At 56.1% G+C, this 57,671-nt stretch carries 47 protein-coding genes (1 of these 47 running past the window's edge); 26 read left to right on the plus strand and 21 right to left on the minus strand.

What is annotated here, in order from left to right:
• Positions 1-717: 717 nt before the first annotated feature.
• Positions 718-1,695, minus strand: coding sequence for an NAD(P)H-dependent flavin oxidoreductase (locus tag OS189_RS16035; RefSeq protein WP_267168349.1), 978 nt, complete (start codon positions 1,693-1,695; stop codon positions 718-720).
• A 288-nt stretch (positions 1,696-1,983) separates the two neighbouring features.
• Here OS189_RS16035 and OS189_RS16040 point away from each other — a divergent pair, with 288 nt between their 5' ends.
• Both OS189_RS16040 and OS189_RS16045 read left to right on the plus strand, forming a co-directional pair.
• Entirely contained in the window at positions 1,984-3,090 is a 1,107-nt protein-coding gene (locus tag OS189_RS16040) for an alkene reductase (RefSeq protein WP_267168350.1), read from the plus strand.
• Positions 3,091-3,579: 489 nt separating this feature from the next.
• On the plus strand, positions 3,580-3,825 hold the full coding sequence (locus tag OS189_RS16045) for a GlsB/YeaQ/YmgE family stress response membrane protein (RefSeq protein ID WP_267168423.1): 246 nt from the start codon (positions 3,580-3,582) through the stop codon (positions 3,823-3,825).
• A 748-nt stretch (positions 3,826-4,573) separates the two neighbouring features.
• Here OS189_RS16045 and OS189_RS16050 read toward each other — a convergent pair.
• From OS189_RS16050 to OS189_RS16080, 7 genes are all read right to left on the minus strand, one after another.
• Complete coding sequence (locus OS189_RS16050) at positions 4,574-4,843, minus strand: DUF3253 domain-containing protein (RefSeq protein ID WP_267168351.1); 270 nt, start codon at positions 4,841-4,843, stop codon at positions 4,574-4,576.
• A gap of 345 nt (positions 4,844-5,188) precedes the next feature.
• A complete protein-coding gene (locus OS189_RS16055; RefSeq protein WP_267168352.1) occupies positions 5,189-6,805 on the minus strand; it encodes a GMC family oxidoreductase in 1,617 nt (538 codons plus the stop codon).
• 154 nt (positions 6,806-6,959) lie between these two features.
• Complete coding sequence (locus OS189_RS16060) at positions 6,960-8,414, minus strand: catalase (protein ID WP_267168353.1); 1,455 nt, start codon at positions 8,412-8,414, stop codon at positions 6,960-6,962.
• A gap of 327 nt (positions 8,415-8,741) precedes the next feature.
• Positions 8,742-10,661 (minus strand): TRAP transporter permease, encoded by a 1,920-nt coding sequence (locus tag OS189_RS16065; protein WP_267168354.1) that lies wholly within the window; start codon positions 10,659-10,661, stop codon positions 8,742-8,744.
• A 70-nt stretch (positions 10,662-10,731) separates the two neighbouring features.
• Positions 10,732-11,865, minus strand: coding sequence for a TAXI family TRAP transporter solute-binding subunit (locus OS189_RS16070; protein WP_267168355.1), 1,134 nt, complete (start codon positions 11,863-11,865; stop codon positions 10,732-10,734).
• Between the two features lie 46 nt (positions 11,866-11,911).
• Complete coding sequence (locus OS189_RS16075) at positions 11,912-13,114, minus strand: CaiB/BaiF CoA transferase family protein (RefSeq protein ID WP_267168356.1); 1,203 nt, start codon at positions 13,112-13,114, stop codon at positions 11,912-11,914.
• Entirely contained in the window at positions 13,111-14,859 is a 1,749-nt protein-coding gene (locus OS189_RS16080; protein ID WP_267168357.1) for an acyl-CoA dehydrogenase family protein, read from the minus strand. Before OS189_RS16080 ends, OS189_RS16075 begins: the two co-directional genes overlap by 4 nt.
• A 146-nt stretch (positions 14,860-15,005) precedes the next feature.
• Between OS189_RS16080 and OS189_RS16085 the strand changes: the two genes are divergently transcribed.
• The 4 genes from OS189_RS16085 to OS189_RS16100 all read left to right on the plus strand — a co-directional run bounded on the left by OS189_RS16085 (position 15,006) and on the right by OS189_RS16100 (position 17,648).
• Positions 15,006-15,896, plus strand: a complete 891-nt coding sequence (locus tag OS189_RS16085) for a LysR family transcriptional regulator (RefSeq protein ID WP_267168358.1) — start codon at positions 15,006-15,008, stop codon at positions 15,894-15,896.
• An 84-nt stretch (positions 15,897-15,980) separates the two neighbouring features.
• Positions 15,981-16,211, plus strand: a complete 231-nt coding sequence (locus OS189_RS16090) for a type II toxin-antitoxin system CcdA family antitoxin (protein WP_267168359.1) — start codon at positions 15,981-15,983, stop codon at positions 16,209-16,211.
• Entirely contained in the window at positions 16,211-16,510 is a 300-nt protein-coding gene (locus OS189_RS16095) for a CcdB family protein (RefSeq protein WP_267168360.1), read from the plus strand. Before OS189_RS16090 ends, OS189_RS16095 begins: the two co-directional genes overlap by 1 nt.
• Positions 16,511-16,604: 94 nt before the next feature.
• Complete coding sequence (locus OS189_RS16100; RefSeq protein WP_267168361.1) at positions 16,605-17,648, plus strand: PLP-dependent cysteine synthase family protein; 1,044 nt, start codon at positions 16,605-16,607, stop codon at positions 17,646-17,648.
• 53 nt (positions 17,649-17,701) lie between these two features.
• On the opposite strand, the gene OS189_RS16105 is transcribed toward OS189_RS16100, so the two are convergent.
• From OS189_RS16105 to OS189_RS16125, 5 genes are all read right to left on the minus strand, one after another.
• Positions 17,702-18,019 carry a carboxymuconolactone decarboxylase family protein gene (locus OS189_RS16105; RefSeq protein ID WP_267168362.1) on the minus strand — a complete coding sequence of 106 codons (318 nt, stop codon included), beginning with the start codon at positions 18,017-18,019 and terminating at the stop codon, positions 17,702-17,704.
• Between the two features lie 14 nt (positions 18,020-18,033).
• Positions 18,034-18,471: a pseudoazurin gene (locus OS189_RS16110; protein WP_267168363.1), complete on the minus strand. Its 438-nt coding sequence runs from the start codon at positions 18,469-18,471 to the stop codon at positions 18,034-18,036.
• Positions 18,472-18,565: 94 nt separating this feature from the next.
• Complete coding sequence (locus tag OS189_RS16115) at positions 18,566-19,093, minus strand: DUF2478 domain-containing protein (protein ID WP_267168364.1); 528 nt, start codon at positions 19,091-19,093, stop codon at positions 18,566-18,568.
• On the minus strand, positions 19,090-20,355 hold the full coding sequence (locus OS189_RS16120) for a molybdopterin molybdotransferase MoeA (RefSeq protein WP_267168365.1): 1,266 nt from the start codon (positions 20,353-20,355) through the stop codon (positions 19,090-19,092). The genes OS189_RS16115 and OS189_RS16120 overlap by 4 nt, the downstream gene beginning before the upstream one ends.
• 82 nt (positions 20,356-20,437) lie before the next feature.
• Complete coding sequence (locus OS189_RS16125; RefSeq protein ID WP_267168366.1) at positions 20,438-23,110, minus strand: molybdopterin-dependent oxidoreductase; 2,673 nt, start codon at positions 23,108-23,110, stop codon at positions 20,438-20,440.
• Between the two features lie 115 nt (positions 23,111-23,225).
• Between OS189_RS16125 and OS189_RS16130 the strand changes: the two genes are divergently transcribed.
• Entirely contained in the window at positions 23,226-23,930 is a 705-nt protein-coding gene (locus tag OS189_RS16130) for a response regulator (protein WP_267168367.1), read from the plus strand.
• Here the strand turns inward: OS189_RS16130 and OS189_RS16135 are convergent.
• Positions 23,927-26,617 (minus strand): ATP-binding protein, encoded by a 2,691-nt coding sequence (locus tag OS189_RS16135; protein WP_267168424.1) that lies wholly within the window; start codon positions 26,615-26,617, stop codon positions 23,927-23,929. The two genes, OS189_RS16130 and OS189_RS16135, sit on opposite strands and share 4 nt — an antisense overlap.
• Between OS189_RS16135 and torT the strand changes: the two genes are divergently transcribed.
• A complete protein-coding gene (torT, locus tag OS189_RS16140) occupies positions 26,616-27,665 on the plus strand; it encodes a TMAO reductase system periplasmic protein TorT (protein ID WP_267168368.1) in 1,050 nt (349 codons plus the stop codon). The genes OS189_RS16135 and torT overlap by 2 nt on opposite strands.
• Before the next feature lie 23 nt (positions 27,666-27,688).
• Here the strand turns inward: torT and repC are convergent, their stop codons facing one another.
• From repC to OS189_RS16160, 4 genes are all read right to left on the minus strand, one after another.
• The gene (gene repC, locus OS189_RS16145) at positions 27,689-28,774 is read right to left on the minus strand and encodes a plasmid replication protein RepC (RefSeq protein ID WP_267168369.1); all 1,086 of its coding nucleotides are present in this window, start codon (positions 28,772-28,774) and stop codon (positions 27,689-27,691) included.
• 225 nt (positions 28,775-28,999) lie between these two features.
• On the minus strand, positions 29,000-29,977 hold the full coding sequence (gene repB, locus OS189_RS16150) for a plasmid partitioning protein RepB (protein ID WP_267168370.1): 978 nt from the start codon (positions 29,975-29,977) through the stop codon (positions 29,000-29,002).
• The gene (repA, locus tag OS189_RS16155; protein ID WP_267168371.1) at positions 29,977-31,167 is read right to left on the minus strand and encodes a plasmid partitioning protein RepA; all 1,191 of its coding nucleotides are present in this window, start codon (positions 31,165-31,167) and stop codon (positions 29,977-29,979) included. The genes repB and repA overlap by 1 nt, the downstream gene beginning before the upstream one ends.
• 323 nt (positions 31,168-31,490) lie before the next feature.
• A complete protein-coding gene (locus OS189_RS16160) occupies positions 31,491-33,536 on the minus strand; it encodes an NADH:flavin oxidoreductase (RefSeq protein ID WP_267168372.1) in 2,046 nt (681 codons plus the stop codon).
• Between the two features lie 228 nt (positions 33,537-33,764).
• Between OS189_RS16160 and OS189_RS16165 the strand changes: the two genes are divergently transcribed.
• From OS189_RS16165 to OS189_RS16215, 11 genes are all read left to right on the plus strand, one after another.
• Entirely contained in the window at positions 33,765-34,517 is a 753-nt protein-coding gene (locus OS189_RS16165; RefSeq protein ID WP_267168373.1) for a FadR/GntR family transcriptional regulator, read from the plus strand.
• Positions 34,514-35,500 (plus strand): D-erythronate dehydrogenase, encoded by a 987-nt coding sequence (gene denD / locus OS189_RS16170; protein WP_267168374.1) that lies wholly within the window; start codon positions 34,514-34,516, stop codon positions 35,498-35,500. Before OS189_RS16165 ends, denD begins: the two co-directional genes overlap by 4 nt.
• Before the next feature lie 57 nt (positions 35,501-35,557).
• The gene (locus tag OS189_RS16175; protein WP_267168375.1) at positions 35,558-36,529 is read left to right on the plus strand and encodes a TRAP transporter substrate-binding protein; all 972 of its coding nucleotides are present in this window, start codon (positions 35,558-35,560) and stop codon (positions 36,527-36,529) included.
• Between the two features lie 71 nt (positions 36,530-36,600).
• On the plus strand, positions 36,601-37,107 hold the full coding sequence (locus OS189_RS16180) for a TRAP transporter small permease (protein WP_267168376.1): 507 nt from the start codon (positions 36,601-36,603) through the stop codon (positions 37,105-37,107).
• The gene (locus OS189_RS16185; protein WP_267168377.1) at positions 37,104-38,384 is read left to right on the plus strand and encodes a TRAP transporter large permease; all 1,281 of its coding nucleotides are present in this window, start codon (positions 37,104-37,106) and stop codon (positions 38,382-38,384) included. The genes OS189_RS16180 and OS189_RS16185 overlap by 4 nt, the downstream gene beginning before the upstream one ends.
• Before the next feature lie 3 nt (positions 38,385-38,387).
• On the plus strand, positions 38,388-39,272 hold the full coding sequence (gene ltnD / locus OS189_RS16190) for an L-threonate dehydrogenase (RefSeq protein WP_267168378.1): 885 nt from the start codon (positions 38,388-38,390) through the stop codon (positions 39,270-39,272).
• Positions 39,272-40,507 (plus strand): 3-oxo-tetronate kinase, encoded by a 1,236-nt coding sequence (gene otnK / locus OS189_RS16195; RefSeq protein WP_267168379.1) that lies wholly within the window; start codon positions 39,272-39,274, stop codon positions 40,505-40,507. The genes ltnD and otnK overlap by 1 nt, the downstream gene beginning before the upstream one ends.
• Entirely contained in the window at positions 40,507-41,154 is a 648-nt protein-coding gene (gene otnC / locus OS189_RS16200; RefSeq protein ID WP_416237490.1) for a 3-oxo-tetronate 4-phosphate decarboxylase, read from the plus strand. Before otnK ends, otnC begins: the two co-directional genes overlap by 1 nt.
• Positions 41,154-41,927: a hydroxypyruvate isomerase family protein gene (locus OS189_RS16205; RefSeq protein ID WP_267168381.1), complete on the plus strand. Its 774-nt coding sequence runs from the start codon at positions 41,154-41,156 to the stop codon at positions 41,925-41,927. Before otnC ends, OS189_RS16205 begins: the two co-directional genes overlap by 1 nt.
• Positions 41,928-42,772: 845 nt before the next feature.
• A complete protein-coding gene (locus tag OS189_RS16210; protein ID WP_267168382.1) occupies positions 42,773-43,948 on the plus strand; it encodes an efflux RND transporter periplasmic adaptor subunit in 1,176 nt (391 codons plus the stop codon).
• Positions 43,945-47,070, plus strand: a complete 3,126-nt coding sequence (locus OS189_RS16215; RefSeq protein WP_267168383.1) for an efflux RND transporter permease subunit — start codon at positions 43,945-43,947, stop codon at positions 47,068-47,070. Before OS189_RS16210 ends, OS189_RS16215 begins: the two co-directional genes overlap by 4 nt.
• A 5-nt stretch (positions 47,071-47,075) precedes the next feature.
• On the opposite strand, the gene OS189_RS16220 is transcribed toward OS189_RS16215, so the two are convergent.
• Together OS189_RS16220 and OS189_RS16225 are read right to left on the minus strand one after the other, a co-directional pair.
• Entirely contained in the window at positions 47,076-47,858 is a 783-nt protein-coding gene (locus OS189_RS16220) for a beta-keto acid cleavage family enzyme (protein ID WP_267168384.1), read from the minus strand.
• Positions 47,855-49,183, minus strand: coding sequence for an aspartate aminotransferase family protein (locus tag OS189_RS16225; RefSeq protein WP_267168385.1), 1,329 nt, complete (start codon positions 49,181-49,183; stop codon positions 47,855-47,857). Before OS189_RS16225 ends, OS189_RS16220 begins: the two co-directional genes overlap by 4 nt.
• A 111-nt stretch (positions 49,184-49,294) precedes the next feature.
• On the opposite strand from OS189_RS16225, the gene OS189_RS16230 reads away from it, so the two are divergent.
• Entirely contained in the window at positions 49,295-50,182 is an 888-nt protein-coding gene (locus tag OS189_RS16230; RefSeq protein WP_267168386.1) for a MurR/RpiR family transcriptional regulator, read from the plus strand.
• A 3-nt stretch (positions 50,183-50,185) separates the two neighbouring features.
• On the opposite strand, the gene OS189_RS16235 is transcribed toward OS189_RS16230, so the two are convergent.
• Positions 50,186-51,031, minus strand: a complete 846-nt coding sequence (locus OS189_RS16235) for a carbon-nitrogen hydrolase family protein (protein ID WP_267168387.1) — start codon at positions 51,029-51,031, stop codon at positions 50,186-50,188.
• 224 nt (positions 51,032-51,255) lie between these two features.
• On the opposite strand from OS189_RS16235, the gene OS189_RS16240 reads away from it, so the two are divergent.
• From OS189_RS16240 to OS189_RS16265, 6 genes are all read left to right on the plus strand, one after another.
• Positions 51,256-52,590, plus strand: a complete 1,335-nt coding sequence (locus tag OS189_RS16240) for an aminotransferase family protein (protein WP_267168388.1) — start codon at positions 51,256-51,258, stop codon at positions 52,588-52,590.
• 52 nt (positions 52,591-52,642) lie between these two features.
• Positions 52,643-53,680, plus strand: a complete 1,038-nt coding sequence (locus OS189_RS16245; protein ID WP_267168389.1) for a histone deacetylase family protein — start codon at positions 52,643-52,645, stop codon at positions 53,678-53,680.
• Positions 53,681-53,904: 224 nt separating this feature from the next.
• Positions 53,905-54,909, plus strand: a complete 1,005-nt coding sequence (dctP, locus tag OS189_RS16250) for a TRAP transporter substrate-binding protein DctP (RefSeq protein WP_267168390.1) — start codon at positions 53,905-53,907, stop codon at positions 54,907-54,909.
• A gap of 79 nt (positions 54,910-54,988) precedes the next feature.
• A complete protein-coding gene (locus tag OS189_RS16255; protein ID WP_267168391.1) occupies positions 54,989-55,606 on the plus strand; it encodes a TRAP transporter small permease in 618 nt (205 codons plus the stop codon).
• The gene (locus OS189_RS16260) at positions 55,603-56,895 is read left to right on the plus strand and encodes a TRAP transporter large permease (protein ID WP_267168392.1); all 1,293 of its coding nucleotides are present in this window, start codon (positions 55,603-55,605) and stop codon (positions 56,893-56,895) included. Before OS189_RS16255 ends, OS189_RS16260 begins: the two co-directional genes overlap by 4 nt.
• Before the next feature lie 513 nt (positions 56,896-57,408).
• On the plus strand, positions 57,409-57,671 hold the 5' portion of the coding sequence (locus OS189_RS16265) for a CaiB/BaiF CoA transferase family protein (protein WP_267168393.1). Its footprint extends 853 nt past the window's final position; 263 of the gene's 1,116 nt are visible here — the first part of the coding sequence; its start codon is at positions 57,409-57,411; its stop codon lies off the right edge, out of view.

A 57,671-nucleotide genomic window follows, 5' to 3' on the forward strand; every position in this document is an offset into this window, starting at 1 on the left:
GTTTCCAGCTGCTCTTCTGTCGCAGGATTGATGGTGGTGATCTGACCGGTCATAAATTTCTCCAAAATTTGGTAAACTAATCTTGGAAACGCAACGTATCGCGTGATGAAAAAGTTCCTTATATGCGGTCATAGTGCATGAAGTTAACTGGTGAGTTAGGTGACCTGCTTTTACCAACGCTGGTGCTGTGTTGAAGCAGGCCCAAGATGCGGTAACTGACAGAAGTGACTTCACATCCGGAAAAAACGGGCTTGTTGCGCTCCTTGCGTAACTTTGCGTTCCGCCACACCTCGCGTCAAACTTCATTTCATAACTGCATCCATGACCGGAGGCTGTCACAATGTGAATGCATTTTTACCGCATCGAAGTGCGATACCGCCTTCGCAAGCCGCGCCAGAAATTGTGTTTTAGGACGCGGCGACCTCATCAGCGGCAAACCTCCGCAAGATGGTTCCTCAAACCCACTCCAGCGAAAGCCTGACAAAACGAGCCAACGGACTGATACCGCTTGAAATTGGAACTTTGAACCGTGTCTTTTTGATTGTTTGCGCGCCGGCCCACGCCACATCTGCGGGCGTCAAGACCCTTTACGGCCGTTCTCATATGGTGTCAGCCGCAAGCTGAGCGCTGAAAAATAGCGCCCAGATTGACGTAAATCATCCCGTCTGTGGCAGCCTCGGGGTCTTCGGCAAAACCGGACCGACGCACATATCGCATTCATCGCAGAAGGCCGGCCAGTCGTTTGGAAATAATCTCTTCTGCATCGGTCACAATACGGCCGATAAGATCCGCACAACTCGGAACGTCATTAATCAGCCCTTGTACTTGACCGGCCCAGATCAGACCGGCATCCAGATCCCCGCTTGCCAGTGCGTTGCGACCTTTTGCGCCCGAAACATAGGGCTGAACATCTGCAAAGGTAGCGCCCGGTTTTGAAGCGATCTCAACCACCATATCGGAAACCGAGTTTTTCGCGACACGACCAGTGTTATTGAAACCTCTGAAAATCAGGTTCGTGTCCCGCTCGCCGTTCTTTACAAGAAACTGTTTTACCGTGTCGTGAATCGGGGCCTCTTGCGTGGCGCAAAACCGGGTGCCCATGTTGATACCTTCGGCCCCCAACGCCATCGCAGCCGCAAGACCGCGACCATCCCCGAACCCGCCCGACGCGAGCATCGGCACTGTCACCTGATCCGCCGCCGCTGGAATTAACACCAGTCCGGGAACGTCGTCTTCTCCGGGGTGGCCCGCACACTCAAATCCATCGATCGAAATGATATCGGCACCCATACGCTGTGCTGACAGCGCGTGACGCACCGAGGTGCATTTGTGCAGTATCGTTATTCCATTGGCTTTGAAGTCGTCGATATGCTCCTGCGGGCGTCCACCAGCAGTTTCCACAATCGTGATCCCGCTTTCGATAATCGCGCGCCTGTATTCTGCATAGGGGGGAGGGGTGACAGATGGGAGAATGGTCAAATTAACCCCGAACGGTTTGTCCGTCATCTCGCGGCATCGCTTAATTTCGGCGACAAGCGCTTCCGGGGTCGGCTGTGTCAACGCTGTCAGAAGACCAAGCCCGCCAGCATTGGATACTGCCGCAACGAGTTCAGCCGTGCCAACCCACATCATTCCGCCCTGAACGATTGGGTGCTCGATCCCGAGCATTTCGGTGATCCGTGTGTGTAATGCCATTAAAGTATCTCCCAAGTTATTTTGCTCGAAGCATTGCAGTTTCGCGTACCTGATTTATAGTTTAATTAATCGTATAGTGAGTTTTTTTGATGTGCCACATGTTTATTAACCAACTTAGGCGCAAAATTACTGCCGTGCGTTGGTATGTTGCGGGTTTTGGCCCACAAGAGCCTCCGGAACAGCATATCATCGACCAGCACTCGTGATAAACGGGACGGTCTGCGCAGGAATTGCGCAATGCCCATCAGCGGATTAAATTCCACACGCCTGAAATGAAAGAGCCCAGCCATGACCGACACCTCAATCCTCTTCAACCCCTTGAAAGCCGGCGATCTGGAGCTTCCCAATCGCGTAGTAATGGCGCCCCTCACCCGCAACCGTGCGCACGGTGACGGCACGCCTTGCGCGATGGCGGCAACCTATTACGCCCAGCGGGCCAGTGCGGGCCTGATCATCAGTGAAGCCACACAAATTAGCGAAATGGGGAAGGGATATCTCGACACCCCTGGGATCTATACGCAAAAGCAGGCCGATGCGTGGGCGCGGATAGTTGAAACTGTTCATGCAGCTGGTGGAAGGATTGCCCTGCAACTGTGGCATGTTGGGCGCATCAGTCATGTTTCCCTTCTTCCTCATGGCGCACAGCCGCTGTCTTCCAGCGCGATACGCGCCAATACCAAGACCTTTACAGAAAACGGATTTGAGGACTGTTCGGAGCCGGTGGCGATTGGTAAAGACGATATCGCGCGCACACTGGATGGCTACGCCACAGCTGCGCAGTTCGCAAAGCAGGCCGGATTTGATGGCGTCGAAATCCACGGCGCAAATGGCTATCTTCTTGACCAGTTTCTTCAGGACGGCGTAAATCGGCGCGAGGATGAATATGGCGGATCTGCGGAAAACCGCATGCGTCTGTTACGGGAAGTGGTAGTGCGCGTTGCGGATGTCTATGGCGCTTCTCGTGTGGGTGTGCGTCTGTCGCCGCTGGGTCAGGCCAATGACATTTCGGACAGCGATCCAGAAACACTTTTCGGCGCTGTTGTCGACATGCTATCGCAGCGTGGCCTCGCATATCTCCATTTTGTGGAAGGTTTTTACGGGAACAATGCAACTGACGCCGACCGCGCCATGTTAAAGCGCCTGCGCGCACGGTTTGATGGGACCTATTTCGGAAATGGCGATTATGATGCGAAAAAAGCTTCGGATGCCATTGGGGCAGGGCACGCGGATGCTATTACGTTTGGCCGACCGTTTATCGCCAACCCTGATTTGCCAGAAAGATTCCGTCGCGGCGCGTCTTTGAATGATGCTGACAAGCGTCGCTTTTACGGCGGCGGTGCGGAAGGCTATATTGATTATCCTTTCCTTAAGAAAATGGCGCATGAAGAAACTTGAAAGCCGTGTTCAAGATCATGCACTTCAGTCGCGAACCGGCACATTAAACACGATTGCGTACCGCTTTCCGTGAGTTCCAAAGAGTTGGTTCTATTAAATACTCTCTCTGGCACGATGCCGATCCATACAGGATTTTTTGAGCGTTATTCGACGCTGGTCATTGCGTGACAAAATGCCAATACGCGAGATTGCGCGACGCTCGGGTTTGGCAACAACACAACGTCAACACCAGACGCTGGCGTTGACATTATTGAGGAACCGTTCGTGATCTATCGCCCGATCGGCCAGATCGTGTGGGCTTTGATAGATCGGGATGTTCAGGACGAGATCAACTTGCGCATCGGCGGTGATATGTTTGACCTGACGGCCTAAAACATCGAAGGAAGCAGGCTACCCGCGCAACGCGTATACTCTGGGCAAAGCTTGAAGCAACCGCAAATTGCGATAAGTATGTTCTGCATGCGTAAGCTTAGATTGGAAGGATACGACGTGGGAATTGGATTGATTGGTGCGATTATCATTGGCGGTCTGGCGGGGTGGATTGCCAGTATGATAATGAAAGTCGATACTGGCTTGTTCGCTAATATCGGGCTCGGGATCATTGGCGCAGTTGTGTTGAATTTGATCTTGGGTGCGTTGGGTATTTATGCTGAGAAAAGCTGGCTTGCGCAATTGGTTGTTGGACTGGTTGGGGCTTGCGTCTTGATTGCAGGGTGGCGAGCAATCAAACGGTAGCCATTTAAATGGAGTTGTGACGGTTACTGCTTCCGATTGCCGATTCCACGGTATGAAAGTAACCGGTGCTGATACAAACACCTTCCATCAGTGATAATGTTGCTGCTCTCCGCCGTGGATCACTGTGCATGCGGTCCGTAGTTGCGCGTGATGCTTGTCTGACATCAGCACCCGTAGGACATATTTAGGGATTTGGACTGTGGGTGATTTCTGGTTCATGTCATCAATCAGGAGATCGAGACCACAAACATCGACGTAGGCCGCCGAGAAGGTGGTTAGGAACATCCGCCGTAGGACATGGCAGACTTACTCAGCCGGGGAAAAGATCCGCATTGTTTTGACAGAGCTTCGCGGCGAAAAGTGCATCTGAGTGCTGCACCGAGCTTTCAGGGACCGCTGAACTATGGGATGGCGTCGATCTTAGAGGTTTTGAAAACCTCCTACAAAGTGCTAATTGGATCCCGTCTGCCGATCTTCACCCTCGCGAAATAAATCAAGTAGAACTGAAAGTAGCGGCCATTTCGGCTGCAAGAACTGCTATTGTAGCGGCAAGATTTCAATTCTGTTTAGATATATATAACGAAGAATGGCAAATCCATCCCAGGACGCTCTACGCCACGCAAATTCGAACATGGTACGGTCTTCATATCCCTAACCGACAACTACAGGCAAAGCTTGCGGAATAATATTGCAGGTCGACCCCGGGGTCAAGAGACGTCTGCGACAAGTGCTGCAGTGACAACCTCCGCTACACTTGATCCTTTTCGCTAACTGTAATGCGATAGATGCCATGGAAGTCATCGAAATCAATAATCTGACCTCCTTTTTTAATCATTATCTTGCCACTCCTCGCAAGCTTGATTGCGCGCTCTTTGACTTGATCCATCAATGGACGCCAATCGGCTTCATCACGTCCCCCAACATGACGCGCAACTTCTGACGGGCAAATTGTTTTGCCCATTCCCCGCTCGGCGGCAAGTTTCAAGATGGCATTGTCGATTTTATCTATTTGTTTCATAGCGGTAGTGCTTGCATAGATGTCTCAAAAAAAATCGGTGAGCCGTGGGGTATGTCAGTTTTGACAGTCTCAATGTTTGCCCAGTGTTTAATCCAGTCCAGCGCACTAGCCTCCATTCAAATAGCAGTTTCAGATCTGGGCGTTATCCATAGTTACATTGGTTATTCTTTCCAGCTTCATGCCATTCGACAAATAGCTCCTGCTCTTCTAATATTGCGTTCACCTACTTCAGAATTTGCAATTTATAAGGTAAATTATGTTAACTTTTCGCGACGTAAGATCGCGCTGAACCATATGGCCGGAGCAGAGAGTATGCCATAACGGCAAACAGTTCATGCAATCGACCTACCGCGCTGTTTTCAGGATCATGTCGGCAGCTTTCTCGGCGATCATCACCACCGGAGAGGCTGTATTGCCCGACACAATTTTCGGCATGATCGAGGCATCGATAACCCGCAGGCCGGTCAGCCCGTGCACTTTTAAATCCACGCCCACGACCGACATCGGGTCGCTGCCCATTTTGCACGTTCCGACCGGGTGAAAGATGGTTGTGGCGATATTGCCAGCCTGTTCAAGAAGATCTTCGTCGCTCGTGTGCGCCGGTCCGGGAAGGATCTCCTCGGGCGCGTGCGGTTGCAGTGCTTTGGCGGTCATGATCCGGCGCGCCTGCCGGATGGATTCAACCGCAACGCGTTTGTCATTCTGTGCAGACAGATAATTTAGCCTGATGTCGGGCTGTTCGTAATGATCCGCCGACTGCGCGTGGGTTGATCCAATGCTTTCGGGGCGAAGATTACACACCGACACCGTAATTGCAGGGAATGGGTGCAGCGGATCACCCAGCTTGTCGGTCGACAGCGGCTGTACGTGGTATTCAAGGTCCGGCGTTTCAAGCGAAGGGTCGGATTTGCTGAACATGCCAAACTGGCTGGGCGCCATGGACAGTGGGCCGCTTTGTTTCAGCAAATATTCCAGACCCATCCGCGCCTTGCCCGTCATTGAATTTGCCATTGTGTTCAGCGTCTTGGCGTTGCGCACTTTATACACCGTGCGGATTTGCAGATGGTCTTGCAGGTTTTCACCCACGCCGGGACTGTCGTGCTGTGGCGTAACGCCCAGACCGGCAATCACATCCGGCTGGCCGATTCCCGACATCTCAAGAATTTTGGGCGAGTTGATGGCACCGGCCGCTAACAGCACCTCAGCGCTGCACCGCGCCTCACAGATTTTGCCGTCTTTGGCAAACCGCACGCCAACCACCTTTTTACCCTCAAGGATCAGGCTTTCGGTATGGGCCTGTGTCAGAACCCGCAGGTTCGGGCGTTTCATCGCAGGGCGTAAAAACCCGCGCGCCGTGCTCCACCGCACACCGTTTTTCTGGTTAACCTCGAAAAACCCCGATCCCTCGTTATTGCCATCGTTGAAATCATCGCGCGGATGAATTCCGAATTCTTTTGCGCCCTCCTGAACCGCTTTCAGGATGTCCCAGCTGAGTTTCTGCTTGCTGACCTTCCATTCGCCGCCCGCACTGTGCAGACCGGTTTTGCCGCCGTGGTGATCCTCCGATTTCAGGAAATACGGCAGCACATCGTCCCAGCCCCATCCAGTGTTGCCGAGCTGGCGCCAGTGATCGTAATCCGCCGCCTGCCCGCGCATATAGATCATGCCGTTTACCGACGAACACCCGCCCAGAACCTTGCCGCGCGGATAGACCAGCGCACGCCCGTTCAGCCCCGCTTCGGGGGCGGTTTTCATCATCCAGTCGGTGCGCGGATTGCCGATGCAGTACAGGTATCCAACAGGAATTTTCACCCAGTGATAATTGTCCTTCTGCCCCGCTTCCAACAGCAGAACACGGGTTTTCGGATCGGCGCTCAGCCGGTTGGCCAGAACACACCCCGCCGTGCCGGCACCGACAATAATATAGTCATAGCTGCCGACCAGCGTCTCGGTATGTGTCATTGAAAATGCTCCAGAAGCCGCGAATCCGCGTGATGTCGCGATCAACATAGAACGCCAGTACCGTAAGGTCAGGGGGTAATTTTCCCGGATGCGCCAATTGGCCCCCCTGCCCCGCCGGAACGCCCCTTTGTCAAGGGGCGGCCGGTTTCATGGATCAGCTTTCGCGCACGCCTCTTTCGATGCGATCACCCAGCGTCTTGTCGACGTTACGCCAGTATTCAAATGCACGTTTCAGGATCGGCTCGGACACACCGCCCTTAAGGTGACCGACAACGTTGCTGACCAGACGGTCCCGTTCGCCGTCATCAAGGACATCGCGCACCAGCGTACCCGCCTGCCCCCAATCATCATCATCCTCGCGCAGCGTATAGGCGGCGCGTACCATGTCTCCGTCAGCGTGCCATTTCCCCGCATCATCGGTCAGCGACGGATCGGCGTGCGGCCCGCCGTAAGAGTTGGGCGCGTACACCGGATCGCTGACGTTATCGACACGCATTGCGCCGTCCTTGCTGTAGCTGTGCACCGGGGCGATCGGGCGGTTTACCGGGATCTGGGCAAAGTTTGCGCCCAGCCGAGCGCGGTGCGCATCGGAATAGGAAAAACTGCGCCCCAGAAGCATTTTGTCCGGGCTCAGGCCAATGCCGCGTACCAAGCTGTCAGGCGCAAAAGCGGCCTGTTCGATCTGGGTGTGGAAATCGGTCGGGTTGCGATCCAGTGTCAGTCTGCCCACCTCGATCAGCGGATAATCGGCATGAGGCCAGACTTTGGTCAGGTCAAACGGGTTGAAGCGATATGTCTTGGCCTCCTCGAACGGCATCACCTGCATGTGCAAGGTCCATGTGGGGAAGTTCCCCTCCTTGATGGAGTTGAACAGATCGCGGCGGTGATAATCACCATCTTCACCGGCCAGCTTGTCCGCTTCGGCCTGTGTCAGAAAATCGTTACCCTGATCTGTCTTGAAGTGATACTTGACCCAGAATTTTTCGCCATCGGCGTTGGCCCAGCTATAGGTGTGACTGGAAAACCCGTCCATATGGCGCCACGTTTTCGGGATGCCACGATCCCCCATCAACCACGTGACCTGATGCGCGGACTCTGGTGAAAGTGTCCAGAAATCCCACTGCATATCATGGTCGCGCAATCCGCTGTCCGCGCGGCGTTTCTGCGAGCGGATGAAATGCTGGAACTTCATCGGGTCGCGAATGAAAAACACTGGTGTGTTGTTCCCGACCATGTCGTAGTTGCCCTCGGTCGTGTAGAATTTCAGCGAGAAACCGCGCGGGTCGCGCCATGTGTCCGGGCTACCGCTTTCGCCTGCCACAGTTGAAAAGCGGATCAAAATATCGGTCTTGGTGCCGGGCTGGAAGACGGCAGCGCGGGTGTATTTGCTGACATCCTGAGTTACTTCGAAATGACCGAATGCACCGCCGCCTTTCGCGTGGGGCTGGCGCTCGGGGATACGCTCGCGGTTAAACTGCGCCATCTGTTCAATCAGATAGTGATCATGCAACAGGATCGGCCCGTCGGGCCCGATGGTAAGCGAGTGTTCATCGCTGGCGACAGGTGCGCCACCATCAGTTGTGGTAAACTTTCCCTTATCCTTAGTCATAGTCAGTACTCCTCTGTAATTCTCTGCGCAGAAATGTCGTGTCGTAACCGCCATCGATTTCGCGCGGGCTGACCGCAGCGTTTTCCGCAATCATCGGATGAATCGCTGGGATGCGAGACTTCCTTTCCGGTTAGCTCTGGATACTAGCCATGTTCCCGGATCTTTCAACCGGCGACAGCAAAGCAGCCAGCACCCTACAAATGAAGATCACCAACCAAAAAGGAACGGATTTCAGGTCACTATTGTTGCAATCCCATCTATCGGTGTGTCCATACCCATGAAGTCATCGCGATTTGATCGCTTCTCACAGCGTGCGATGAGAATGCTCTATCCTCCGACCGACGTCGCTGATCGAAGTCTTATCAAGGAAACGCCCGCGCCTACCGCAACGATACACAATCCCGCCAATTCGAACGAGCGGTCTGGCACCATCAGGCCTAAAGCTCCCGTTCCTACAATCACACGTTCGATCAGATTTATTCTGCCAACTTTGTAAAGATAACCTTCAAGCGAGCACGATAGCGCGACCAGTGCAAGTATTGCGGTAGTAACTGCCAGCACGATTGCAACGATGTCACCGCCCTGAAGCAGCAGCGCAGGTTCATACACAAAGACAAACGGAAGGATGAACAACGCTATCCCCAACCGCATAGAAGTAAAGCCGGTAGCCATGCCCTTCGCACCTGAAATCTGCGCTGCTGTAATGGATGCAAGCGCGACCGGCGGCGTGATGTATGACAGCATCCCCCAGTACAGCACGAAAAGGTGGGAACCGATGGGCGACAGACCCAGCTTGACCAATGCTGGCGCTAAAATGGTTGCAAGGAAAATGTAGCAAGCCGAAACTGTCATGCCCATGCCCAAGACAAAGCTGGTGATCGCGCCAAGGACCAGCAGCAGGAATGTGCTTTGCCCCCCGTACTGGACCAGTTCGCGGGAAAATGCGCCCCCTACACCGGTGATTGCCAGCGATCCAACCACAAGCCCGACACCGCACAACGTGGCGATAAGATAGGCGATATCCTTGGTCACCCCCTCCACCAGCTTGCGCGCTGCGTCCAGCGCGGGTATTTCGCGGTACCGCACCAACGAGAGCAACAACATCAACGCCGTAGCATAATAAGCCGCGCGTGCGGGACTGATCACAAACAACAATACCACCAACGCAACCAGTGACATCAGATGATGCCAGCCTTGCGAAACCACCACACCCAGAACCGGAATTTCCTGATCGAGCGGTGTTGTAATGTTATTGCGCGCAGCAAACAGATCAACTTGTAGAAGCAGAGCCAGATAATACAGCGCCGACGGCACAATCGCAGCGACAATGATTGTGGTATACGAAACGTCAAGAAATGAAGCCATAATAAACGCGACCGCGCCCATAACAGGCGGCATCAAAGTGCCGCCAGTGGATGCACAGGCCTCAACTGCACCAGCATATCGCGCGGGATAACCTGCTTTTTTCATCGCCGAAATTGTCATACGTCCGGTGGACAGAACATTTGAGATGACCGAACCTGAAAGCGAGCCGAACAGGGCGCTGGACATAATTGCCACCTTGGCCGACCCACCACGGCGGCGGCCCATCAAGGCCATCGACAGCTCCATAAAGAAACGTGCCCCGCCAATTGCGTTCAGCACTGCACCAAAGATGATAAAGCCGACGAGCGTATCCGCAACAACTCTGAGAGGGATGCCGATAAGGCTTTCCATGCCCATAACATGCGCCGCAGCAGTTTCAGGAAGGGTAAGCGCCGGACCCCACAAAAAACCGGGCATGTATTCCGCGAACAGCGGATAGGCCGCAAAAAACGTACAGATAATCAACAAAAGTAGCCCACCGGAGCGCCGAAGCGCCTCAAGTGCAAGCAGTACCATGATGACAGACACCACCGCAGGCACGGTGGGCGCAACTACATCCCAGCCTTGAGTGATAATATTTTCAGCATTTACTGCTAGATAAATGCCTGCCCCCAACGACAGCGCAGAAAACAACCAGTCAAACGGGCTGACGCGTACCACGGCGCTGTCCGCACGGGCGGGAAGTAAAAGGAAGGATGTCGCGAGGAATAACGCGATGAGCAGATAATAATATCGGTTCGACAACAGCGGAAAAAGGCCCAGCAGCTCGATGTTAAAGGTTTGCAAAACAATGCCAACTAGCCCGACCGCACCGAGTATGCCGACAACAACACGGGCCGGACCGTTCAACCTGTCGGGGATAGCTTCTTTTGAATCAGACATTGCAAAAACCCTTGCCAAAAACAGTCAGCCCCCACCCGCAAAATCGCGGGCAGGGACAAGTATCACAAAATTATTTCAAGGACTTTGCGCGGTGATCTGCCCAGAAGGCAGGCCAGTCTTTTGCAGACACGTTCTGGTCAAATGCCGCCTCAGTGGCTTCTTCCCACGCAGCCTGAACTTTTTGCATCCGTTCAAGGCGCTCAGTATGCCATTTCTGATCATTTTCGGACCAGACGCCGATTTCTTTCAGGTATTTTATAGCACCAGGGTGGAATGGTGCATCCTGCGGAGTTGTGCCGGACTTATCTGTCGCCCAGTTGGGCATCGCTGATGTTGCGTCTTTGTAAATATCAAATGACGTGTCCAGCGCTTTGATAAAGTTATACACCTCGGTCTCGTCCGCTTCGGCGTAAACAGTAACCATCGGATAGCGTACGGCAAAAATCTCGGCAGGATTTTCTTCGGAGATGCCTGCACCGCTGGTAGCGGTAGTAGGAGCGAAAAAGCTTGCGACTTTGGTAATCGCGTCCCAGCCTTCGGTATTATCCTTATTTAGCGGCGCCCAGCTAAGCCCACGTGAAGAGCCTTCAAGCTCGTACAGGGTTGCCGCAGTGGGAGTCGTGCCTGCTACATCTGCCTGACCATCGACAACTGCGCGCAAGGCCGCACCGTATGAAGGCACTTCAACAACCTCAACATCATCCCACGTCAATCCGGCAAACGCCAGCATCGCTTCGACCTTGATGTTGATTGATGGATTGGCTTTGATCCGTGGCACCCGCTTGCCGCGAATATCCGCAATCGTTTTGATGCCGCTGTCTGTTGCGATGGCCATACCAAAAGTTGACGGACGACCGGCAACAATGCGCAAATCTTGCGGCCCCCATTCCTGCGCTTCAAAATCATACAGCGCCTCGGTCGCAAAATAGACCTCGTTGGCCAGCCAGCCGTATTGCACGCGGCCCGTTTTAAGGGGGAGAAGGCGACCGATGGACGTACCCGATGGCGTAATCCGCACGCGTGTTCCGAACTCCTTGCCAAAAGCATCAGCAATCGCAGATGCTTCGGCATAACCACTAGAGCCGACATCGTAAGTGGACCAAAGCATTGAACGCGGCAGTTCGACGTCTTGAGCAGCGGCGGGGAATGCTGCGGCTACCGCCAAAGCGGCCGCACCAAGGGTAGCGGTAAATTTGAAAGTCATTGGGTGTCCTCCGTTAGGTTTCTTGATTTATTGCTGCAATTTATCGTTAGGTGCCGCCGCCCTTGTCAGGTGTGATTCCGTCCGCGGTGAGTTTCGCAATTTCCACTTCAGAAAATCCCGCCTCAGCCAAAATTTCACTCCGGTGCTGTGCAAACTTCGGGGGCTTGCGCCGAAAGCTAGCTGGCGTTGCAGTTGCCTTTACCGGCGCGCCAAGGCCGCGATACTCGTCTATACTGACGGTCATTTCACGATGCGCAGTATGCGGATGCGCCAACGCCTCACCCACGTCCAACACCGGACCAGCCGGCACGCCTGCGGTGATCAGTCTGTCAGCCAGATCGGCCCCGTCAAAACCTGCAAGTACGGCTTCAAGTGCGCCGCGCAGCTCTGTCCGGTTTTTGACCCGCAACCCGTTAGAAACAAAGAGTGGATCGGACGCTATGTCGGGCGCCCCGATCACCTCGCATAAACGGGCAAACTGCCGGTCGTTGCCAACTGACAGATAAATCGGGCGATCCCGCGTGGCGTATGTAGAATAAGGCGAGATATTGGGGTGATCGTTGCCTGTTCTACGGGGCAGATTCCCCGACATTGTATAGTTTGCCGCATGGGGATGCAGCAGCGACAATGCGCTGTCGAACAATGCTGCCTCGACGAACTGGCCCTTACCAGAGGTGCTGCGGTGATGCAGTGCCAACAAAATGCCCTGAACCGCATTCAACCCTGTCACCATATCCACAACAGGCAAACCCACTCGCGTAGGGCCGGTTTCTTCAGTGCCATTCACGCTCATTAAACCGCCCATGGCCTGAAGAATTGCATCGTAACCCGGCATGCCGCCCAACGGCCCATCCGCACCAAAGCCGCTAACCCTGCAATGGATCAGCTTTGGAAACCGCACAGATAAGGTATCATACCCGATGCCCCATTTTTCCAAGGTGCCTGTTTTGAAATTCTCCAGCAGGACGTCGGCATCTTCAAGCAGGCGCATCAAAACCTGCTGGCCGTCTTCATGGCGCAGATCAAGCGCAAGCGCGCGTTTGTTGCGGTTGATCCCGATAAAATACGAGGCGGTGTCTTCATGGAATGGTGGCCCCCATGCGCGTGTTTCATCGCCCATGGGAGGTTCAATCTTTATCACATCCGCGCCGTGGTCACCCAGTATCTGCCCCGCAAACGGCCCCCCCAGAACGCGAGACAAGTCGATGACCTTCAGGCCCTTCAACGCACCGGTGTTTGCAGTGCTCATTGTGCTGCAACCTTATGCGTTGTCTCACCATTATCGGCAAGAGCACGGTCCAGAAGCGCTGCGATATCGGCCTCTGTTTCGCCCTCTGCATCGGTCTTTGCCAGTGGATCGCGTGTGCGCAGCTTATGGGCGATAACCGCATTTGCCAGCGCTTTGCGATCACCGCTGTACCCTGACCTACCGGCCAGTTGCGCATCTTCCCAAATCATCACTGCCGCCGAGGTTGCGTTATAAACGGCTGAGGCCGCAACACGCACGTCAACTTCAAGAGCGCGATCATTTGCAACGGTTTCCAGCAAATCGGTGGCGCGATTGAACATCTCGGCGACAGTTTTGGTATCGTCGCCTTTAGCGTCAACGTCTGCCAGCAACCGTCCGACATAGGTGCGCAACGCATCCAGCGATCCGGCACGGCGCACGGCGCGGGTCACATCCAGCGCTACGATGTTGCTGGTGCCTTCCCAGATCGACCCAAGGTGCGAGTCGCGCAGCACCCGAGCATCAGACCACTCTTCAATATAACCACAGCCGCCACGTACTTCCATGCCGTCACCCGCGACTTTGCGTGCGTCGCGACAGGTTCGGAACTTGATCAAGGGTGTCAGGATACGCAGCACCTTGGCCATTTCCGCATCACCCGCATCAGCGGCCTGCAAAACCTGCGCTGTGTGGAACACCATCGAGCGCCCCTGCTCGGCGGTGACCATCATCTTCATCAGCTGGCGGCGCATCAACGGCAGATCAATCAAACGCTTGCCGAAGGCAGTGCGGTTTTTGGAGATAAACAGCGCCTCAGACACCGCGCGTCGCATCATTCCGGCAGAGCGCACGCCATTGGCCAGACGAGACATGTTGATCATATCCGTCATCTGTTTGAACCCCTGCCCCGGATCACCCACAAGGTATGCGGTAGCACCCTCCATCACGATTTCACCGCTGGCCATTGATTTGGTGCCCATCTTTTCCTTCAGGCGCAGGATGCGATAGTTATTTTTGGTGCCATCAGGCAGAACACGCGGCAGCAGGAACAACGACAGGCCACCCGTGCCCGGTGCGCCCCCCTCGGGACGCGCCAGAACCATGCCAAGTGCGGCGTCAGGGTTTGAGCAGAACCACTTGTCGCCCGTCAGCTTCCATTCACCGTCAACCAGCTTTGCAGTTGTTTCAATCGCGCCCACGTCTGATCCGGCGACTTGTTCCGTCATAAACATCGAGCCTTGGAAAAGCTCATCCATGTCCTGACTCGTCAGGCGTTCGAAGTATTCGTCGATCAGTTCTTTGGAGCCGAATTTCACCAGTGTACGCGTCAAAGAGTCTGTCATCGACAGTGGGCAACAAAGGCCGAATTCAGCCTGCACAAACAGATAGACTAATGCGTACTTGATCATTGGGGGCAGTTTCGCGTCCGCACCGAACACGCCACCACGGTGTGACATTGCGGCAAGGCCAAATTCACCAAAGGCGTAACGCTCAAGCTCGACATAGGAGGGGTGCTTGTGAATTACTTCTAGATCAGCGCCGTTACGGGCGCGAATTTGCAGGGTCGGCGGGTTTTTATCTGCTGTCAGCGCCAGCGTTTCCAAATGTCGCCCGACAAGATCCCCCATGCGGTCCAGCTCCGGAAGCAGGCGGGCCTGTACATCTTTGTCCAGATACAACCATGCGAGATCCTGCAAAGCGATATCTGTGGCGTAGGCGTTCATTCCGGCACTGTCAGGAATGTTTTTATGGATAAGCGGTGTCATGACGGTTCCTCTCGAAAAGTAGTTCATCAGCCGGATAATGAATCATCGGCACGGCAGCATTTCGGGAAGGGTGACGCAAAGGCAATTCCATTTCCAATACCATTACAGTATTCTGCGATAGCGAAAAGGCTATCACAGGAGCATTTATGGCCATTACATTCCGCCAGCTTCAGCAATTTCTTGTGCTCAGCAAAGAGTTACACTTTGGCCGCGCGGCAAAGCGGCTGAACATTTCCCAGCCGCCGCTGAGTACCAGCATCAAACAATTAGAAGAGAATTTGGGCTTTCGACTTCTTCACCGCGATAAGCGGGGGGTCAGGCTTACCTCTGCAGGCGCCGTTTTTGCAGATCACTGTACGCGGATTCTGGGTCAGCTTGATGCGGCGCGCTCGCTTGCAGAACAGCAGGCAAAGGGGGTCGCCGGTACGCTCTCCGTACACTTTGTGCCCTCTATGCTATTTCGCAATCTACCTCGCACCCTGCGCAACTTTGAAGAATCCTATCCCACCGCCGGTCTGGACCTGCACGAGATGAACACCAACCGGCAAATCGAAAGTTTGCTGCAAGGCAAGGCGGATGTGGGATTCATTCACGCTGTTCCGCTACCGCCCGAATTGCAGTCTCATACTATCGAAACAGAACGGCTGATGTGTTGTGTGCCGCGCCAGCATCGTCTGGCCGGACGCAGCCGGATTTCAATATCCGAAATGGCAGGCGAAAAGGTTTTGGTATTTTCCCGCGAATTTGCCGCCCATTACCACGACCGTATCGTCGCCCTTTTACGCGCTGCGGATGTGGAACCCTATTCGCCCTACCGTGTACAGCACTGGTTCACCGTCATCGCACTGGTTGCACAAGGTATGGGTATTTCGCTGGTGCCGCGCTCCCTGTCCCGCTCGTCAATGGCCGATGTGATCTATATCGAGATCGAAGAACCCAATGCGGAACACGAAGTACAAATGATTTGGCAAGCCAATAGCAGTAATGATCTTACCGAGACGTTTGTGCGCTATGTGCAGATTAACGGCTTGGTATAACACCCAGGATATGCCTAAGGATTATGCGCATGATTGACACGCATACGGTACGGCCATACCATCGTTAAGAACGGAGGCCCGATCATGAATGCCCAATCACGCAAACCGACAAATCTGTCCTTGGACAGTTTGCTGCTTTCCGAAGCGAAATCGCTTAAAATAAACTTGTCACGCGCCGCAGAAGAAGGGGTTCGTTCTGCAGTTGCCGCAGCCAAAGCGGAGCAGTGGCAAAGGGAAAATGCCAGCGCACTGGAAAGCTCGAACGCTTACGTCGAACAGAACGGGCTGCCCCTTGACCGGTTCCGGCAATTTTAATGGCAAAATGCGACGTATTTCCCAACCCGTCCGGTAACGGCCTTCTTCTGGATGTGCAGACCGACCTGTTGGGCGTGCTGAACACACGGGTTGTCGTGCCGCTTTTGCCCCGTGTTATGGCACCTGAACCCGCAAGCAGGCTCAACCCGATATTCGAAATCGAGGGGCGCGAAGTCGTCATGGTAACCCAGTTTCTCGCAGCGGTGCCGGCACAAATCCTCAGACAGCCTGTTACAAACATCAGTGATGAATCCGACAAAATAACCGCAGCAATCGACATGCTGATGCAGGGATTTTAGAACCGGAGACTAACAGGCGACATATGGAAGGTATTACCTTCGTCTAAGACCGTTGCCAGAACAAAAATACGCACCGCCAAAACAGGAGAGCCAGATGAACAACTGGGTCGTTGACGCAATCGGAAAGATCAATGCAGATGCGCACAGATCGGCTGACACCCATCTGTTCAAACTTCCTCTGCCGCGCCTTGCGGGCGTTGATATCTACCTCAAGGATGAAAGCACCCACCCCACCGGCAGCCTCAAACACCGGCTGGCGCGATCGTTGTTTTTGTACGCGCTATGCAATGGCAAGATCACGCAGGGCACCACCGTAGTGGAGGCATCATCGGGCAGCACAGCCGTGTCCGAAGCATACTTTGCCCGCATGATTGGCGTGCCCTTTATTGCTGTTGTTCCCAAAAGCACAGCACGCAGCAAGATCAAGCTGATTGAATTTTATGGCGGCAAGATCCACTTCGTCGACTCTGCACCGCAGATGCACGATGCATCGGTCGAACTGGCGCGTTCAATCAGTGGCTATTTTATGGATCAGTTCACCTACGCAGAACGCGCGACAGACTGGCGCGGTAACAACAACATCGCCGAAAGCGTCTTTACCCAGATGGAGAGGGAGCCACATCCGATCCCTTCAATGCTGGTGATGAGCGCGGGAACCGGCGGCACCTCGGCCACATTGGGCCGCTACATCCGCTATAGGGGATATGATACCGAACTGACGGTCGTTGATCCCGAGAATTCGGTTTTCTATGACAGCTACATGACGTGTGATTGCAATCTGGTCTCTGACAAATCCAGCCGCATCGAGGGGATCGGCCGCCCCAAGGTTGAACACTCCTTCCAACCCGGGGTAATTGACCACATGCTACAGGTGCCGGATGCCGCAAGCGTTGCAACAATGTTGTGGCTGGAAAAGCTGATCGGGCGAAAGGCGGGGCCATCCACGGGCACAAACCTTTGGGGTGCGTTGCAGTCTGCACAGACGATGGTGGCGAAGGGGCGCACAGGGTCTATCGTGACGCTGTTGTGTGACAGCGGAGAGCGTTACCTGGACACCTACTACAACCCTGAATGGGTGGGTAAATGCATCGGGGATCATCAGAAATTTTCTGATGAACTGGACGCCAGTTTCACCTGACTGAATTCAAAGAGGTTCAGGCACCATTGCACCAGCAGCGGTGCCTGATTGGTTTAGTCTTCGTCGGTCACGTCGGATATCCATGTTCCCGCAGCGACTGCACGTGGCAGGCCAAGCGGGCCGATGGCCAACAATGCAACCTGATGCAGGTCATCCGCCGCTATACCCTCACTGACACCGCGGCGCGTGTGCGAATGTACGGCGCCTTCGGAGCCTGCGCCAATTGCAAGGGCCAGCTTGACCAAGCGACGCTCGCGCGCGCTCAGCCCGCCTGCATCAGCCGTGGCGGCCCCCAGTTCGGCATAAGCCGACCAGATCAACGGAAATTTTCGGGCGAGGTCACCGGCGGCGCCTGGTAAATCTTTGCTCATTTTATCTTCCCTATTCAGCTTGCCGCACCTTCGGCCAGTATCTCCTCAAAGGTTGATTTCGCCTTTTTGGGCATCTTCGCGTCAAGAAAACCTTCGGGCGCTTCCGCGTCGCCAACCTGAATTACCATAACCATTCCCATGGCAAGGTGCGGTTTGCAGATCACGCCAATCATTCCTTCTGTGGTCAGTTCGACAGAAATTTCCTTGTTAATCTTGCCCTTAAAACCCTCCTGCCCTTCTGGCAGCATATCCTTCATGGATTCAGCATTGTGGCTTTTATCGGTGGGCACAAAAACAACGGTATCGCCAACCTGTGCCGACACGAAACGCGGTTCAAATACCATCGATCCGGTTTCGCCTTTGTTAAGCATCTTTACCTCGATGGTTTCAGCCAGTGCTGACAGCGGCGCGATCGCAACCAATGCGGCAAGAGCAAGAGATGTAAGTTTCATTTCAATTTCCTTTCAAGGATTTAGGTTTTTTCGTTTGTGACGAACATAAGACGCAGCATGGCAATACGCGGCCATTTGCGACATTCGGGGAGGTTCAGGCGGCTATACGGGCCTCCTGAACAGCCGCAAACCAGTGCAGAACGGCAGCGCGATCCATCGGTAAATCACACGCCACATCCGCGCCAAATTCCCTCCAGCTTTGTGCATAGGTCGGGCGAACAGCGGTCAAAACGGGCACGTCAAGCGCCATGGCTTTTGCCATCAAATCACGAAATCCGCGGCCCTCGCTTTCGCCACGGCCAAACCGGTTGAGGATTAGCAGGTCGGCCCCCTGCTCCAGTTCCGCTTCGATAAACGAAGAACATTCCGCCAGCGCGCCGGGGTGCAGGCGGCACCCGTGAGAACCGTTGCCCAGAGGCTGGGAAATGCGGAAAATCCGGTTAGACCCAAGCGTCGTCAGGTCCATATCGGCACAATGACATTCACCGCCGACGGCACCACGGGTCTGCACAGCGCCACGCACCTGTAGACCGCGCGCACCCAGTATCTGCGCGATATCGTGTAGAAACGTGTCGATATCGCCATCATCAAAACGGATTGCTGAAAGGGGTGACAAGCTCATGTGATATCTCCTGTCCGGCAGAAGGGGCGCCAGAACAGCGGCGCGCCGGTTTGAATTTCGCTGGCATCGGCTGGCACTATGGCAAGACCGTCCGCATCGCTGAGGGGAAGCAAGGTGGCTGACACGCTTTGGCCCAGGCGCTGCAACACGGGCAGGCCATGATCGTCATGCCCCAAAAGGCGCACAGGAAACACTTCGGCGCGGCCTGCCTTGCGGATCCAGTTAAATCCGGCAACGGCAGGAACGGGCGCAAACGGTTCGATGCGTGCGCCCAACAGGCGATTGATCTGCGGCAGAACGAACATGTGAAACCCCACATGCACGGCAAACGGATTGCCTGGAAGACCCGTAAACGCGGCCCCTCCCAATCTGCCGAACATCACAGGCTTGCCGGGCTTCAACGCCACACGCCAGCCGTGGACTTCCCCTCCCGCTGCCGCAAGCGCATCGCGGATGTGATCTTTGCCACCCATCGAAACCGCGCCCGACGACAGGATCAAGTCATAACCATCACCAATCCCGCGCAATGCCGCAGCGGTCGCCGTGGCATCATCAGGCAAAATACCCAGATCAATCGCCTCTGCCCCCGCCTGCGCCAGTAGCGCCAAAAGCATCGGGCGGTTTGCATCGGGGATCTGGCCGGTTGCACGAACACCGCGGCACAGCTCGTCGCCCGTTGAAAAGACAGCGACACGTGGACGGCGGACAACATCGATTTCCGCAATGCCGTTTGCGGCAAACAGACCGATGTGATGCGCGCCAATGCCCGTTCCTGCGGCGACCAGCCCCTGCCCTGCCGCCTGATCACTGCCCGCGCGGCGGATGTTCTGACCGATTGCAGGCGATTGATTGAAATGGACCGTTCCGGCCTTTTCAGTACAGGCCTCGACCATCACAACAGCATCAGCACCGGCAGGCAACGGCGCGCCTGTAAAAATACGCAACGCTGCGTCTTTTGGCTGTACACCCGGCAGATCACCAGCCGCGACAGTGCCCGCAATTGGCAAGCAGCAACCGCCGTCCAGATCAGCGCAGCGCAGGGCAAATCCATCCATCGCGGAATTGTCGAAAAACGGCATCGCCTCGGCTGCGTAGACGGTATGTGCCATCGTGCGGCCCAAAGCATCAGATACACAAACCGACTGGCAGTTGGTTATCGGATGCACCTGTGCCAGTGCACGTTTCTGCGCCTCGGCAATGTCCATCATACCGGTCGAGGGTGCAAGGCTGTCACAGCCACACCCGGCGTCAACGCGTGCCATGTGCATATTTCCGGTCCTGTCAAATTTCGAAACAGAGTGCAGGGGCCGGATCATCCGGCCCCTACGGTTTGGGGCTAAGAGCCTATTTCGGCGCGTCCGAAGCGTTCTTCATCAGGAATTCCATGACAAGATCGGCTTCTTCGCCTTCCAGTCCGGCACGTGGGAACATCGATGGTGTGATGCCTTTCCACTGCTGCTGGCTGAAGTGGGTGACCTCACGTGGCGCGTGACAAACAGTACAGCGCTCGTAGTACATTTTTTCACCCGGCCCCATATCGGCATAGAGTTTCTCGGTCAGCGCTTCGAGACGATCAAGACCTAGCTTGTCCTCGTCAATTTCAGCGATTTCCATGTCCTCGATGATCGCAGGCTTTTCATACGCCATGTTCGGCCCGTCAGGGTCTTCGCATTTGCGCATGCTGCACAGGACGGTGTTTGCAGTTGTCGCCTGCGCCAGACCGGAGGAAGGCTGTGTAGAGGTCAGGAAATTAACAAGTCCCGAGTTACAGCGCCCCTTGCTGTCCAGCGATGGCCATGCACCTTCATAGATCGAGACAACGCCCGGCATAATATTATCGCTGATCACCGCGCCGGCAATCACTGTACCACGGTCGTTATACAGCTCGACCAGATCGCCATCTTCGATGCCGCGCGCGGCAGCGTCTTCGGTATTGATCCGTACCGGCTCACGGCCCTGGATTTTATAGAGCGCGCGCAGGTTTTCGGACTGGTCCATCTGGCTGTGCAGGCGGAACCACGGGTGCGGCGATACAACGTGCAACTGCCCTTCCTTGGCGTTGCCGAGGTATTCGTGCTTTTCCATCCACATCGGCATGCCCGGACAATCGTCAAGCTCAAGCTTGGCAAAATCTTCGCAGAACATCTCGATCTTGCCTGACGCGGTGTGCAATGGCGCGCCTTCCGGGTCTTCGTAGAACGCGCCGTGACGGGTCCACTTGTGCGCCGCTTCCGGCACCTCCATACGCGCATAACCCTTCTCCCAGAACTCCTCGAACGGGGTGTGGGCGGCTGCGCCGGACGCTTCATAGGCGAGCTTGATGTGGTACATCTTGTCTTCGCTGTCGGTGAACTGGGCCCAGATGCCCAGCTTGTCGGCCAGCCCTTCAAAGATTTCGTAGTCCGGCAGGCTGTCGCCGATCGGTTCGATCACCTTTTTCATCGCGTAGACTTTATCGTTGGAATAGGTGCCGCCGACACTGATGTCGTCCTGTTCCAGAGTAGACGCCGCAGGCATTACGATATCCGCCCAGCGTGTTGCCGCAGTCCACCAGACATCCACACTTACGATGGTTTCAACTTTTTCAAGCGCACGGATCAGGCGGTTGGTGTCCTGCTGGTGGCTCATAAAGTTGTTACCGGCGTTGAAGATCATTTTCACGTCGGGATAGGTGTGGGTGTTGCCGTTGTAGAAGACCTCTTTGCCAGGGTTCTCCAGCATATCGGTAATCCGGCTGGCAGGGCAGATCCCTCTGACAAAGTTACGCCCCTGCGACATACCAACCGGAGTCGCTTTGCCGGATTGTGGCATACCGCCACCGCCGTAGTGCCAGGAGAATCCTACGCCAGAGCCCGGCTTGCCGATTTTGCCTGTCAAAGAGGCAAAGTTGATGATCGCCCAGTGGGTCATCTCGCCGTGCTGGGCCCGCTGAAGCGACCATGCGCCGGCGATGTTGGTGTTTGATTTGGCGAACAGTTCGGCCAGTTCGCGGATTTTTTCCGCGTCGATGCCGGTAATCCCTGCCGCCCACTCAGGAGTTTTTGGCGTGCCGTCGGTTTCGCCCTTTACATAGGCGATCCATTTGTCAGCACCGACTGTGTATTTATTCATATAGGCGCGATCTTCCAGTCCCTGCGCAAGAACGTGGTTTGCCATGGCAAGGAACAACGCAACATCGGTGTTGGGAACGATCTTGACCCAATCGGCATTCAAGACCTCGTCAGATGCGGTTTTCTGCGGGTTGATCGAGATGAACTTGACGCCTGCATCGCGGATCATTTCCCAGCGTGACGACATATCATGGTCGGCCACAGTAAATTCGATACGGTTGTTTTTGACCGGATCACATCCGACCAGAACAAACACGTCACATTCGTCGCGGATGGTTTCCCACGCGGACTGTGGTGAATAGACTTCCATATCACCGATAATATGGGGCAAGGAAACCTGCGAGGCACCGGCAGACCAGTCGCCCGCCGTGTTGGTGCAGCCCCCGATCAGGTTGATCAAACGGCCCTGAAGCACGTTAGGGCGGAAGCTACCCGCGTTTGACCAACCGCCATAGGACGAGCTGAAGATCGCTTGGTTGCCGTGGTTGGCGGCAGTATCCAGCAGCGCCTTGGCGGTCAGACTCCATGCGGTATCCCAGTCCACCCTGACGTATTCTTCCTTGCCGCGCAGCTCAGGCTTGAAGTCTCCGGTTTCCCAACCTTCCAGATAGGATTTGCGCACCATTGGATAGTTGATGCGGGATTTGTCATAGGTCCGGTCCATCACACCGATGTTCAGCATCGCAGTCGGGCGTTTATCGACATCTTCAACAGAGTCGATGGCGATCATCTTGCCGTCGCGTACGATCGCTTCGAACGATCCAAAGTGGGTTGCGTGGAAAACACGGCCGCTGAAAGAGTTTGGATCAAGTGCGGCAAGTGCGGTTGACCCCATCAGACTTGTTGCGCCCACCGCAGCTGCGCCACCTTGCATAAAGCTACGGCGTGTTGGTTGAGTGAATGACATACTTGCCTCCTACGGCTGATCAATTTGGGCTAAATGTATGTCAACCGACTGCCGCCCTCCTTGATCCGGCGCAAAGTAGCTTGTTCAAAGATGTAAAGAATTGTAAAGATGCCGCATGTCCCAACATATTCTCATTGTCGAAGACGATCGAACCACGCGGATGCGGCTTGCCGCCTACTTGCGCGAACGGGGCTATCGCGTCAGTGAAGCAGAGAATGCTGACGAGATGGAAAAGGTCATCAGCGCCGATCCCGCAGAGCTTTTGCTGGTTGATATCAATCTTGAGGGGAAAGACGGGCTGACCATCACCCGTGAACAACGTGCATTGTCGCGGATTGGAATTATCCTGCTGACAGCGCGCGATGATCAGGTCGATAAAATCGTTGGTCTGGAAATGGGTGCGGATGACTATGTGACCAAGCCGTTTGATAAACGCGAACTGGCTGCGCGGGTCAAAAACCTGTTGGCGCGGATTGCAGACATCGGGCAAGCCCCCCAAGGGGCACCGCCGGTCGAAAATTTCGGCCCGTGGTGTTTTGACAGAATCCGGCGCAGACTGGTTTCCGCCGCCCGTATCGAAAGCCTTACAAGACAGGAATTTGACGTGATGAGCGCCCTCGCCGACCATCCGGGCCAAACCCTTGGCCGTGCGCGTCTGGCCGAGATAATGGGGCGCGCTTCTCTGCGCGCGAACGACCGGATGATTGATGTTATCGTCGGCCGCCTGCGCAAGAAGCTGGAAACCGATCCGGCAAACCCCGAATGGATATTGACCGAGCACGGGCGGGGATACCGCTTTGTCGATCCGTCCGCCGCCTAGAGCCCGGCAGCATCGGCAGCCGCGCGCAACTCATCTCGCGCGATTTCCGCCTGCCCTCGCAACTGCGCAAGCAACGCCTCATCCGCCCTGCCCTTTGCCGCCTCTATCCGCGCAAGCACAGAACACAGCTTATCAAGCCTGAAATTTGACGCCGCACCTTTCAGTTTGTGCGCCGCCTTGCGCTGGCCTTCGGGCGGCGCTGCAAGAATTGTTTCAACAGCAACAGGTAGATCATCCAGAAACTCTCTGACAATCTGCGCGGTTGTCTCCCCCCCCAAATCAACGACATCGCCGCGCAGGCTTTCAAATACTGCATCGGTATCCTGATCGTTCAAATCCTGTCCACTTCCCTGCAAAACATCAGCCAATGAACGAGGTGAAATCGGCTTTGATAAAATACACGTCACGCCCAGCCGTTTGCGGTTTTCCGGCGTATCGGCAATCATATGCGCCGTTAGCGCAACCAGCACTGGATTGGCATCAATCGCACCGATCCGTCGCGCCACCTCATCACCACCAATGTCGGGCAGGTCAAGGTCGATCAGGATCAGATCAAAGCTTTGCTCTGCTGCCGCCTTGACCCCATCTGTTCCGTTCGACGCCTCACTCACCCGGCACCCCAAACGCTCCAGATATCCACGCGCGACGATCAGGTTTACGGCGTGATCATCAATTACCAATACATCACGCGGTGCCGATATGTGCGGCGCGTCCTCTTCATCTTGTGCCGCCAATTCAGGATTACCAAGCAGTAGCGGCACAGTAAGCGTAAAGCGGCTTCCTACACCGTATTCACTTTCGACACTTAAGCCCCCGCCGAGGCTTTCGGTCAGATTACGTGAAATCGCCAACCCAAGGCCCAGCCCCTCGATCCCTGCAAGTCTCGCCGAGTCTGCGCGCGTATAGGCATCAAACGCGTGCGCTATCGTTTCGCGGCTCATCCCGATGCCGGTATCCGCGACGGTGAAACTTAGCACCGGCTGACCGGTTTGCTCATCCTTGGCGTGGTCAACCGTCAGCGTCACGGTCCCCCGTTTGGTATATTTCACCGCGTTCGAAATCAGGTTACCGACAATCTGGCGGATTTTCACTACATCACCCAACAGCACCGGCGGCGCCGAGGCCGAAAGATCAACCGCGACTTCAAGTCCCTTCGTAGTGGCAACCGATTGCAACTGGTGCCCCATCTGTCCCACTAGATCGCGCAGCGAAAAATGGACAAGATTGCCGCGGCTGCTGCGGTCTTCGCCGCTGGCGAAGCTTAATATGTCATTGGTAATTTCAAGCAGATCACGGGCAGAACGGCGCGCCAAGCGTGTCTGCTCTTTACGAACTTCGTTGCGTTCTCCCGCCTCAAGCATATCAAGCATCCCGATGACACCGTTCAGGGGGGTGCGGATCTCGTGACTCATCCGGGCAAGAAACTCGGTCTTGCTGCGGTTGGCCGCCTCGGCTTCGGCGCGCGCGGCGTCTGATGCCTGCATCTCCCCCACCACATCGCCCGTTCGCGCAATGACAGCGTCTTCCAGACTGTCGCGCAGTCGCGCGGCATCAACAGCGCGCCGGCGCAGAATGTTCAGCGCCTTTTCCATCCGTCCGATCTCGTCATGTCCGCTAATCGGAACCGGTGCGCCATATTCCCCCCTGGCGACAGAAACGATACGCCTTGAGATATTGCCAAGCCGTGCAATAAGCTCCTTTCGCGCGTAAGCCCACAGGAGCGCACCCGCAATCACCGCACCGGTTGTGAGCAGGAGTAAACCCGTCAACAATCGCGTTGATTGCTTTTTCGATATAGCGATCTGCGCAAACCCTTCGGCCTGAACAGTATCACGGGCCTGCCGCGCGCGGGCTGATAGGTCAGCAATGTTGACCTGTAATTTCGAACTGTCCTCGGTGATAGTTTCGCGCAGCGCGATCCGTTCGCGTTGAAGCGAAAGAATTCCTCCTGCCGCCAACGCGGCCTCGTGCTGTTCCAAAAGTGCCCCTGCTTCTTCCGAAGCCGTCTGCGAAGGCAAAAAAACAATGCGGCGCAACGCCAGAGATAAAAGCGATGATATATCGCTTTGGGCCATTTGAAGCGTCTCTATTGAATCCGCTGACGGCACTTGCTGCAACCGCAACCGGATTGCGTCAATTGTTCCGGCGAGCTCGCTCACCCGCTCGAAAGCAAAAAAGTACCGATCTGCCAACGCATCCAGCGTGGAACGCGCGTTACCTTGTGGGATTGAGTATAATTCAGCAATTGCAGAGGTGACACGCAACCGCGCAAGTTCCGTCTCGGAATCGACGAGCGCGCCAAGACGTGTGCCTTGCTCTGAGAGTGTCGCCGCGATCGTTTTTGCATCTTCGGCGAGTTGCAGTTCTGTCGCGGCATTAACACGCATCCGCGCCACGATGTCTCCCGCTTGCGAGCGGTTGGGCGAACCGGTTTTTGACGGGTTCATCCGCTCCAGCGCCCCTGCCCCATCCTCGATATTGCTCACAGCCTGTTCAAGGTCGTTGGCAATCTGTTCAAGATCGTCAGAGGTGTTGGCTTGCACAAATGCAAATGCCAATGCTCCGACAACCTCCGCTGATGCACCGACTTGACTAGCAAGCGCGATCGCTGGCAAATTTTTCTCCACCAGTTGTTCTTGTGCGCGGATCAGATACCAGTTGACGCCAATAGCGGCCACACCCACCATGATAGCCAAGACCCCAATCGCGCTAAGTATTCGGATCAATCTTGTGTCAAAACTTGTTCGCTGCATCACCAGACAATACGGGGCAGCCTTAGTGGGCACAATCATTCCCTGTGTAATTTCCGTGTTTGCTGCATCCCTCCCGGCGGACGCACAACACAGACCGGAATTTTGTGTATTGGTGCCTCATTTCAAGGACGAATACTGGCTTAGCGTTGGCTATGGAATTGAACAGGAAGCAGCGCGCAAAAACGTGGATCTGCTAATTTTCGAAGCAGGAGGATATCATGCACGGATTGCGCAGATAGAGCAGTTGAAAGCCTGTGCCAAAATGAATGTCGACGCTATTCTCATTGGGGCAGTTACGTTTGATCACCCCGATCTGACTTCCGTTGTAACGGAGATATCCATGCAAGTACCGGTATTCGGACTTGTGAACGCGCTGGACGTTGAAACATTGCACGGAAGAGTTGGTGTTGATTGGAAAGAGATGGGACGCGGGCTTGGTGAACATCTTGCCCTGCGTCATCCGGTCGGTTCAGCGCCAAAAACAGCGGTGTTCCTCACTGGTCCACGAGAAGCGGGATGGACCAGTCCATTGCAAAATGGACTAGTGCGGGGTTTGAGCCGGAGTTCGGTCGAAATTATAGGAACTTTCGAAGCAGACACCGGGCTTCGCAATCAACTTGAACTAGCGGAAAATGCCCTTTCCCAGCATCCGAATGCTGATTATTTGATTGGTAGTGCCCCTGCCGTGGAAGCCGCGTTTGGGTTGTATGGCGTGCATGACGGTGGGAATTTGCCGTTGCTCATTTCCACTTATGTAAATCATTCGATCTTAAGGGGACTGAAAAATGGCAATGTGATTGCTGCCAGTTTTGATGATCCCGTAAAGCAAGGTATTATGGCGTTAAATCAGATGATGATGTTTGAAAGTAATCCTGGGGAAAATGTGATGATCGGTCCGCAGATCAGGATATTGACGGGTAGGGACAAAACTTTATCTGACGCTCTTTTGTCCCCGGCGGATTATTTTCCTGAAATTCGTTAACTTGGGTTTTCATGCTTACCATCTCAAATTGTCCGCGGACAATTTTGTGCCGCAACCAAACGCTTGATCAGCTTCTCTGGGCTGAATCCGCTGCTTTTCTTCCCAATTGTGATCGAGTGGAAATATGCACCGACAGCTTTGATCTTTTCATGAAACTGCATGATTGCCCAAACTGTTGCCGCTGCGCGAAGTTGGCCGAGGTGTTCAACGGCTGCGTTGTAGGATTGATTATTGATCCCCAACATCGGCGCAAGCGTGCGTGCATGTGCAACTACGTCATGTGAAGTCTCAATTTTGTTCAAAGCAAATTCCATGGCTGCGGGACAGGCGGTTTTTAATTGGGACACACTGATGTCTACCTCGGCATCAGGTGAACTGGATGGCGGATTTCTATCAATATCTTCTTTATTAGACCTATGATGGTGCCGGACATTTCGACCGTCGTTGTCGGCCATTTGAGTTGTATCCGAGGTGTAAGAGCCATCAACTGTTTCCGCTGCAAGGGTCGTTTCCTGCAAACTCATCAACATTTCTTCGCAGTTCTGAAGACTCAGCTTGCGGCGGAGTTTTTTGAAAATCGCTAGTGCTAGATGATCTTCGGGGTCCACGTTTATCCTGTTGTTAGCAATGGCACGCAGTTTTGTCCGTTGGTATTTGATCTGGGCTTTCTCCTCAATAACCTCCGCCGCGAGTGCTGAAATTTCGAACAGCCGTGAAAAAAGGGGGGAGAGATCAAAACCGAAGCGGAGTGTTTTGCCTTCCATTTTGCTGTGCCTTGTGAATCGCTTCTTATTAGGGCTGTCATTGCGTTGCAGGAGGCCGGCGTCCTCCAGGATTGCAGCGTGACGCCTGAGCGTTCTGTCGGAGATACCGTTGCGCCGGAATGTGAGCGTTGAGTTTGACGCAAAAACGGTGTGGTGGTTGCGTTTTGGCGCGAGGCACGACAGCATCGCATCCAGTGTCGTGATCACTGTTGGGCTCAGGCCTAGCCTCGGTGCCGCATTGCGGATCGTTTCGATAACGATATGCCGTTCTGGCACTACATTGTCCGCGGACAATACTTCATCAGTCCGCTGGCCATCGGCCGCAGTTGCTTTGATAAATGTCATGTTTTTTCACGACAACCTGTTTGGAAAGGCTCCGTAATTTCTGAAAGGCAGAAAAAGGCCGCAAATCTTCGTCAACCGAATCGGTTGTTGTTGACTGGCGTTGAGAAGCTGTTAAATCTGAAAGTGCAAAGAACAGATTGGGCTCTCTTGGGAATACCTTGGGGGCTCTTTCTTTTTCGGGTTGTGGGCCGTGCTCCTCTTGTTATGTTTCTGCTCTGTCGTTTATCAGTCAGTACTTTGATCTGACTGCCACGCCTGATAAAGGCGTGCTAGCTCGGTTTCGGCGTTGTCACGCATCCATCGGGCAAATTCGGGTGTGCTGGCCTTTGACAGTTTAAAGGTCAAGGCGCGCGCGGTTTCTTTCATTTCCGCTAATGCGGTTCCGTCATCAAGGTTGATTGAACGGGGAGGGTATCGCGTCGGTTGATCGATCAGCTCCGCCAGCAAAGCCTTCCTAACTGCTTCACTCACCCGCGCGAACCTCTCGTCAGAGGATCTTGCGGCCTCTAGATCTAGAGTTTCGGTCAACCGGTTCACATCGATGTTTCCGTTACGGCATTGATCAGCCAGTTCCTCCCAACGGCGCCGGCCAATACTGTGCGCTGAACCGATCTTTTCGATCACCGGCGTGGGAACGGACCGCGCGACCTTGGTCATACGCGACAGCATTGGTTTATCCACTGCAAGGGCGTCCAGAATAACCGATTGCTCATAACCACTGGTTGCCAGTTCGGCTGCAAATAGCGCTTTCTCGATAAAACTCGGATCAAGCCGTTGGGTGTTCTCCTGCCCCTGCGCCAGAATGGCCTGCTCATCCGAGAGCGATCTGACAAGTGCTTTCGCCGGAATGCCAAGTGACCGCAGCGCCTGCAATCTGCGCCGTCCGTACACGATACGGTATCGCCCGGGGCGGTCCGCTATGGGGCGAACCATAATCGGCACTTGCTGGCCATGCGACTTGATGCTGTCGGCCAGCGGTTTAACATCCGTATCAGCAAACGAAAGCCGGTCCTTCGGACCGTCCTCTTCAATAGCGTCTACCGGAATTTCGCGTACGGCGTTGCTGGCAACATCTTTTAGTGTGGATTTCACGCCGCTCATTGCACCCGTGTTAGGAAAGCGGGATTTCTGCTTGGCTGTGCCGGGGATCTTTCCTTCGGCATCCGGTGGGGCAGGGGGTTGGAACAGATTTCTACGGGCCATTAGTTAGTTTCCCTTCCCCACGCCTGCTGAATTGTCTTTTCAAATTCGTCAGCCACACCGTTTACGCTCTCTAAAATGCGGATTAGGGTCTTCTTGACAACCTGCGACGGGTCCAGTTCATAAATGGTTTGTTGGGTCATTCCCGCATCGGAAATCGCTGTGGATTTCAGCATCGGTGTGGTGAGGACTTGATCCAACAGAATTGACCGCAAAAATCCCGCCATCTGAGATTGCGGAACATCGGTCGGCTCGTACCGTGCGATCAAAAACTTCAGGAAATTCCAGTCGATCGGGCCCGCAGCCTCTTCAAGCGTTTGAACGGTTTCACCGGCCATCTCAAGAAACTGTGCCATGGATGCTACGTCGAGCATGCTGGGAACAACGGTGATCAACAACCCTGTCGAAGCCAGAAGCGCTGTCATCGTCGTAAATCCGAGTTGCGGCGGGCAATCAATGATCGCCAGGTCATAGTCGGCCTCGACCTCGTCCAGCGCGATTGCAAGGCGCTGAGTAAAAGGCGGATCGATCTTGTGCTGCAAGGCATAGGCCGTCTCGGTCTCGTATTCAGACAGCAGAAGACCGGCAGGGGCCAGATCAAGGTTGTGAAAATAGGTTTTCCGGATGATCTGGCTTAGCGGGACGGGGTCTTGGTACCTGAGCGCATCATATACCGTGCCGCTTTCCGCGAATTCGATCTCGGGGCGGTATCCGAACATTGTTGTCAGGCTTGCCTGCGGGTCCATATCAATCGCCAGTACACGATATCCTCGCAAGGCATAGCGTTGCGCCAGATGAATTGCGCTGGTTGTCTTGCTGCTGCCGCCTTTGAAATTAACAATCGAAATCACCTGAAGCGCGTCGCCTTCACGCCGACCGGGCAAATACGCATCACCGTTGCGTCCGGTGCGTGCCATTACATGACGGATCTGGTCAATCTCCGCAGCGGTGTAGAGCCTGCGCCCTCTGGAATCAGTCTCTACATCTGGGAAATCGCCTTCTTGATGGCGTGTTCTAAGGTTCGACATGCTAATGCCCGTCATCTCGGACACTTCGGCGGGGTGGAATTTGCGGAGAGACTTTCTGCTATCGGGCTGGAAACTGTTGCGCATATGGTTGTTAAGCGCTTCCGACAGGCGGGAAGCATTCGAAGCGATAGATGCCGCGATTGAACTGTTTTCGACAGTTTTCATATCCGAATACACTCTGCTCTTGTGGCCTCTTGGCGGGCCTACTTGTTTCGTCGCTAAACCGCGTGAATTGCGTCAGCTTGCGACAATTAAACTCATGACACGCAACTTATCAACAGGCAACATTTTTTTGCCTTCAGGATTCCGTTGAGTCGGGCAGATCGTTGCAACAAATAACCTTAGTCAGCGCTAAGTTTTTGAAAATTGACGGTTTTCAGGATTTAGCGGTTTCACATATTGGTCCAATCTGCATCAAAGTTATTAGAGGCTGCATTGCCGACCTTGCGGCAACCGGAAATTGTCGATTCTTCCCAAGGAACGGGCGCCTACAGGTCTTTGACAAGGCGCAGTGCATCGTAAATCGCTGCATGAGTGTTGCGCGCAGATACAGCATCCCCGATGCGGAACAATTGGAAAGAGCCGTTTTCGTTGCGGATCACAGTTTGCGGAGTTCCGGCAATCAGCGCATCATGATCCAGCGCGCCGCCGTTTGAACTGAGCGGTTTGAGATTGAAATAGAGCTCGTCCAGCGGCAAAGTTCCATAGTTCACGATAACCTGATCATATTCTTTGTCTTCGGTGAAGTCGCTGTAATCTGTCCCGATGGTTGCAGTAAGCTTGTTACCGCTACGGGCAACGCCCAGCAGGCGGCGGGTTACTGTGAAGGTCACGTCTTTCTCTTGTAGCGACCGCATATACGGAACCAAATTCATCGCCATTATTTCCGGTGAAAACGTACGGTCAGGTGTCATCACTTCGACACTCGATCCGGTAGTGGCGGCTATTTCGGCGGCTTGCAGGGCAGGGTGGTCGCCGCTTTCATCGTAGATCAGGATGTTTTGTGCGGGCTTTACATCGCCTGCGATGATGTCCCATGCACTGACGACTTCGGTTGCGTCCTTGCCTGTTTCAAACAGCTCCAAGTTAGGTATGCCACCTGTCGCCACAATCACGACATCGGGGTTCAAGGCGGTCACGTCCTCTGCCTCAGCCCATGTGTTGAAATGAAACACCACATCACGGGCCGCACATTGGGCCATCCGCCAGTCGATAATCGAAATCATCTCCCGCCGTCTGGGGCTTTGCGCTGTCAGGCGAATCTGACCGCCCGGAGCGGGTTGGGCTTCAAAGACTATAACCTGATGGCCCCGCTCGGCTGCGACCCGCGCAGCTTCCAGCCCCGCAGGCCCCGCGCCGATAATCACTACTTTGCGTTTCGTTTGGGCAGGGGGGATATCGTGCGGCATTGTCAATTCACGACCCGTTGCAGCATTGTGAATGCACAGGGCGTCTCCCGCCTGATAAATCCGGTCAAGGCAATAGGTCGCGCCGACACAGGGGCGGATGTCTTCTTCGCGCCCTTCCATAATCTTTCTGACGATATGCGGGTCAGCCATGTGCGCGCGGGTCATGCCGACCATATCCAGCAACCCCGCCTCTATCGCGTGGCGGGCGGTGGCCACATCGGGGATGCGGGCGGCGTGGAAGGTCGGCATGCCGGTCAGCTTTTTGACCTCTCCTGCAAAATCCAGATGCGGTGCGCTGGCCATGCCCTGAACGGGGATCAGATCTGTCATCGCGGGGTCTGTATGGATGCGCCCGCGGACCACATTCAAAAAATCAAGCTGGCCCGTTGCGGCCAAGCGTTTTGAAATTTCCAGACCGTCCTCGGCAGTTATGCCACCCTTTTGTGCTTCGTCAGCAGTGTAGCGGAACCCGACGATAAATTCAGCACCGACCCGCTTTCTGACTGCGGCCAATACATCCAGCGGGAAGCGCATGCGGTTTTCCAACGTATCGGCACCGTAGGGGCCGACCAGATCGTTGGTCAGGGGCGACCAGAACTGATCAAGCAGGTGGCCGTAGACTTGCAGTTCAATCCCGTCCATCCCGCCTGCTTTCATACGTTCGGCAGCATCTGCAAAATCCGTGATGATCCTTTCGATGTCCCAATCCTCGATCAGTTTTGGAAATGCACGGTGCGCGGGTTCGCGGTGTTTTGAGGATGAGACCGACGGCAACCAGTCGCCCTTGTTCCATGTTGTGCGCCGCCCCAGATGGGTAAGCTGGATCATCACGGCACATCCGTGTTCATGGCAGCCGTCCGACAGGTTTTGGATCCACGGCACGACCTCATCTTTATAGGCAAGGATGTTGTTGAATACCGGTGGGCTGTCTTTTGATACCGCAGCGGATCCCGCTGTCATCGCCAGCGCAACTCCCGCTTTCGCGCGCTCTTCGTGGTAGGCGCGGTAACGCTCTTTGGGCATACCATCTTCGGGATAGGCAGGTTCATGGCTGGTTGTCATGATCCGGTTTTTCAGCGTCAGGTGTTTGAGTTTGTACGACTGTAGCAGCGGATCTCTGGACATCAGGACATTCTCACAATCATCATTCCATGTGTGCTTGTAAATCTTCTCTCGGCCAGCCTGCCGCAGAATCGGCATGTGTCAAGTTTTCTGTGACGCCGGCATGCACAAAGGCAGGTAGCACTTGTTGCTTGAAGGTCTGCGCAAGCGAGTTGACACGAATTGAATAAGTGGTCTAGTCATTAGACCACTTGCGAAACGATGGTACGAATACGTTATCTAGGGGGGGATATGGGCGACGCTGCATTTTTGACTGCCCCGACCACACCTCTGGAAAAGGTTGCCCATCGCTCCATCAAAGACGAGGTGGCAGAGCGTTTTGCCACGTTGATCGCATCGGGTGTCCTGAATGTCGGCGACAGCCTTCCCAGCGAACGCGATCTAGCGGCAACGATGGGCGTCAGCCGTGAAACGATCCGCGGGGCGTTGATGATTCTGTCATCCAAAGGGATTGTCACAATCGTTCAGGGCGCGCGCACCAGAATTGCTTCGGTAGATGTCGGTGGTCTTGGAGTGTCGGCATTGTCGAATGGACGCGTGACTGACTATACGCTGGAGGATGTTCATGAAGGGCGGCTGATGGTGGAGGCACGGGTGGCTGTTCTGGCGGCTGGTCGGGTCGAAAAATCAACGCTTGCCCATCTTCGTGATTTGATCACCGCGCAAGAAGCGGCACTGCATGATCCGGTACGCTTTTTGATCGCGGACCGTGCGTTTCATACGGCCGTCTATCAATCATGTGATAATGCGGTTTTATCTGATCTCGCTACAACGCTTTATTCCTACCAGATGGATCACCGCCGCCGTGCAGTCGCCAAACGGGGTGTCATTGCGCAAAGCATTGCAGATCACCGCGTAATCCTGTCTTCACTGGAAGCAGGGGATGGGGACGCACTGGTCGCGGCGCTTGGGATACATGAAAACCGGATTTATGACAGCACGCGCGCGCTGCTGGCAGCATCAACAACAAGGGCAACAGAATGAAAGTAACGATCATCGGTGCAGCGGGCATGATTGGCCGCAAACTGGCAGAACGGATCGCGGCATCGGGCCAGATCAACGGGCAAAGCGTCGATGCATTGACCTTGGTTGACGTGGTCACGCCCGAAGTTGCCATCGATTTTACCGGCAAGCGGGAGGCATACGCGGCCGATCTGGCACAAGCGGGGATCGCTTCACGCGTGGTTGCGGACAAACCGGATGTGATTGTGCATCTCGCGGCCATTGTCTCGGGTGAAGCGGAGGCGGATATGGCGAAAGGCTACCGCGTCAATCTCGACGGCACCCGCGCTCTGCTGGAAGCGATTGCTGCGCATGAGGGGTATTGCCCTCGCGTGATATATGCGTCTTCGCTGGCAGTGTTCGGTGCACCGTTTCCCGACAAAATTCCTGATGATTATCATCTGACCCCGCTGACCAGCTACGGCGCGCAAAAGGCGATGGGTGAAATGCTGCTGAACGATTATTCCCGTCGAGGTCTTCTGGATGGGGTCGGCATCCGTTTTCCCACGATCTGCATCCGGCCCGGAAAGCCGAACAAGGCCGCATCGGGCTTTTTCTCGGGCATCCTGCGGGAACCGCTGAACGGGCAAGAGGCGATTTTGCCGGTGGATAGGGATGTGCGCCACTGGTTCGCGAGCCCGCGTTCTGCTGTCGGCTATATCGAACATGCGGCCACGATGGACACGGCACCGCTGGGCGCGCAGCGGTGCATGACCATGCCGGGAGTGAGCGCCACGGTGGGCGACCAGATCGAAGCCTTGCGCGCAGTTGCGGGTGACGGGGCTGTTGCATTGATCCGCCACGAAGCCGATGCGACAATTGCCAATATCGTAGCCGGCTGGCCACGCGATTTTGATACCGCACGCGCTCTTGAAATGGGCTTTCGTGCAGAAAATTCCTTTCAGGAAATCATCGAGATTTATCTGGAGGATGAGATGGGCCAAAAAACCCTGAACGGTGCGTGATGCTGCCGCTTCACCACATTAAAACGACGTAACCAGACACTTTTGGGAGGAACCAAAATGAAACATACAATTTTTGCAGTTGCAGGCGCGATTGCTACTTTTGCCTTCACATCCGCACAGGCGGAGCAATCCATCGTGATCGGTCATTCGCTGTCACCCACTTCGCACTACGGTCTGGGCGCGGATGCCTTCATCGCCAAGCTCGAGGAGCTGTCGGGTGGTGAATTCACCGGCGAGCAGGCCCCCGCTGGCCAGTTGGGCGGCGAGCGTGACATGATCGAAGGCTTACAGATCGGCTCGCTTGATGTCGTCATTACATCCACCGGCCCCTTGGGAAACTTTGTTCCTGAAGTCTATGCGTTGGACCTGCCTTTCCTGTTCCGCGATTATGATCACGCCCGGGCGGTGCTGGATGGTGAAATCGGTCAGGAACTGCTGAAAAAGATCGACGAAAACCAGTTGGTTGGTCTTGCATGGTCTGAAAACGGTTTCCGCCATGTGACAAACTCCCAACGTCCTGTTCGCACACCTGCCGATCTGGAGGGGCTGAAACTGCGCACCATGGAAAACAAGGTTCATATGGAAGCGTTTTCCCAGATGGGCGCAGCGCCGACACCAATGGCATTCCCCGAGCTGTTTACAGCACTCCAGCAGGGTGTTGTTGACGGGCAGGAAAACCCTGTGACGGTTATCACCGCATCGAAGTTCTGGGAGGTTCAGGGCCACGTATCTCTGACCGGCCACGTCTATTCACCGGTTGCCGTTCTGGCATCGCCGGTTCTGATCGACGGTCTGAGTGACGAGCAGAAAGGCTGGTTCTACGAGGCGGCCAAGGCATCGGCAGTGGCCACACGTGCCGAAGTGAACCGGCTGGAAGATGCGGGCGTTGCCCTGCTGCGCGAGAACGGTATGGAAGTCATCACCGACATCGACAAGGCACCATTCGCCAAACTGGCCGAGCCTGCATACAAGGTTTACACCGATCAGTACGGAACCGAACTGGTCGAGCGTATTCAAGCCGTAAAATAACACAACATGAACAGGCGCGGAAAACACCGCGCCTGTTTTTCCGATTTCTCCAATCTCCATGAGGCACCGCAATGCGCTATTTCCTGCGTCTCGAAGATTTTACGACAGGGCTGGCGCAAAGGCTCTCTATTGCATTTCTGGTTATCGCCGCTGCGCTGGCGCTATATCAGGTTGTTACGCGGTTCGCCTTTGGCGCGCCTTCGACCTGGTCAGAGGTGATCACCCGCTCCGCGATGATCTGGTCGGTGTTCTTGGGAGTTGCCGTTGCCTTCAGGCACGGCGCGATGATTTCGGTTGATGTGATCCAGAACGCACTGCCGCCCCGTCTGGGCCTTTGGGTCTATATTCTGGCCAGTATCGGCTCTTTGATATTTTTCTCTGTCTTGCTGTGGCAAGGGTATCTGATGACCCTGCGGGTTATTCCGCAAAGCCTTGCCGCGCTTGAAGTTTCAATCGCTTGGGTTTACGCCGCTTTGCCTGTCGGCTCCGCATTCATACTGGTCGCCATTCTGGCGGCAATGGTGCGCGCTGTGCAGGGTGACTGGCTGATCGCGCGCAACGCGGAAGATGTACAATGAACAGCGCACTTGGTCTTTCACTCGGTATTCTTTTTGTCCTTGGCGTACCTATTGCGGTCGCTATCGGACTTGCGTCAGTCATCGGGATCGAGGCAAGCGGGCGCTTGCCGCTGTTGCTGGTGGCGCAGCGCATGTTTACCGGCATCGACAGTTTTCCCCTGATGGCGATCCCGCTGTTTATCCTTGCAGGGAATCTGATGTCGGCGGGGGGTATTTCGCACCGCCTGGTAGAACTGGCAAAATCACTGGTTGGCGGGATACAGGGCGGTCTGGCCTGCACGTGTGTTCTGACGTGCATGTTGTTCGCCTCTGTCTCCGGATCATCCGTGGCAACAACTTTTGCGATCGGTGCAATTCTGATCCCCGCGATGGTGAAACACAATTATCCCAAACCGCTTGCCGCTTCTATTCAGGCGTCCTCGGCAGAGCTGGGCGTTTTGATCCCGCCATCTATTCCGCTGATCCTTTACGGTGTCTCGACAGATACCTCGATTGGTAAGTTGTTTGTCGCGGGGCTTGGACCTGGATTGGTTGTAGCTGGCTCTCTAATGGCGCTGGTTCTGGTCATCTGCCGCGTGCGCGGCATTGGCAAGGAGGACGGCATGGGCCGCTCCCGCCCAGGTGCCGCGCTGTGGGCCGCGCTGCCCGCTTTGATGGTCCCTGTTGTGATCCTCGGTGGTATCTACTCCGGCATTTTCACGCCGACCGAGGCAAGTGCCGCCGCCGTTGCTGCCGCACTGATTGTGGGGATGGGCATTTATGGTGAGCTGAAATATCACGATCTTCCTGAAATTCTGAAGAAAACGATCATCTCGACTTCCGCGATTATGATTATCATTTCGGCGGCGGCGTTGTTTTCGTTCCTGATCACACGCTCCGGTCTGCCCAATGAAATCGCGGCATGGTTCCGCGACGTATTCGAAAGCCGCATTGCATTTCTGCTGGCGGTGAACTTCCTGCTGCTGATCGTGGGCATGTTCATTGAAACTTCGGCGGCGATCCTTGTTCTGGCCCCAATCCTGACGCCAATCGCGCTCAGTTACGGTGTCGATCCTGTGCACTTCGGTCTGATCATTGTGGTCAATCTGGCGCTGGGGATGATCACGCCACCGCTGGGGGTGAACCTGTTTGCCGCCTGCGCCGTCGCCAACCTGCGGGTGGAAAAAATCATCCCGCAACTCGTCTGGTTTGTGCTGACCGTTTTCGCGGCGTTGATGGTTATCACCTACGTTCCTGCAATCACGCTGTGGCCTGTCGAATGGGTATTTGGAGAATAATCAATGCTGGTTGATTTTGTAGGCTTGGGGTCAATGGGCCTTGGCATGGCGGTCAGCCTTGTGCGGGCAGGCCATATCGTTCGCGGTTATGATCCTGATACCGCACGCGTTGACATGCTATGTGCGCAGGGCGGGTCACCCTTTGGTGAAGATGACGCGCAGGCAGATGCGCTTGTCAGTGTTGTTCTGAATGCCGATCAAACCCGTGCTGTGCTGTTTGGTGATCAAGATGTGTCACAGCGGCTGCGTGCAACCGGCGTGATCCTCTCTTGTGCTACGGTGTCGCCTGCGTTCGCAGCCGAGATGGAAGCAGTGGCGAAGGCGCGTGGATTTTCATATCTGGATGCGCCTATTTCCGGTGGCGCGATAAAGGCCGCTGCGGGACAGCTTTCAATCATGGCGTCAGGTTCGGCGGATGCGTTCACCACGTCAGCGCCTTTGCTAGAGGCTATGGCAGAGACTGTTCATCGTCTGGGTGATCATGCTGGCGCAGGCTCTGCGATGAAGGCGGTAAACCAGCTGTTGGCGGGGGTTCACATCGCCGCGATGGGCGAGGCGATGGCATTTGGCGCGTCACAAGGTTTGGACGCCGCACAAGTGGTTGAGGTGATCTCGGCCTCTGCAGGAACGTCATGGATGTTCGAAAACCGCGCGCCCCATGTAGTGGAGGGTGATTACACCCCGCGCTCCAAAGTCGATATCTGGCTGAAAGATCTGGGCATCGTGGGCGATATCGCGGCGGCATCGGGCTTGCCTGTGCCAATCAGCGCCAATGCGCTGGCGCAGTTTCGCGCTGCGTCAGAGGCGGGGCTGGGGCAGGAAGATGATGCCGCGATTGCCAAGTATTTTGCCCGTCAGGGCGGTGTAAAGCTGGTTGGAGATAGCTAATGCTCTTGGGATGTATCGGGGATGATTTCACAGGCTCCAGCGATCTGGCCAATACCCTGGCCAAGGCAGGGATGCGCACCGTGCAGTACAGCGGCATACCGTCAGTGGCTGCGGGCAGGGACGTGCAGGCTGGTGTTGTTGCGCTTAAATCCCGCTCGATTGCGCCTGCGGAGGCAGTGAAGCAATCGCTTGAGGCGTTGGAGTGGCTTCAGGCGCAGGGTTGTGAGCAGATATTTTTCAAATACTGCTCGACTTTCGACAGCACGGATCAGGGCAACATCGGACCGGTTGCCGATGCATTGGCCGATGCACTGAACGCGCATAAAGTTATCGTATGCCCAGCGTTTCCGGGAGCAGGGCGGTCGGTCTATCAGGGGTACTTGTTTGTTAAAGACGCCTTGCTGAACGAAAGCGGAATGGAAAACCACCCGCTGACCCCGATGAAGGATGCAAGCCTGCGCCGTCTGATGGCAGCGCAAAGCGCATATTCGGTGGGCCATGTTCCTGCCGAGGTGGTGTTTGAGGGTGCGCAGGCGATTGCGGCGCGGATGGAGGAAGAACATAGCGCAGGCCACCGGATGATTATCGTTGATGCACTGCGCGATAGTGATCTGGAGCAGATCGGTGCAGCGGCCAGAGGATTGCCGCTGGTTACGGGCGGCTCTGGCGTGGCACTGGGTCTGCCTGCAAATTTCGGTATCACGCCTGCAAAAGTACCGTGGCAGCCGCAGACCGGTAAGGCGGCGATCCTGTCCGGTTCATGCTCGACCACGACACGTGCGCAGATCGACTATCATATCGCCCGCTACCCGAGCCTGAAAGTTGATCCGGCAGATGTGATTGAGGGAAGGCAAACCCCGCAAGAGGTTGCCCAATGGTTGGCTGAAACCGACGGTCTGCCCCTTGCCTACAGCTCTGCAAACCCTGACGAAGTCGCCGCCACACAGGCGCGGTTTGGAAGTGACACAGCCGCGCATGCGTTGGAAGAGTTCTTTGGCAAAACAGCGCATATTATGGTGAAGCTCGGCGTGTCCCGCATCCTGACCGCAGGGGGCGAAACGTCCGGCGCGGTGGTTGAAGCACTTGAAATCGACAAGCTTGAGATCGGCCCCGAGATTGATCCCGGTGTGCCAGCCTTGCGCGCCAGTGATACGTTGGTGATCGCGCTGAAATCAGGTAACTTCGGCAGCGAAGATTATTTTGAAAAAGCGGCAAAAATTCTGGGGCAGGGGTGATGCGCGAAGCCGAACTGCGTGAGCTGATTTGCCTGTTGGCCAAATCCATGTTCGACCGCGGACTGACGGGCGGCAGCACCGGTAACATCTCGGCCCGTACAGAGGATGGCGGCCTGCTGGTGTCGCCAACCGGTACCAGTTTCGGGCGGCTTGACCCGGCGCGCCTGTCGCGGTTTGATGCCGGTGGCGCCTTGATTGACGGCGACCGGCCCACCAAGGAAATGCCACTGCACCAGGCATTTTACGACACACGCAGCACCGCCGGTGCAGTGGTGCATTTGCACAGCTGCCACTCGGTCGCTCTGTCGACGTTACCAGAGGTGGACGCCGACAACTTCCTGCCGCCGCTAACGCCTTACGGGATTATGAAGCTGGGGCGCGTGAAGCTGTTGCCATTCTTTATGCCGGGTGATCCGGCCATGGGCGACGCGGTGCGCGGACTTGCAGGAAAGCGTAGCGCGGTGATGCTGGCGAATCACGGGCCTGTCGTTGCGGCCAAAGATATCGAGGCTGCGTGTAATGCGATTGAAGAGCTGGAAGATACCGCGCGGCTGGCGATGATGCTGCGCGGCATGAACGCACGCGGGTTGTCCGACACAGAAGTACAGGCGCTGGTAACCAAATTTGATGTAGAGTGGGATGATTGATGAAATTCTCGGCTAACCTTGGCTTTTTGTACACTGATCTTTCCCTGACCGATGCCGTTCACGCCGCCAACGTGGATGGGTTTGACGCGCTTGAGTGTCACTTCCCATATGATACGCCCCCCGAAAAATTGAAGGCCGCGCTGACACAAACCGGATTGCGAATGCTGGGGATGAATACCTGGCCCGGTGATCGTGCGGCTGGTGATTTTGGGCTAGCGGCGTTGCCCGGTCGCGCAGAAGAAGCGCGCGCCGAGATTGAACGCGCATTTACCTATGCCGCCGCGACAGGAGTAGAAGCGGTGCACGTCATGGCAGGGCGCACCGATGGCGGCACAGCCACCGAAGACTGCTTTCGCGACAACCTGAATTACGCCTGTGATCTGGCCGCGCAGCACGATATCGGTGTCCTGATTGAACCCATCAACACCCGTGACGTTGCCGGATATCATCTGTCAGGCACCGCCCACGCCGAGCGGATTATCAACGATCTTGCGCGCCCCGAACTTAAAATAATGTTTGATTGTTATCACATGCAGATCATGCAGGGTGATCTGGCAAAAACGATTGAAGAACTCTTGCCAATAATCGGACACATCCAGATTGCCGCTGTGCCGGACCGAACAGAACCGGATCAGGGCGAGGTGGATTACCCTTGGTTGATGAAACATTTGCAGGACCTCGGCTACAACGGTCATATCGGCGCCGAGTACCGCCCCCGCACAACAACGCAGGACGGTCTAGGTTGGATGAGGGCGCTGAAGGGTAACGCCTAGATCAAAGGTTGGTACGACAACAAACATAAGCGCTAGGCTTGCTCTGAACTGTGATAAGCGTTTGAGTACGCTGTAATCTAAGTGTGGAGAAACCGAACTCAATGCGGTTTAATTGATAACGGCGAAAGTATTTCGCCTGCTAATCAACCCCGAATTAGCTGCAAATTATGTTCCGCTCTAAGTTTCTGGCAAGACGGGTGCGTGGGACAGGTTGGAGAGCCGCCAGTTTTGTTCCTCTTACTTTGATCGTTCAGGATTGTGTATCGGGCGTGTTCTATCTTGGCGGGTTTCTTTCCGACGGTGGACCAATAGCTCAACTGGCATCGCGAGATCCTGTAGGGGTCACCCACCTGAACAGTGATTCATGAATTTTGAGGAGGTTTTTCAGGACGCCCCGGTACCGTACCGCAACACAAACCAACAAAGGAGAACATATCATATCAGGCCATAAAGGCACGTTGGTCTGATAGAAGAAATGCATCTGGTCTGCGTCCGGTTGTTTATCGCCATTCCCCTCTGCCTGAGTTGGCACCGTGAAGGCCAAGAACGCGATCACTTTCTTTATCCGAATTGATCGGACCATTGTTCGGGGTACAGTCGGCGATGAAGATTTAGCAGTCATTGTTGCCGCGATCCTGTAGCGAGCGATAATGCCGCTATTTCGCAGGTGAACCGCGCACCCTTGCGCAGAAGGTTCGGGCTGATACCCTCTGAAATAGCAAGATGATCTTTGCTCTTCCCGATTCAGAGGCTAGGTCAGTGGCGAAGATATATGCCAAGATTGGCACACAACTCTGCTTTATGCTTGTGAAAACATTTTACAGACGATCGAAGAAAGTTTCTCCATGAAGGCGCTCAAACAAGTTGCTGCACTTTTAATTGTTCTGGCGATTGGCCTGTATGTCTGGATCGCCTATGTGCCCGCCGCCCATCCGCTGTTGCAGCGCACGGGGCTGCTCGACCTGCTGGGCATCGAGACAGCGGGAGAAGACAGCCAGGGTACAGCGGGCGAGCGGCGGGGCTTTGGCGGTGGGGAAACACAGGTCGTTGTTGCGCAGGTAGAGGAACAGGCGCAGACAGACCGGATCACGGCCATCGGCGACGGGCGGGCATGGCGCTCTGTGACGGTACGGTCCAACGCGACAGGGCTGATTGAAAAGCTGAACCTGACAGGCGGTGAAACCATAGATGCGGGCATCGTGATCGCGCAGCTTGACGACGAGGCCGAGCAGATCGCGCTGGAGCTGGCCCAGATCCGGCTGGAAGACGTGCAGGCAGAGACACAACGGGTCGGGCGTTTGCAAGGCACCGGCGCTGTCACCGAAGTGCGCCTGCGCGAGGCGGAAATTGCATTGCGCAATGCTGAACTGACACTGCGAAAAGCGGAATACGATCTGTCGCAGCGCCAGATCACCGCGCCGATTTCGGGTTATGTCGGATTAACCGACATTCAGGAAGGTGACCGGCTGGCCAGTCAGGAGCAGCTTGCCACCATTACCGACCGTTCGCGCATCCTGATCGATTTCCGCGTGCCTGAACGCTTTATCGGCGCCATCGAAAGAGGGCAGCAGATCAGGATTGTTCCGCTGGGGCTGCGCGACGTGACGCTGACGGGACAGATAGACGCGATTGACACCGTGGTTGATCGTGCCAGCCGTACAATGCTGGTGCGCGGTGTGGTCGAAAACGATCAAAACCTGCTGCGCGGGGGGATGGCCTTTTCTGTCAGATTGTCTTTCCCGGGTGAAACCCTGTTGTCGATCGCGCCGCTTGCGGTGCAATGGTCCAGCGATGGCCCGTTTGTCTGGGCCGTGCGTGAGGGCAAAGTGATTCAAATGCCGGTGGCGATTATCCAGCGCAACCAAGACGCGGTGCTGGTCAAGTCCGACGATCTGGTGGTTGGTGATACGGTTGTGACCGAAGGGGTGCAAACCCTGCGGGAAAACGCTGCGGTAACGATCCGCCAGCCGGAGGACGACGCAGACGTCCAAACCCCCGCCGCGCAGGAGGAGGCACTGTGAGCGCAGCGGCTGATGTCACATCATCCTCGGGCACGGCGCTGTTTGTACGCCGTCCGATCCTTGCATTTGTCCTGAACGCGCTGATCATCCTTGCAGGGTTGGCCGGGCTTTTCGGCGCCGAGATCAGGGAATTGCCGAACGTGGACCGTCCTGTTGTGTCGGTCACCACGCGGTTTTCGGGTGCGTCGCCGGAATCCGTCGATCAGGAACTGACCGGACGGATCGAGGGCGCTGTCGGGCGTGTGTCTGGTGTGCGCACAATCTCGTCCAACTCGCGGTTCGGGCGCAGCCGTGTCACGCTGGAATTTGCCGATAACGTCGATGTTGATGTGGCCGCGATGGACGTGCGCGATGCTGTGGCGCGGATTGTGAACCAGCTGCCCGAAGGGGCCGACCAGCCAGAGATCGTCAAGGCGGATGCAAACGCACAGGCGGTTATGCGGATCGCTGTCACTTCGTCGGGCCGTTCGCCACAGGAACTGACCGAAATCGTGCGCGACCGGGTCGAGGACAGGCTGATATCGGTGGACGGGGTGGCCGATCTGCAAGTGTACGGCGACCGCGAGCCGGTGTTTCGCGTCGATATCGACCAGCTTGAACTGGCCAGCAGGGGGCTTACGCTGGGCGATGTGCAGCGGACGCTTGCGAACGTCGCCTATGATGCGCCTGCGGGTGATCTGGCAGGCGCGCGCCAGTCGATCAACGTGCGTACGGTTGCCAGTGTCGCCACGACAGAGGCCTTCGAGGCGCTGGAGATTTCGGAAAACGTGAAGATGCGCGATGTTGCGCGCGTCACGCTGGGGCCTGCACCGGGGGAAACCGCGCTGCGCGCCAACGGTCAGCAGGGCATCGGCATGGGCATTATCCGGCAGGCCACCTCCAACACGCTGGAAATTTCCAAAAATGTGCGCGAGGTGGTTGCGGAGCTGGACCGCACCTTGCCCGATGACATCAGCATCTTTGTCACCTCCGACGACGCGACATTTATTTCAGGTTCCATCGAAGAAGTTGTGATGACGCTGGGGATTGCGATTGTGATTGTCATCGCGGTGATCTTCATTTTCCTGCGCGATGTGCGCGCCACACTTATCCCCGCGCTGACGCTTCCGGTGGCGTTGATCGGCACATTGGCGGCGATTTATCTAGTCGGGTTTTCCATCAACATCCTGACGCTGCTGGCGCTGGTGCTGGCAACGGGGATGGTGGTAGATGATGCGATTGTTGTTCTGGAAAACATCGTGCGGATGCGCGCCGCCGGCATGGGGCCACGGGCGGCGGCGGTGAATGGCACGCGGCAGGTTTTCTTTGCGGTTGTGACCACCACTGCCACGCTGGCGGCGGTGTTTGTACCGCTGTCATTTTTGCCGGGGCAGGCGGGTGGCCTGTTTCGTGAATTCGGCTTTACGCTGGCGATGGCGGTGCTGTTGTCATCGGTTGTCGCACTCAGCTTGTGCCCCGTACTGGCCAGCCGCCTTTTGACCAAGGCACCAGACAAGGATGCACGCGGCCCGATGATCTGGCTCGGCACGCAGCTGATGTCGTTTTACAAACTCACGTTGCGCGGCGCTCTGGCGATGCCGTATGCCGTGCTTCTGACTGCGGTGTTTGTGGTTGCAACAGCGGCGCTGATGGCAGGCAGCATCCGGCAGGAGCTGACCCCGTCCGAAGACCGCGCGGTTGCCCTGCTCAGCGTGACGGCGCCGCAGGGCGTGGCGCTGGAATACACCCAGACCAAGATGCGCCAGATCGAGGATATTGTGACGCCGCTGTATGAAAAGGGCGAGGTGACAAATATATTCTCGATCACCGGTTTCGGTGCGGACAACCGCGGGTTCATGGTGTTTACACTGGCAAACTGGGAAGACCGCACGCGCAGCCAGCAAGACATCGTTTCCGAAATCAACGGCAAGCTGCGCGGGATCATCGGTGTGCGCGCCTTTGCCATCCAGCCCAACTCGCTTGGGATACGCGGGGCGGGCAGGGGGCTTGCGTTTGCGATCACCGGCGACAGTTATGACCAGCTGGCGGAAGTGGCGGAGATCATGGTGGACCGGATGCGTCAGATCGGGGGTATGGGGCAGGTGCGGCTGGAATATGAAACAACGCAGCCGCAGTTGTTTGTAAACATAGATCGCGCGCTGGCGGCTGATCTGGGGATTGATATCACCGGACTGGGGCAGGCCTTGCAGGCGGTGCTGGACGGGCGCACGGTGGCTTCGGTGTTCATTGATGACAGCAGCTATGAAGTGCAGGTTTTGTCCACATCGACGCCGGTGAATGATCCGGGTGATCTGGAAAATGTCTTTGTGCAGACGGGCAGGGGGCAGATGGTGCCGATGTCCAGCTTTGTTACGCTGGAAGAACGCGCGGTTGCGCCGGAGCTGAACCGCGAAGGGCAAAACAGATCGGTGGAACTGTCCGCGGGTCTGACGCCGGAAATGTCGCTGGGTGATGCGCTGGCGCAGGTGCGCGAAATTGGCAATGATGTGCTGGCCGAAAACAACCGCATTGTGCCATTGGCCGAGGCCGCCACGCTGGACCAGACAAACGCGGGGCTGTTTGTCACATTCGGCTTTGCCATTCTGGTGGTGTTTCTGGTGCTGTCAGCGCAATTCGAAAGCTTTATTTCCGCTGTGGTGGTGATGGCAACAGTGCCTGTGGGGCTGGCCTGTGCTGTGTTCGCGCTGTTGCTGACGGGGCAGAGCCTGAATGTCTATTCCCAGATCGGGCTGGTGATGCTGATCGGTATCATGGCCAAGAACGGTATTCTGATTGTCGAATTCGCCAACCAGTTGCGCGACAAGGGGCAAAGCGTACATGACGCGATCCTTGATGCCTCCACCATCCGTTTGCGGCCTGTGATGATGACAATGACCTCTACCGTGTTGGGCTGTGTGCCGCTGATCCTGTCTGCGGGGGCAGGGGCCGAAGCGCGCGAGGCGTTGGGCTGGGTGATTGTTGGCGGTCTTGGCATGGCAACGCTGTCGACGCTCTATCTGACGCCGGTTGCCTTTTTGCTGCTGGCGCGTTTTTCAATCCCCAAAGCACAAGGCGAAGCGCGCCTGCGCGACGAGCTGCGCGAGGCGGAAAAGGTGATGGAGACAGCCACCCCCGCGCAGTGATCCGCTTACCCCGCCAGACCGGCGGCGCGCACCTGGCCCACCAATTCCGCAACCCGTTCGGCGTTGTCAGCGGCGGTGCCGCCATCGGCGTTCTTGCGGTTGTTTTCAAAACCGATACGCGCTTTGCCACCGTGGCGCATCGCCTCGATCAGGCAGGCGGTTTCCTGTGGTCCAAAGGCGCAGGCCGACCAATCCACATCCGGCAGCGCGGCTGTGAGGGTGGTGGCAAGAGCGGCCACGTCTGCGGGGCTGCTGACCTGCCCCGTTGTATAGCGCCCCAGAACAATCAGCGCGGTAAGGTTAGCACGCGGCACATCCCCGCGCGCGACCAGACGGGCAAGATGGGCAACATCACCGGCATCATAGAGGATATGTTGCACACAAATTCCCGCCTCGGCGCAACTGGAAAAGAAACGGCGGGTGACCGCATCATCCTGATCCGCCGTAATCTCGCGCAGGGCGATTGAAATCGCGGCGGGTTGCAGATCGTGAACCAGTTGGCGCTGCTGCGCAGGTGTGAACACGCCCGCCGCTTCGCTGGTGACCTGAACATAAAGATCGGGCGCGCGGTGTTTCAGTTCGGCCAGCAATTCGGCGTATAGTCCGGCATCCAGCACATGCCGCTGTTCAGCGTCACGAACATGGGCGTGCAGCCCGTCCGCGCCCGCCGCGTGGCAGGCAAGCGCGCAGGTGACGATTTCGTCAAGAGAGACGGGCAGGGCAGGGTGATCGGCCTTGGTCAGCTTTGCGCCATTGGGGGCGACCATAATATTCGGCAGGCCCCTCATGCCGCGATTGCCTTGGTGATGGCGGTGGACAGCTTGCCGACCAGTTCGTCAATCTGGGCGTCCTCAATAATGAAGGGCGGCGCAAGCAAGACGTGATCGCCGTGCTGCCCGTCGATGGTGCCCGACATGGGGTAACAGATCAGGCCGGCGGCAAAGGCTTCTTTCTTAATCCGTGCCGCGATGGTGCGCTTTGGGTCAAAGGTGGCTTTTGTGTCGCGGTCTGTGACCAGCTCGATACCACGGAACAACCCGCGCCCGCGGATATCGCCCACGTGGGGGTGCTGGCCGAATTGCGCGCGCAGGGCGACGTCAAGCTTTTCGCCCTGTTCGCGCACCCGCGCCAGTAACCCGCCGTCAAGGATTTCGCCCAACACCGCATTGGCCGCCGTGGCTGCCAATGCGTGACCCATATAGGTGTGACCGTGCTGGAAAAATCCGCTGCCGGCGGCAATCGCGTCATAGATCCTGCCCGTGGTCAGCAGCGCACCAATCGGCTGATAACCCGCGCCCAGACCTTTGGCGATTGTGATCATGTCCGGCGCAACGCCGTCTTCTTCGCAGGCAAACAGATGGCCGGCACGGCCCATGCCGCACATCACCTCGTCAAGGATCAGCAGCACACCGTAGCGGTCGCAGATCTCGCGGGTGCGTTTGAGGTATCCGGGCACGGCAGGCACTGCACCCGCTGTCGCGCCGACGACAGGTTCGGCCATAAACGCCATGACGGTTTCGGGGCCAAGGCGCAAGATTTCTGTTTCCAGCTCATCCGCGACGCGCTGGCCGTAGGCCTCCTGCGTTTCGCCATCGCCACGGTCGCGGTATTCATAGCAGGGGCTGATGTGGGTGGTATCGGCCAGCAGCGGTGCAAACTGGGTGCGCCGCCATGCGTTGCCCCCCGCCGCCAGCGCGCCCAGTGTGTTGCCATGATAGCTCTGGCGGCGCGCGATGACGCGGTGGCGGTCGGGCTGCCCGATCTCGAGGAAATACTGGCGTGCAAGTTTGATCGCAGCCTCAACCGCCTCTGACCCGCCGGAGACAAGATAGACGCGGTCGATCCCGTCAGGCGCGTTTTCAACCAGACGGTCGGCCAGTTGTTCAGCGGGTTCAGAGGTGAAAAAACCCGTGTGCGCAAAGGCGACTGTGTCAATTTGTGCATGAAGTGCGGCGCGCACGGCGGCATTGGAGTGACCCAGACAGGACACCGCCGCACCGCCGGAGCCATCGAGATAGCGGCGCCCGTCGGTATCTATAAGGTAACACCCGTCACCCTGTGCGACGACAGGCAAACTGCCTTTGGTGGATCGACCGAAGATATGGCTGCTCATGCTGTGCGTCCTGATTTTGCGGGGCGGCCCGTTCTGGGAATCGCGCGATTGCATTGAAATAATGCATATGTATTATTCGAATTGACGAAAAAACGCAAATGGTTTATCTGCATGGCTGCGGATGTGGAGCGTGCGGGATTTATGGACAAGGCAGAAGAGCTAAAGCAGGGGCTGGCGCGGCTGGGCGTCGAGGGCACACCGGCTTTGCGCGCCTTTGCGCCTTGGGTGCTCGACAATCTGGCGCTGGTTGCGTTTCATTCGATCCGGGGGTTGGCAAAGCAGGCAGGAGTGAACCCCAACACTGTGACCCGTTTGGCGCGCGAGCTGGGTTACGCCGGGTTTGACGCGCTGCGCACGGACGTTCAGGCGATGCTTCATACGGGCGAGCCGACCTATGGAGAACGCGCACGCAGCCTGCGCACCCAATCGGATGGCGGCGCGTTTTCCGCGATGATGGCGGCGCACCGGCAGAACACCGATGCCCTTTTTGCGCCCGAAACGTTGGCTGTTTTGGGTGATTGTGTCGCGCCGATGCTGGCGGCGCGCCGTATCCATACTGTTGGGGTGCGCAGCTGCTATTCCATCGCACATTACTTTTCCTATGTCGGCGGCATGGCGTTTTCCAACTTTGCCGATGTGCCTTCGTTGCCGGGGGGGATCGTTGACCAGATGTCACAGGTCACGGCGGACGATATCGTGGTTGCGATTACCTATGCGCATTATTCATCCGAGGTGGTACGCGCCAGCGAAGTGGCGCGGGGCAATGGCGCGCGTATTCTGGCGCTGACCGACAGCCACGCTTCGCCCATTGCGATTGGCGCGTGGAAGGTGCTGCGCCTGCCAATGGCGGGGCCGCATTTCATGCCGTCGCTGAACTCGGCCTTTCTGGCGGTCGAAATGCTGCTGGTGGGTATGGCCGCGCAATCGGACGGGGCGGCGGAAAATGTCACCGCGTTTGAGGAACGCATACGCAAGTACGGCGGATATTTCGGGCGCTAACGGTCAGGGTGTACGGGACAGGGGGCTGTCATAGCTGTCTCTGATGTCTTTCAGAAAGGTATAGTCGCGGCGTGCATCGCTGATGTGGTGCTGGTTGACAGTGACAAAGCGGAAATCTTCGCCGTGTTCGTCAAACCGCAGCGGCCCCTGTGTTTCGTCCATCCACGGATAGCAAAATAGGGAGTCGCCGTAATCCGTCCCTGCGCGGTTGAGCGAGAGCAGAAAGCACTGGTTTTCAACAGCGCGGGTCATGGCAAAGGCGTGCCACATGTGAAAGGAACGATCCCTGAAATTGGCAACGCTGTGCAACAGGATATCAACGCCGTGTTTCAACACTAGCGTCCGCGTCAGCTCGGGAAATCGGATATCATAGCAGATGATCGGGGACAGGGTGAAACTCTTCACCTTGAAGGTAAACAAATGATCGCCGGTGATGAAATACTCTTTTTCCATCGACGCGCCGTATTGGCACAGGTGCAGCTTGTCATAGTGACCGGCAAGCGCGCCGTCGGGTGTGACAACACCGATCGAGATATACGCGCCGCTCGCGTCCTTTCTGGCGAAGCCGAAGACAACATGAACGCCGAATTCCGTGGCAACGGATTGCCATGTCCGGAAGGAGGCCCCCTCCCGCGGCTCTGCTATTTCCTCGAGGTGGTCGAATGCCGCGCGGGAATAATCAATGCTGGACAGTTCGGGCAAAACCACCAGATCGGCCGTCTGCGTGCGAAGCTGCTGGCGCACTTTCGCTGCGATGGCGGCAAGGTGCCCGTCGCGCGCGGCGGCGCTCGTGGTGTGCGGTATGTCGATCTGGCAGGCCAGAAGCGTCAGGGTGTCTTGCTGTGTCATGGGCTACCTTTCAGCGGTCGGCAATTGCGGGCGGAGCAAACACCCCCGCTTGATGCGGCCTCTTAGCACAGCCTGCAAAAGAAACGGTGCAAAAATTTTCGCGACCGAGGTGCGACCCGTAAAGCATCTTCCGCTGGGTTTGCGGCAAAAAACGTCGGTGTTGCACTTGCGCATTGATGAAATCGCACGGAAGCTTGGGCACGGCGACCCTGAAAGGACATCGGATGAAATCGTCAAACCTGTTTTATCAAACCCGTGCGCGCCGCCCCGAGGTCGAGCGGGCGGAGGGGGTCTATATCTGGGGCAACAACGGCGAGCGTTATATTGACGGATCGTCCGGCGCGATGGTCAGCAATATCGGCCATTCAAACCCCAATGTTCTGGCCGCGATGAAGGCGCAGATGGACAGCGCGACATTTGCCTACAGGTTGCATTTTGAAAACAGCGCGGCAGAGGATCTGGCCAGCGCCATCGCCCAGCGTATGCCCGCAGGATTGAACCGCGTGTTCTTTGTCTCGGGCGGGTCCGAAGCGGTGGAATCCTGCGTAAAGTTCGCGCGTCAGTGGGCCGTTGCATCGGGGCAGGAAAGCCGCTGGAAAGTGATTTCACGCTTTCCTTCCTATCACGGATCGACGTTGGGTGCGCTGGCGATCACGGGATATGGCCCGCTGACGGATGTGTTTACGCCGCTGTTCACTGCCATGCCGAAAATCGCGGCTCCCACCTGTTATCTGGACCGTGACAACCTGAGTGATCATGCGCGCGGATTGAAATATGCAGAGCTTCTGCGCGACGAGATTATCGCTCAGGGCCCCGAAACGGTGATGGCTTTTGCCATGGAACCTGTGGGCGGTGCGTCAACCGGCGCGCTGGTGGCGCCGGACAGCTATTACACCCGCATTCGCGAAATCTGTGATGAATTCGGCATACTGCTGATCATGGACGAGGTGATGTCGGGCGTAGGGCGTACAGGCAAATTCATGGCGTCCGAGCATTGGAATATCCGCCCCGATCTGGTGGCCGTGTCCAAGGGATTCGGTGCGGGATATGCCCCGCTGGGGGCGATGATTGCCGATCAGGGCATGGTAGAAACGGTGCTTGATGCGGGCGGTTTTGCCCATGGCCACACCTATGCGGGAAATCCGCTGGCGTGTAGTGCGGGCCTTGCCGTGCTGGGCGAGATCGACCGCCTTGATCTGCTGTCCAACGCCGCCGCGATGGGGGATCACCTCATGCTGGGTCTGAGCGATCTGATGGCGCGCTACGATTTCATCGGTGATGTGCGCGGCAAGGGATTGCTGGCCGCCTTCGAGATGGTCGCGGACCGCGAAACGATGGAGCCGCTGCCAAAAAGCCTGAACGCCTACGACCGCTTTGTCGAAATCTGTTATACGCGCAATCTGATCACCTATTCACGCCGCACCCGTGGCGGGATCGAGGGGGATCATTTCCTGATCTGCCCGCCAATGATTGTGACCGCGCCGCAGGTTGATGAGATTCTGAATATTCTTGATGACAGTCTGAACGTGTTCGCGCGCGAAGCGGGGCTGGCGGGGTGAGGTGCCTGTGTGGATCACCCGCCCGACGCGCAGATAAGGTGGAGTTAAAGACATGAAGGTTTTTGCAGATCAGCAGCGGCAAAGCAGGCACTACCCCACGGGGTTTCTGGTTAACGGCGTGATGCAGCCCAACCCCGAAAAACCCGAGCGTATGGCACGGTTGCTGGCCGGTGTTGCCGCGGGCGGTCACGAGGTGAGTGCGCCACAGGATCACGGACCTGGCCCGATCTCGGCGATCCATACACCTGCCTATCTGAAATTCCTGTCTACGGTTTTCGCCCGCTGGAGCCGCATCCCCGATGCCGCGCCGGAAATTTTTCCCAACGTCCACCCCGACAGACGCACCGCCAGCTATCCGTTGTCGGTGGTAGGGCAGGCGGGATTTCACATCACCGATATGTCTTGCCCGATTGGTGAACACACGTGGGAGGCGGCGCGCTGGTCGGCCAATTGCGCGGTGAGTGCGGCCGACGCTGTGGCACGTGGCGAGAAGGCCGCCTATGCGCTGTGCCGCCCCCCCGGACATCACTGTTTCAGCGATTTGGCGGGAGGTTTTTGTTACCTTAACAATTCAGCCATCGCGGCACAGTATTTGCGACGTACTTGTGACCGGGTTGCGATCATCGATGTTGATCTGCACCACGGCAACGGCACGCAGGGCATATTTTATGCGCGCGACGATGTGTTTACCCTGTCCATCCACGCCGACCCCGCGCGGTTCTATCCGTTCTTCTGGGGGCACGCCCATGAAACCGGCGAGGGGACGGGGCATGGGTATAACCTGAATATTCCGCTGCCGCGCGGCACGGGGGATGACGGATTTTTGCGCGGGCTGACCGATGGTCTGGACCACGTTAGGGCGTTTGTCCCCGATGCGGTGGTGGTCGCCCTCGGGCTGGATGCGTTTGAGGGTGATCCGTTCGGGGGGCTGTCCGTTTCAACCAAGGGCTTCGCGGAAATCGCGCGGGTGCTGGCGGCGCTGGATTTGCCGACCGTGATCGTTCAGGAAGGCGGATACCTGTGTGACGCGCTTGGCGATAATCTGGATTCTTTCCTGCGCGGGTTTGAGGGCAGGGCAGCGCAAGCGTAAACATGCGCAGGCGTATGGTTGGGTGAGACGCATAACAACCTGACAGGCTTTGAAAATATAGATGCAAAATAGAGCCTTAGCCAGCCATATCGTCTCGCTTCCACTGGAAGGAGAAAAAAATTGCGGCTTGCAGATTATTTCCCTAGGCTGAAAAAATTCACAAACGGGCTGCGCGCTGACGTGCGCGCGAAGCCTGATAAAAAAAGCTCAAGGGAGAGTATTCGATGAATTTCACAGCAATAACCAAAATTCTGACGGTTGGTGCGGTTAGCGCGCTGATGTCGACAGCGGCGTTCGCGCAAGACAAGACGCTTCGCTTTGCGGGGGTATTCCCGATCGATCACCAAGGCACGAAGATGATGAATCAGGTGGCGGCGGATGTTGCGGCGGCGGATGTCGGCCTGACCATCGAGGTGTTTCCGGCAAATCAGCTGGGATCGGGCGAAGCGCTGTTTGAAGATGTCGCGCGTGGCAATATCGACCTTGCGGGCGCGTTTATCTACGCCGACACCGATCCGCGCCTTGAGTTTCTGTCGATGCCCTTCCTTGTGGGCGGCTGGGACGACATGAACAACATCATGCGCAATATGGAGTCCGAATATAACAAGATTCTTCAGGAACTCACCGATGAATATGGCGTAAAGGTATTGGCCCAGAACCCCGAAGGATTTGTCGGCATCGTCGCTACCAAAGAGCCGACGAACTGGAACAACTTCGATGACAAAGGCATGAACATCCGCGTCTGGTCGTCCAACATTGTGAAATCAATGGTTGAGGATTTCGGTTTTCAGGCCACGACAATGGCGTGGGGCGATATTTTCCCCGCGATCCAGTCGGGCATTGTGGATGGCGCGATTTGCTGCACCAAAACGGCGACCTACTCCATCTTTGCGAAATCCGATGTCGGGACGCATTTTGTCCAGTACAACGCCATTTCCGAGCTGACGACGTTCTACGCGTCACAGCGCACACTGGACAAGCTGAACGATGAACAGCGCGAGGCGCTTCAGGCGGCGATGACAAAAGCCTCCGATGATTTCTTTGCCTACAACCGCGAAAGCGATGCGGAGTTCGAGGCGAAGCTGGTTGAAAGCGGCTACACCATTCTGGCGCTGAGCGACGAAGAGCAGGAAAAATTCGCCGCCCGTGCGCGTGAAAAAATTTGGCCAATGATGGCCGACTCGGTCGGTGATGAAATCATCAACCGCCTGATGTCTGCATCCGACTAAGCAACGCAAACAGGGGCCGGTAATTTATAGGCCCCTGTTTTTACGTTCTGGAACATTGCGGATGACAGGGGGCGCGGGCATGTCGCAAATCACACAAGATGAACTGCCAACATACATCGGAGAGGACGAACCTCCGGGAGCGATGAAGATCACCGAGGAGTTACCGGCGTTTATCGGCAAGCCGATGGAATGGATACTTGTGATCATGAAGCTGATCACCACGGTGTCGGGCTTTGTGATGGCGTTTACCTTCGGCGCTGTTGTGGTCATCCGCTACGGTTTCGGGGGCGATCTGTTTGCCTATGAGGAATGGTTGCTGGCGTTCAGCATCGTGGGGTTTTTTGCCGGTGCGGTTCTGGCGTCCGAGCGCAAGTTGCACATCAACGCCGATATCCTTGGCATCATCATCGAAAACCCTCGCCTGATCTGGTGGCGCGAATTTGTTGTGCTGACGATCGAGGTGCTTGTGATCGTCTTTATCGTTTATGCCTGCTACGTTTCGCTGCTGGATGATTTTTCGTTTCCGCGCCTGCGCTCCACTCCTGTTTTGCGTATTCCGTTTGTATCATGGCGCATCGCGATCATGATCGGATTCAGCCTGATGGCGATGTTCACGGCGGCCTATCTTTATGTCCATATCCGTAAGGGGCTTGGCCTGCCCTTGAAAACGGATGCCAAGAAGGAAGCCGCGAAATGATCATTACCGGAAGCCTTCTTATCGTCTGTTTGATGCTGCTGCTGGGTGTCAGCGTCTATGTCGCGTTCGGATCGGTGCTGATATTTATTGCGCTCGTGGGGGACCAATCTATTTCGGGCTATCTGCCCACCGGTGCCACGGGCATACGGTCGCTGGTTTTGCTGGCGATTCCGTTGTTTATGATTGCCGGTGGTATTATGGAAAAAGGCCGGATCGCCGCACCGCTTGTGGCGCTGGCAGAGATGTTCATCGGCCACATCAAAGGCGGGTTAAGTGCGGCGGGCGTTCTGGCCTGTGGTATCTTCGGCTCCATCTCGGGCAGTGCAAATGCAACGCTGACCTGCATCGGCGGCATTATGATGCCGCATCTGAAAAGGGCGAACTATCCTGTCGGCCAATCGGCGGCGCTGATTGTGTCGGCCAGCCCGCTGGGCCTGCTGATTCCGCCCAGCTCCTCACACATTCTCTATGGCTGGGTTGCGCAGCAGCACGTTTTGAAATGCTTTTTGTCGACGGTTATTCCCGCGATCATCCTGATCACGCTGTTGATCATCACCAACCAGTTTATGCTGCGCAAACATGACAACATCAAACTGTCAGAGCGGCCTTCACCTTTTTTGCCCGCGTTCGGGCGGCAGGGCCGTCTGGCCGGTCCGGCGCTGATGATGCCGATCATTATTCTGGGCGGTATCTATGGCGGCATCATGACCCCGACCGAAGCCGCAGGCATTGCCGTTGTATATGCCATTCCGGTTGCGATCTATTTTTACAAAGGTCTGACGTGGAAAACACTGTCACAGACGATCTGCCAGTCGGGCATCACCATCGGTGTGGTCATGGCGATGATCTTTATGGTGCTGATCGTATCGGACAACCTGATTGCACAGGGCGCGCCAAAGCTGGCCAAGGATATGGTTTATTCCGTTTCGGACAACCCGATTGTGATCCTGCTGATGATCAACGTTGTGATGATCCTGATCGGCATGCTGATGGATGATATTTCAGGGCTGCTGCTGGCAACGCCGATCCTGTTACCCATCGCGCAGAGCGTCGGTGTCGATCCGATCCACTTTGCTGCGATCATCGGTGTAAATCTTGGCATGGCAAACATCACGCCGCCTACAGCGCCGTTACTGTATCTGGGCGCGCAGATTTGTGATGTGCCGGTGTCGCGCATGCTGTGGCCCACGCTGGTGTTTATTGTGTTTGCATGGCTGCCCACGCTGATGCTGACCACGTTTATACCGGAGCTGGCCCTGTTCTTGCCCGATCTGTTGCTCGGCAAATAAGCTGCCCACCAAAACGACGAAAGACGCCCGAAGCGGGGCGCCTTTTTTGATTCAATCAGGCAAATTTGATTGCCTGCGCGTAACCTGCTCGCTGCCATCCCTGAACGGGGGGCGCATAGGGTTACGCGATGAAAGCCCAAGAGTGCAGAGCCAGAAACAGGCCTGTCGCCGAAACCAAGGTAGCGATTCCCAGAGCGTCTTTTACAACTTTTGACATTGTGCTGATCCTCAATCCAAGCGTTGATGTTGTACCGAGGATATAGGCAAACAGATCACCCCTGACTACTGGCACCGTACGCATAGGTGGCTTGCGGTTTCTGCATGACGATGCGGTCTGGTCAGGGCGTCTGAACGGCTGTTTTTCTACCTGAAATTAGCGATGTCCACAACCGCCACAACCGGCTTTTCAAAATTCATTACCGCCGCTTGGACGGACAAAATGGTTTCATCTCCGCACAAGTTCAAGCATCCTTACATCTGCACGCGCAGGCACCCACGACAGGAGGAAAACACATGCTCGACGGGATACGCATTATCGAGATCGAAGGCCTTGGCCCTGCACCGTTTTCGGCGATGCATCTGGCCGATCTGGGCGCGGATATCATTGTGGTTCACCGCAAGGGCGCAAACCCTGCACCGGGGATGCCTGAACGCCCGCTGATCGACCGTGGCAAACGCTCTATCGCGCTGGACCTCAAAGACCCCGACGATGTCGAGACGCTGAAAGCACTGGTGCAAACCGCTGACGGGTTGATTGAAGGGTTCCGCCCCGGTGT

It is taken from the genome of Sulfitobacter sp. F26169L, assembly GCF_026410285.1.
In the GTDB taxonomy this organism is placed as follows: domain Bacteria; phylum Pseudomonadota; class Alphaproteobacteria; order Rhodobacterales; family Rhodobacteraceae; genus Sulfitobacter.

Coding starts and splice junctions, on each gene's coding strand:
- OS189_RS16035 (WP_267168349.1), bottom strand. CDS start 1,695: ATGGCATTACACACACGGATCACCGAAATGCTCGGGATCGAGCACCCA.
- OS189_RS16040 (WP_267168350.1), top strand. CDS start 1,984: ATGACCGACACCTCAATCCTCTTCAACCCCTTGAAAGCCGGCGATCTG.
- OS189_RS16050 (WP_267168351.1), bottom strand. CDS start 4,843: ATGAAACAAATAGATAAAATCGACAATGCCATCTTGAAACTTGCCGCC.
- OS189_RS16055 (WP_267168352.1), bottom strand. CDS start 6,805: ATGACACATACCGAGACGCTGGTCGGCAGCTATGACTATATTATTGTC.
- OS189_RS16060 (WP_267168353.1), bottom strand. CDS start 8,414: ATGACTAAGGATAAGGGAAAGTTTACCACAACTGATGGTGGCGCACCT.
- OS189_RS16065 (WP_267168354.1), bottom strand. CDS start 10,661: ATGTCTGATTCAAAAGAAGCTATCCCCGACAGGTTGAACGGTCCGGCC.
- OS189_RS16070 (WP_267168355.1), bottom strand. CDS start 11,865: ATGACTTTCAAATTTACCGCTACCCTTGGTGCGGCCGCTTTGGCGGTA.
- OS189_RS16075 (WP_267168356.1), bottom strand. CDS start 13,114: ATGAGCACTGCAAACACCGGTGCGTTGAAGGGCCTGAAGGTCATCGAC.
- OS189_RS16080 (WP_267168357.1), bottom strand. CDS start 14,859: ATGACACCGCTTATCCATAAAAACATTCCTGACAGTGCCGGAATGAAC.
- OS189_RS16085 (WP_267168358.1), top strand. CDS start 15,006: ATGGCCATTACATTCCGCCAGCTTCAGCAATTTCTTGTGCTCAGCAAA.
- OS189_RS16090 (WP_267168359.1), top strand. CDS start 15,981: ATGAATGCCCAATCACGCAAACCGACAAATCTGTCCTTGGACAGTTTG.
- OS189_RS16095 (WP_267168360.1), top strand. CDS start 16,211: ATGGCAAAATGCGACGTATTTCCCAACCCGTCCGGTAACGGCCTTCTT.
- OS189_RS16100 (WP_267168361.1), top strand. CDS start 16,605: ATGAACAACTGGGTCGTTGACGCAATCGGAAAGATCAATGCAGATGCG.
- OS189_RS16105 (WP_267168362.1), bottom strand. CDS start 18,019: ATGAGCAAAGATTTACCAGGCGCCGCCGGTGACCTCGCCCGAAAATTT.
- OS189_RS16110 (WP_267168363.1), bottom strand. CDS start 18,471: ATGAAACTTACATCTCTTGCTCTTGCCGCATTGGTTGCGATCGCGCCG.
- OS189_RS16115 (WP_267168364.1), bottom strand. CDS start 19,093: ATGAGCTTGTCACCCCTTTCAGCAATCCGTTTTGATGATGGCGATATC.
- OS189_RS16120 (WP_267168365.1), bottom strand. CDS start 20,355: ATGGCACGCGTTGACGCCGGGTGTGGCTGTGACAGCCTTGCACCCTCG.
- OS189_RS16125 (WP_267168366.1), bottom strand. CDS start 23,110: ATGTCATTCACTCAACCAACACGCCGTAGCTTTATGCAAGGTGGCGCA.
- OS189_RS16130 (WP_267168367.1), top strand. CDS start 23,226: ATGTCCCAACATATTCTCATTGTCGAAGACGATCGAACCACGCGGATG.
- torT (WP_267168368.1), top strand. CDS start 26,616: ATGATAGCCAAGACCCCAATCGCGCTAAGTATTCGGATCAATCTTGTG.
- OS189_RS16135 (WP_267168424.1), bottom strand. CDS start 26,617: ATGGTGGGTGTGGCCGCTATTGGCGTCAACTGGTATCTGATCCGCGCA.
- repC (WP_267168369.1), bottom strand. CDS start 28,774: ATGACATTTATCAAAGCAACTGCGGCCGATGGCCAGCGGACTGATGAA.
- repB (WP_267168370.1), bottom strand. CDS start 29,977: ATGGCCCGTAGAAATCTGTTCCAACCCCCTGCCCCACCGGATGCCGAA.
- repA (WP_267168371.1), bottom strand. CDS start 31,167: ATGAAAACTGTCGAAAACAGTTCAATCGCGGCATCTATCGCTTCGAAT.
- OS189_RS16160 (WP_267168372.1), bottom strand. CDS start 33,536: ATGTCCAGAGATCCGCTGCTACAGTCGTACAAACTCAAACACCTGACG.
- OS189_RS16165 (WP_267168373.1), top strand. CDS start 33,765: ATGGGCGACGCTGCATTTTTGACTGCCCCGACCACACCTCTGGAAAAG.
- denD (WP_267168374.1), top strand. CDS start 34,514: ATGAAAGTAACGATCATCGGTGCAGCGGGCATGATTGGCCGCAAACTG.
- OS189_RS16175 (WP_267168375.1), top strand. CDS start 35,558: ATGAAACATACAATTTTTGCAGTTGCAGGCGCGATTGCTACTTTTGCC.
- OS189_RS16180 (WP_267168376.1), top strand. CDS start 36,601: ATGCGCTATTTCCTGCGTCTCGAAGATTTTACGACAGGGCTGGCGCAA.
- OS189_RS16185 (WP_267168377.1), top strand. CDS start 37,104: ATGAACAGCGCACTTGGTCTTTCACTCGGTATTCTTTTTGTCCTTGGC.
- ltnD (WP_267168378.1), top strand. CDS start 38,388: ATGCTGGTTGATTTTGTAGGCTTGGGGTCAATGGGCCTTGGCATGGCG.
- otnK (WP_267168379.1), top strand. CDS start 39,272: ATGCTCTTGGGATGTATCGGGGATGATTTCACAGGCTCCAGCGATCTG.
- otnC (WP_416237490.1), top strand. CDS start 40,507: ATGCGCGAAGCCGAACTGCGTGAGCTGATTTGCCTGTTGGCCAAATCC.
- OS189_RS16205 (WP_267168381.1), top strand. CDS start 41,154: ATGAAATTCTCGGCTAACCTTGGCTTTTTGTACACTGATCTTTCCCTG.
- OS189_RS16210 (WP_267168382.1), top strand. CDS start 42,773: ATGAAGGCGCTCAAACAAGTTGCTGCACTTTTAATTGTTCTGGCGATT.
- OS189_RS16220 (WP_267168384.1), bottom strand. CDS start 47,858: ATGAGGGGCCTGCCGAATATTATGGTCGCCCCCAATGGCGCAAAGCTG.
- OS189_RS16225 (WP_267168385.1), bottom strand. CDS start 49,183: ATGAGCAGCCATATCTTCGGTCGATCCACCAAAGGCAGTTTGCCTGTC.
- OS189_RS16230 (WP_267168386.1), top strand. CDS start 49,295: ATGGCTGCGGATGTGGAGCGTGCGGGATTTATGGACAAGGCAGAAGAG.
- OS189_RS16235 (WP_267168387.1), bottom strand. CDS start 51,031: ATGACACAGCAAGACACCCTGACGCTTCTGGCCTGCCAGATCGACATA.
- OS189_RS16240 (WP_267168388.1), top strand. CDS start 51,256: ATGAAATCGTCAAACCTGTTTTATCAAACCCGTGCGCGCCGCCCCGAG.
- OS189_RS16245 (WP_267168389.1), top strand. CDS start 52,643: ATGAAGGTTTTTGCAGATCAGCAGCGGCAAAGCAGGCACTACCCCACG.
- dctP (WP_267168390.1), top strand. CDS start 53,905: ATGAATTTCACAGCAATAACCAAAATTCTGACGGTTGGTGCGGTTAGC.
- OS189_RS16255 (WP_267168391.1), top strand. CDS start 54,989: ATGTCGCAAATCACACAAGATGAACTGCCAACATACATCGGAGAGGAC.
- OS189_RS16260 (WP_267168392.1), top strand. CDS start 55,603: ATGATCATTACCGGAAGCCTTCTTATCGTCTGTTTGATGCTGCTGCTG.